Source organism: Microbispora sp. NBRC 16548 (genome assembly GCF_030268985.1).
Taxonomy (GTDB): Bacteria; Actinomycetota; Actinomycetes; order Streptosporangiales; family Streptosporangiaceae; genus Microbispora; species Microbispora catharanthi.
In genome coordinates this window covers 57,672-115,038 of the sequence record NZ_BSSF01000020.1, presented here as the reverse complement: position 1 = coordinate 115,038, position 57,367 = coordinate 57,672, and the positions used below count along the sequence as shown (strand labels likewise).

Annotated in this window: 53 protein-coding genes (2 of these 53 only partly in view); 25 read left to right on the top strand and 28 right to left on the bottom strand. The window is 70.9% G+C overall.

Going from position 1 to position 57,367, the window contains the following annotated elements; genetic code table 11:
* Positions 1–49 carry part of the coding region annotated (locus tag QSK36_RS38195; protein ID WP_285785743.1) for a sugar ABC transporter ATP-binding protein on the bottom strand (this coding region is incomplete at its 3' end). 1,157 nt of the annotated region lie to the left of the window's left edge, so 49 of the 1,206 annotated nt are shown.
* 46 nt (positions 50–95) lie between these two features.
* Positions 96–1,283 carry an ROK family transcriptional regulator gene (locus QSK36_RS38190; protein WP_183540761.1) on the bottom strand — a complete coding sequence of 396 codons (1,188 nt, stop codon included), beginning with the start codon at positions 1,281–1,283 and terminating at the stop codon, positions 96–98.
* 157 nt (positions 1,284–1,440) lie between these two features.
* Between QSK36_RS38190 and QSK36_RS38185 the strand changes: the two genes are divergently transcribed.
* The gene (locus QSK36_RS38185; protein WP_285785742.1) at positions 1,441–2,184 is read left to right on the top strand and encodes a beta-phosphoglucomutase family hydrolase; all 744 of its coding nucleotides are present in this window, start codon (positions 1,441–1,443) and stop codon (positions 2,182–2,184) included.
* On the top strand, positions 2,181–4,583 hold the full coding sequence (locus QSK36_RS38180) for a glycoside hydrolase family 65 protein (RefSeq protein ID WP_285785741.1): 2,403 nt from the start codon (positions 2,181–2,183) through the stop codon (positions 4,581–4,583). Before QSK36_RS38185 ends, QSK36_RS38180 begins: the two co-directional genes overlap by 4 nt.
* Before the next feature lie 28 nt (positions 4,584–4,611).
* Here the strand turns inward: QSK36_RS38180 and QSK36_RS38175 are convergent, their stop codons facing one another.
* The 12 genes from QSK36_RS38175 to QSK36_RS38120 form a co-directional block, all read right to left on the bottom strand.
* The gene (locus QSK36_RS38175; RefSeq protein WP_285785740.1) at positions 4,612–5,520 is read right to left on the bottom strand and encodes an SDR family oxidoreductase; all 909 of its coding nucleotides are present in this window, start codon (positions 5,518–5,520) and stop codon (positions 4,612–4,614) included.
* Positions 5,521–5,585: 65 nt separating this feature from the next.
* Entirely contained in the window at positions 5,586–6,503 is a 918-nt protein-coding gene (locus QSK36_RS38170) for a GNAT family N-acetyltransferase (protein WP_285785739.1), read from the bottom strand.
* A complete protein-coding gene (locus QSK36_RS38165) occupies positions 6,500–7,477 on the bottom strand; it encodes a hydroxyacid dehydrogenase (RefSeq protein WP_285785738.1) in 978 nt (325 codons plus the stop codon). Before QSK36_RS38165 ends, QSK36_RS38170 begins: the two co-directional genes overlap by 4 nt.
* A complete protein-coding gene (locus QSK36_RS38160; protein WP_285785737.1) occupies positions 7,461–8,453 on the bottom strand; it encodes a dihydrodipicolinate synthase family protein in 993 nt (330 codons plus the stop codon). The genes QSK36_RS38165 and QSK36_RS38160 overlap by 17 nt, the downstream gene beginning before the upstream one ends.
* On the bottom strand, positions 8,453–9,472 hold the full coding sequence (locus tag QSK36_RS38155; RefSeq protein WP_285785736.1) for an NAD-dependent epimerase/dehydratase family protein: 1,020 nt from the start codon (positions 9,470–9,472) through the stop codon (positions 8,453–8,455). Before QSK36_RS38155 ends, QSK36_RS38160 begins: the two co-directional genes overlap by 1 nt.
* A gap of 3 nt (positions 9,473–9,475) precedes the next feature.
* Positions 9,476–10,312 (bottom strand): carbohydrate ABC transporter permease, encoded by an 837-nt coding sequence (locus tag QSK36_RS38150; protein WP_221264157.1) that lies wholly within the window; start codon positions 10,310–10,312, stop codon positions 9,476–9,478.
* Positions 10,309–11,205, bottom strand: a complete 897-nt coding sequence (locus QSK36_RS38145) for a carbohydrate ABC transporter permease (RefSeq protein WP_183540777.1) — start codon at positions 11,203–11,205, stop codon at positions 10,309–10,311. Before QSK36_RS38145 ends, QSK36_RS38150 begins: the two co-directional genes overlap by 4 nt.
* A gap of 84 nt (positions 11,206–11,289) precedes the next feature.
* Positions 11,290–12,522, bottom strand: coding sequence for an ABC transporter substrate-binding protein (locus tag QSK36_RS38140; protein ID WP_285785735.1), 1,233 nt, complete (start codon positions 12,520–12,522; stop codon positions 11,290–11,292).
* A gap of 31 nt (positions 12,523–12,553) precedes the next feature.
* Positions 12,554–13,807: a Gfo/Idh/MocA family protein gene (locus QSK36_RS38135; protein ID WP_285785734.1), complete on the bottom strand. Its 1,254-nt coding sequence runs from the start codon at positions 13,805–13,807 to the stop codon at positions 12,554–12,556.
* 34 nt (positions 13,808–13,841) lie between these two features.
* A complete protein-coding gene (locus tag QSK36_RS38130) occupies positions 13,842–15,962 on the bottom strand; it encodes a putative phage tail protein (RefSeq protein WP_285785733.1) in 2,121 nt (706 codons plus the stop codon).
* Between the two features lie 11 nt (positions 15,963–15,973).
* Entirely contained in the window at positions 15,974–18,139 is a 2,166-nt protein-coding gene (locus QSK36_RS38125; RefSeq protein WP_285785732.1) for a putative phage tail protein, read from the bottom strand.
* Between the two features lie 194 nt (positions 18,140–18,333).
* A complete protein-coding gene (locus QSK36_RS38120; protein ID WP_183540785.1) occupies positions 18,334–19,131 on the bottom strand; it encodes an IclR family transcriptional regulator in 798 nt (265 codons plus the stop codon).
* Positions 19,132–19,320: 189 nt separating this feature from the next.
* Between QSK36_RS38120 and QSK36_RS38115 the strand changes: the two genes are divergently transcribed.
* From QSK36_RS38115 to QSK36_RS38100, 4 genes are read left to right on the top strand one after another with little or no spacing between them, the layout of a single operon-like run.
* Positions 19,321–20,679, top strand: a complete 1,359-nt coding sequence (locus QSK36_RS38115) for an aspartate aminotransferase family protein (RefSeq protein WP_285785731.1) — start codon at positions 19,321–19,323, stop codon at positions 20,677–20,679.
* The gene (locus QSK36_RS38110) at positions 20,679–21,866 is read left to right on the top strand and encodes a mandelate racemase/muconate lactonizing enzyme family protein (RefSeq protein WP_285785730.1); all 1,188 of its coding nucleotides are present in this window, start codon (positions 20,679–20,681) and stop codon (positions 21,864–21,866) included. The genes QSK36_RS38115 and QSK36_RS38110 overlap by 1 nt, the downstream gene beginning before the upstream one ends.
* Positions 21,863–22,705, top strand: coding sequence for an amidohydrolase family protein (locus QSK36_RS38105; protein WP_183540791.1), 843 nt, complete (start codon positions 21,863–21,865; stop codon positions 22,703–22,705). Before QSK36_RS38110 ends, QSK36_RS38105 begins: the two co-directional genes overlap by 4 nt.
* The gene (locus QSK36_RS38100) at positions 22,702–23,574 is read left to right on the top strand and encodes an SDR family NAD(P)-dependent oxidoreductase (RefSeq protein ID WP_285785729.1); all 873 of its coding nucleotides are present in this window, start codon (positions 22,702–22,704) and stop codon (positions 23,572–23,574) included. Before QSK36_RS38105 ends, QSK36_RS38100 begins: the two co-directional genes overlap by 4 nt.
* Positions 23,575–23,657: 83 nt before the next feature.
* Here the strand turns inward: QSK36_RS38100 and QSK36_RS38095 are convergent, their stop codons facing one another.
* From QSK36_RS38095 to QSK36_RS38075, 5 genes are all read right to left on the bottom strand, one after another.
* Entirely contained in the window at positions 23,658–24,491 is an 834-nt protein-coding gene (locus tag QSK36_RS38095; protein ID WP_183540795.1) for a fumarylacetoacetate hydrolase family protein, read from the bottom strand.
* Positions 24,492–24,588: 97 nt separating this feature from the next.
* Positions 24,589–25,356, bottom strand: coding sequence for an IclR family transcriptional regulator (locus tag QSK36_RS38090; RefSeq protein WP_285785728.1), 768 nt, complete (start codon positions 25,354–25,356; stop codon positions 24,589–24,591).
* A gap of 64 nt (positions 25,357–25,420) precedes the next feature.
* Positions 25,421–26,485, bottom strand: a complete 1,065-nt coding sequence (locus tag QSK36_RS38085; RefSeq protein ID WP_285785727.1) for an MBL fold metallo-hydrolase — start codon at positions 26,483–26,485, stop codon at positions 25,421–25,423.
* Positions 26,486–26,546: 61 nt separating this feature from the next.
* Positions 26,547–27,851: an MFS transporter gene (locus QSK36_RS38080; RefSeq protein WP_285785726.1), complete on the bottom strand. Its 1,305-nt coding sequence runs from the start codon at positions 27,849–27,851 to the stop codon at positions 26,547–26,549.
* A 7-nt stretch (positions 27,852–27,858) separates the two neighbouring features.
* Positions 27,859–28,440, bottom strand: coding sequence for a helix-turn-helix domain-containing protein (locus QSK36_RS38075; RefSeq protein ID WP_285785725.1), 582 nt, complete (start codon positions 28,438–28,440; stop codon positions 27,859–27,861).
* Between the two features lie 194 nt (positions 28,441–28,634).
* On the opposite strand from QSK36_RS38075, the gene QSK36_RS38070 reads away from it, so the two are divergent.
* Positions 28,635–31,175 (top strand): glycoside hydrolase family 9 protein, encoded by a 2,541-nt coding sequence (locus QSK36_RS38070; protein ID WP_285785724.1) that lies wholly within the window; start codon positions 28,635–28,637, stop codon positions 31,173–31,175.
* 66 nt (positions 31,176–31,241) lie between these two features.
* On the opposite strand, the gene QSK36_RS38065 is transcribed toward QSK36_RS38070, so the two are convergent.
* The gene (locus QSK36_RS38065) at positions 31,242–31,955 is read right to left on the bottom strand and encodes a type 1 glutamine amidotransferase (RefSeq protein WP_285785723.1); all 714 of its coding nucleotides are present in this window, start codon (positions 31,953–31,955) and stop codon (positions 31,242–31,244) included.
* Positions 31,956–32,052: 97 nt separating this feature from the next.
* Positions 32,053–32,811: an SDR family oxidoreductase gene (locus tag QSK36_RS38060; protein WP_285785722.1), complete on the bottom strand. Its 759-nt coding sequence runs from the start codon at positions 32,809–32,811 to the stop codon at positions 32,053–32,055.
* 69 nt (positions 32,812–32,880) lie between these two features.
* Between QSK36_RS38060 and QSK36_RS38055 the strand changes: the two genes are divergently transcribed.
* From QSK36_RS38055 to QSK36_RS38025, 7 genes are all read left to right on the top strand, one after another.
* On the top strand, positions 32,881–33,456 hold the full coding sequence (locus QSK36_RS38055; protein WP_285785721.1) for a TetR/AcrR family transcriptional regulator: 576 nt from the start codon (positions 32,881–32,883) through the stop codon (positions 33,454–33,456).
* A gap of 10 nt (positions 33,457–33,466) precedes the next feature.
* Positions 33,467–34,108, top strand: a complete 642-nt coding sequence (locus QSK36_RS38050) for a B3/B4 domain-containing protein (RefSeq protein ID WP_285785720.1) — start codon at positions 33,467–33,469, stop codon at positions 34,106–34,108.
* A gap of 196 nt (positions 34,109–34,304) precedes the next feature.
* Positions 34,305–37,982: a multifunctional oxoglutarate decarboxylase/oxoglutarate dehydrogenase thiamine pyrophosphate-binding subunit/dihydrolipoyllysine-residue succinyltransferase subunit gene (locus tag QSK36_RS38045; RefSeq protein ID WP_285785719.1), complete on the top strand. Its 3,678-nt coding sequence runs from the start codon at positions 34,305–34,307 to the stop codon at positions 37,980–37,982.
* 83 nt (positions 37,983–38,065) lie between these two features.
* Complete coding sequence (locus tag QSK36_RS38040) at positions 38,066–38,239, top strand: DUF6104 family protein (RefSeq protein WP_167530605.1); 174 nt, start codon at positions 38,066–38,068, stop codon at positions 38,237–38,239.
* 171 nt (positions 38,240–38,410) lie between these two features.
* Positions 38,411–39,232, top strand: coding sequence for a DUF4097 family beta strand repeat-containing protein (locus QSK36_RS38035; protein WP_285785718.1), 822 nt, complete (start codon positions 38,411–38,413; stop codon positions 39,230–39,232).
* A complete protein-coding gene (locus QSK36_RS38030; protein ID WP_183540818.1) occupies positions 39,229–39,969 on the top strand; it encodes a helix-turn-helix transcriptional regulator in 741 nt (246 codons plus the stop codon). The genes QSK36_RS38035 and QSK36_RS38030 overlap by 4 nt, the downstream gene beginning before the upstream one ends.
* A gap of 43 nt (positions 39,970–40,012) precedes the next feature.
* Entirely contained in the window at positions 40,013–40,234 is a 222-nt protein-coding gene (locus QSK36_RS38025) for a hypothetical protein (protein ID WP_285785717.1), read from the top strand.
* Here the strand turns inward: QSK36_RS38025 and QSK36_RS38020 are convergent.
* Entirely contained in the window at positions 40,224–41,186 is a 963-nt protein-coding gene (locus tag QSK36_RS38020; RefSeq protein ID WP_285785716.1) for a zinc-binding dehydrogenase, read from the bottom strand. The two genes, QSK36_RS38025 and QSK36_RS38020, sit on opposite strands and share 11 nt — an antisense overlap.
* 347 nt (positions 41,187–41,533) lie before the next feature.
* On the opposite strand from QSK36_RS38020, the gene QSK36_RS38015 reads away from it, so the two are divergent.
* Positions 41,534–42,679, top strand: coding sequence for a trypsin-like serine peptidase (locus QSK36_RS38015; RefSeq protein WP_183540820.1), 1,146 nt, complete (start codon positions 41,534–41,536; stop codon positions 42,677–42,679).
* A 134-nt stretch (positions 42,680–42,813) separates the two neighbouring features.
* Here QSK36_RS38015 and QSK36_RS38010 read toward each other — a convergent pair whose 3' ends face one another.
* Positions 42,814–43,305 carry an SSI family serine proteinase inhibitor gene (locus tag QSK36_RS38010; RefSeq protein ID WP_139580363.1) on the bottom strand — a complete coding sequence of 164 codons (492 nt, stop codon included), beginning with the start codon at positions 43,303–43,305 and terminating at the stop codon, positions 42,814–42,816.
* A 211-nt stretch (positions 43,306–43,516) separates the two neighbouring features.
* On the opposite strand from QSK36_RS38010, the gene QSK36_RS38005 reads away from it, so the two are divergent.
* The 4 genes from QSK36_RS38005 to QSK36_RS37990 all read left to right on the top strand — a co-directional run bounded on the left by QSK36_RS38005 (position 43,517) and on the right by QSK36_RS37990 (position 47,786).
* Positions 43,517–44,674, top strand: coding sequence for a trypsin-like serine peptidase (locus tag QSK36_RS38005; RefSeq protein WP_285785715.1), 1,158 nt, complete (start codon positions 43,517–43,519; stop codon positions 44,672–44,674).
* A gap of 286 nt (positions 44,675–44,960) precedes the next feature.
* A complete protein-coding gene (locus QSK36_RS38000; RefSeq protein ID WP_183540824.1) occupies positions 44,961–46,142 on the top strand; it encodes a trypsin-like serine peptidase in 1,182 nt (393 codons plus the stop codon).
* Positions 46,143–46,210: 68 nt separating this feature from the next.
* Positions 46,211–46,495, top strand: a complete 285-nt coding sequence (locus tag QSK36_RS37995; RefSeq protein ID WP_285785714.1) for a hypothetical protein — start codon at positions 46,211–46,213, stop codon at positions 46,493–46,495.
* Positions 46,496–46,664: 169 nt separating this feature from the next.
* Positions 46,665–47,786: a trypsin-like serine peptidase gene (locus QSK36_RS37990; RefSeq protein ID WP_285785713.1), complete on the top strand. Its 1,122-nt coding sequence runs from the start codon at positions 46,665–46,667 to the stop codon at positions 47,784–47,786.
* 16 nt (positions 47,787–47,802) lie between these two features.
* Here QSK36_RS37990 and QSK36_RS37985 read toward each other — a convergent pair whose 3' ends face one another.
* Positions 47,803–49,224 (bottom strand): NsdA family TPR-like regulatory protein, encoded by a 1,422-nt coding sequence (locus QSK36_RS37985; protein WP_285785712.1) that lies wholly within the window; start codon positions 49,222–49,224, stop codon positions 47,803–47,805.
* Positions 49,225–49,432: 208 nt separating this feature from the next.
* Entirely contained in the window at positions 49,433–50,596 is a 1,164-nt protein-coding gene (locus tag QSK36_RS37980; RefSeq protein ID WP_285785711.1) for an NAD(P)-dependent malic enzyme, read from the bottom strand.
* Between the two features lie 294 nt (positions 50,597–50,890).
* Here QSK36_RS37980 and QSK36_RS37975 point away from each other — a divergent pair, with 294 nt between their 5' ends.
* Positions 50,891–51,418 (top strand): CGNR zinc finger domain-containing protein, encoded by a 528-nt coding sequence (locus QSK36_RS37975; protein WP_139580369.1) that lies wholly within the window; start codon positions 50,891–50,893, stop codon positions 51,416–51,418.
* A gap of 31 nt (positions 51,419–51,449) precedes the next feature.
* Here the strand turns inward: QSK36_RS37975 and QSK36_RS37970 are convergent, their stop codons facing one another.
* The gene (locus QSK36_RS37970; RefSeq protein ID WP_240809467.1) at positions 51,450–51,764 is read right to left on the bottom strand and encodes a S24 family peptidase; all 315 of its coding nucleotides are present in this window, start codon (positions 51,762–51,764) and stop codon (positions 51,450–51,452) included.
* A gap of 84 nt (positions 51,765–51,848) precedes the next feature.
* Here QSK36_RS37970 and sodN point away from each other — a divergent pair, with 84 nt between their 5' ends.
* From sodN to QSK36_RS37955, 3 genes are all read left to right on the top strand, one after another.
* Positions 51,849–52,250, top strand: a complete 402-nt coding sequence (gene sodN / locus QSK36_RS37965; RefSeq protein WP_139580370.1) for a superoxide dismutase, Ni — start codon at positions 51,849–51,851, stop codon at positions 52,248–52,250.
* Between the two features lie 213 nt (positions 52,251–52,463).
* Complete coding sequence (locus QSK36_RS37960; RefSeq protein ID WP_182903663.1) at positions 52,464–52,889, top strand: ATP-binding protein; 426 nt, start codon at positions 52,464–52,466, stop codon at positions 52,887–52,889.
* Positions 52,889–53,689 (top strand): RNA polymerase sigma factor SigF, encoded by an 801-nt coding sequence (locus QSK36_RS37955; RefSeq protein ID WP_139580371.1) that lies wholly within the window; start codon positions 52,889–52,891, stop codon positions 53,687–53,689. The genes QSK36_RS37960 and QSK36_RS37955 overlap by 1 nt, the downstream gene beginning before the upstream one ends.
* Positions 53,690–53,797: 108 nt before the next feature.
* On the opposite strand, the gene QSK36_RS37950 is transcribed toward QSK36_RS37955, so the two are convergent.
* Positions 53,798–54,199, bottom strand: a complete 402-nt coding sequence (locus QSK36_RS37950; protein ID WP_285785710.1) for a hypothetical protein — start codon at positions 54,197–54,199, stop codon at positions 53,798–53,800.
* Between the two features lie 87 nt (positions 54,200–54,286).
* On the opposite strand from QSK36_RS37950, the gene QSK36_RS37945 reads away from it, so the two are divergent.
* Together QSK36_RS37945 and QSK36_RS37940 are read left to right on the top strand one after the other, a co-directional pair.
* Positions 54,287–55,279 (top strand): diacylglycerol/lipid kinase family protein, encoded by a 993-nt coding sequence (locus tag QSK36_RS37945; RefSeq protein ID WP_183540832.1) that lies wholly within the window; start codon positions 54,287–54,289, stop codon positions 55,277–55,279.
* Between the two features lie 285 nt (positions 55,280–55,564).
* Positions 55,565–55,819: a WhiB family transcriptional regulator gene (locus tag QSK36_RS37940; protein WP_139580373.1), complete on the top strand. Its 255-nt coding sequence runs from the start codon at positions 55,565–55,567 to the stop codon at positions 55,817–55,819.
* A 269-nt stretch (positions 55,820–56,088) separates the two neighbouring features.
* Here the strand turns inward: QSK36_RS37940 and QSK36_RS37935 are convergent, their stop codons facing one another.
* Positions 56,089–57,367, bottom strand: the 3' portion of a protein-coding gene (locus QSK36_RS37935; RefSeq protein WP_285785709.1) for a sensor histidine kinase. The gene runs 185 nt beyond the window's last position; only the last 1,279 of its 1,464 coding nucleotides appear in the window; its start codon lies off the right edge, out of view; it ends in the stop codon at positions 56,089–56,091.

Genomic DNA, 57,367 nt, shown 5'->3' with positions numbered 1-57,367 from the left:
CGCCGTCCAGCGCGCGTACGCCGGGGAACTGCTTGACGATCCCCCTCATCTGAAGCAGGGGGTTTTCGTCTCCCATGGGGGTCTCCCAACGATGATCAGTTGGCGGAGTAGACGTGATCGCTGATAAGGCGGGTGGCGCCGATGACACCCGCGGTGTCGCCGAGTTCGGACAGCACGATCGGCAGGTTTCCGGTGGCGAGCGGCAGCGACCTGCGGTAGACGACGCTTCTGATCTCCGCGAGCAGCACGTGACCGAGCTTGGCCACGCCACCCGCGATGATCACGAGGCCGGGGTTGAAGAAGCTGACCAGGCTCGCCAGCACCTGGCCCACCCGGCGCCCGCCGTCGCGGATCAGCCCGATCGCACCCGCGTCGCCCTGCGCCGCCGCGGCGGCGACGTCCTCGGCCGTCAGCGTGCCCGCGACCGCGAGCCGCTCGGCCAGGTAGGGCGAGCCGCCCGCGCGGGCCACCGCGACGGCCTCGCGCGCCAGCGCGGCGCCGCCGAAGTACGCCTCCAGACATCCGGAGTTGCCGCAGGAGCAGACCGGCCCGAGGTCGTCCACCCGGATGTGGCCGATGTCGCCGGCGCTGCCGGAGACCCCGCGGTAGATCTTGTTGTCCACCACGATGCCGCAGCCGATACCGGTGCCGATCTTGACGAGCAGGAAGTCGTCGACGTGCCGCGCGAGACCGGCGTGCAGCTCCCCGAGGGCCATGATGTTGACGTCGTTGTCGACCACCGTGGGGCAGCACAATGCCTGCCCGACCGTCTCCCTGACCGGGTAGCGGTCCCAGCCCGGCATGATCGGCGGCACCACCGGAACGCCTTCTGCGAAGCTCACCGGCCCGGGGACGCCGATGCCGGCGCCGCTGAGATCGGTGAAAAGCCCGTCCCTGCTCAGCTTGCCGAGCAGTTCGATGGCCCGGTCGAGCACGACGGCGGGTCCCTCTCTGATGTCGCAGGGCTCGCTCAGGTGGCCGAGCACCTCGAGCTCTCCGTCGGTGACCGCGACGTCGATCGAGGTGGCGCCGATGTCGATTCCGGCGAACCGGATGTCATGGGCCAGCCGTACGCGTCCCGAGCGCCTGCCACCTCGCGAGGCGGCCAGTCCGTCGGGCTCGGCGAGGCCCAGCTCGACCAGCCGGTCCAGCTCGACGTTGAGCTTCGACCGTGACAGGTCCACCACGTCGCCGAGTTCGGCGCGGGAGCGCCCGCCGTCCCTCAGCAACCGCAGGAGCGCGGCCTGGTGGACGTTCTCCGGCCTGATGGTCGTCCTCTTCACGTACGCCTCCGCGTCCCGGTGATTGGCTGGAAACGTACCTCTTTTCTGCTGATCAGGGAAGACCTTTTATCGATGTGATGCAACCTTTCGCTGAAATCAGCAAAAGTCGCGTCCACTGCGTACGGGGTAGGAGTGCAGGAGGATGGTTGGAGGGCGCATGCTGGGGTTGCCTGACGAGGTGCGCGGCTGCCTGTTCGACATGGACGGGGTGCTCACGCGCACGGCCCGGATCCACGCCGCGGCGTGGAAGGAGATGTTCGACGAGTACCTGCGCGACCGGGCGGTCGCCACCGGCACGCCCTTCGTGCCCTTCGACGAGACCGGTGACTACGAGCGGTATGTCGACGGCAAGAAGCGCCTGGACGGCACGCGGGGGTTCCTGCGGGCCAGGGGCATCGACCTGCCCGAGGGCAAGCCGGACGACCCGCCGGGCATGCCCACCGTCAACGGCCTGAGCAACCGCAAGAACGAGCTGGTCCAGGCGATCCTCGACCGGCAGGGCGTGGAGGTCTTCGAGGGCTCGGTGCGCTACCTGCGCGCCGCCCGCGACGCCGGGCTGCGCCGCGCGGTCGTCTCCAGCAGCGCCAACACCGCGCGCGTGCTCGCCGCGGCCGGACTTGAGGACATGTTCGACGCGCGGATCGACGGCGAGGTGGCCAGGGAGCGCGGCCTGGCCGGCAAGCCCGCCCCCGACATGTTCCTCGCCGCGGCCGAGACGCTCGGGCTCGCGCCGGCCGAGGCCGCGGTGTTCGAGGACGCGCTGGCGGGGGTCGCCGCCGGGCGCGCGGGCGGCTTCGCCGTGGTGGTGGGCGTGGACCGCGGGCATCAGGCCGAAGCCCTGCGGGACAACGGCGCCGACGTGGTGGTGACGGACCTCTCCGAACTGCTGGACGACAAATGATCAAGCATCCCGCCTTCATCGTCGAGCCGTGGTCGGTGCGGGAGTGCCAGCTGCACACCGATGTGCTCGCCCAGACCGAGTCGGTGTTCGCGCTGTCCAACGGGCACATCGGGCTGCGCGGCAACCTCGACGAGGGCGAGCCGTACGGGCTGCCGGGCACCTACCTCAACTCCTTCTACGAGCTGCGCCCGCTGCCGTACGCCGAGGCGGGCTACGGCTACCCCGAGTCCGGCCAGACGGTCGTCAACGTCACCAACGGCAAACTGATCCGGCTGCTCGTGGACGACGAGCCGTTCGACGTCCGGTACGGCACGCTGCACTCACACGAGCGGGTCCTCGACCTCCGGGCGGGCACGCTCACCCGGAAGGTCTGCTGGAGTTCGCCGACCGGGGCGCAGGTGCGCGTCACCTCGACCCGGCTCGTGTCGTTCACCCACCGGGCCGTGGCCGCGGTCCGCTACGAGGTGGAGCCGGTGGACCAGCCGCTCAACGTGGTCGTCCAGTCGGAGCTGGTGGCCAACGAGACCGTGCCGCCGCCGACCGCCGATCCCCGCGCCGCCGCCGCGCTGGAGGCGCCGCTGGTGCTGGAGGAGAACGTCGCCGCGCGCAACAACGTGTGCGTCATGGTCCACTCCACCAGGGCCAGCCGGCTGCGGGTCGCGGCGGCGATGCGTCACGAGATCGACGGCCCGGACGGCACCCGCGTCGAGTGCGACGGCGGCGGCAACGTCAGCCGGGTCACGATCGCCACCCGGCTCGTGCCGGGCGAGCGGCTGCGGCTGGACAAGTTCTTCGCCTACGGCTGGTCGGCCAAGCGGTCCCGGCCCGCGATGCACGACCAGGTCGTGGCGGCGCTGGCGGCGGCCCGGCTCACCGGGTGGGACGGCCTGTGCGCCGAGCAGCGTGCCTTCCTCGACGACTTCTGGGCGGGTGCGGACGTCGAGGTCGAGGGCGACGCCGAGGTGCAGCAGGCCGTGCGCTTCGGGCTGTTCCACCTGCTCCAGGCGGGCGCCCGGCTGGAGCGGCGGCCCATCCCCGGCAAGGGGCTGACCGGCTCCGGCTACGACGGGCACGCGTTCTGGGACACCGAGAGCTTCGTGCTGCCGGTGGCCATCTACACCTACCCCCGGGCCGCCGCCGACGCCCTGACGTGGCGCGCCTCGATCCTGCCCCTCGCCCAGGCGCGGGCCGAGCAGCTCGGGCTGGCCGGGGGCGCCTTCCCCTGGCGGACGATCAACGGCGAGGAGTGCTCGGGATACTGGCCGGCGGGCACGGCGGCCTTCCACGTCAACGCCGACATCGCCGCCGCGGTCACACGGTACGTCGACGCGACAGAGGACACCGGCTTCGAGCGGGACATCGGCCTGCCGCTGCTCGTCGCGACCGCCCGGCTGTGGTGCGCGCTCGGCCACCACGACGCCGAGGGCCGCTACCGCATCGACGGCGTGACCGGCCCGGACGAGTACAGCGCCGTCGCGGACAACAACGTCTACACCAACCTCATGGCCCAGCGGAACCTGCGGGCCGCCGCCGCGGTGGCCGTACGCCACCGCGACCGGGCCGAGCGGCTCGGGGTCACGCTGGAGGAGACGGCCATGTGGCGCGACGCCGCCGCGGCCATGCACCTGCCGTACGACGAGCGGCTGGGGGTCCACGAGCAGAGCGAGGGGTTCACCGGGCACGCGGTCTGGGACTTCGCGGGCACCGAACCCGAGCAGTATCCGCTGCTGCTCCACTTCCCCTACTTCGACCTGTACCGCAAGCAGGTCGTCAAGCAGGCCGACCTCGTGCTGGCCATGCACCTGTGCGGCGAGGCGTTCACGCCCGGGCAGAAGGCGCGCAACTTCGCCTACTACGAGGCGCTGACCGTGCGGGACTCCTCGCTGTCGTCCTGCACCCAGGCCGTGCTCGCCGCCGAGGTGGGGCAGCTCGACCTCGCCTACGCCTATCTCGGCGAGGCCGCACAGATGGACCTGCTCGACCTGGAGCACAACACCCGCGACGGCGTCCACATGGCCTCGCTGGCCGGGGCGTGGATCGCGCTGGTGGCGGGGTTCGGCGGCATGCGGGCACGCGAGGGGCGGATCTGCTTCGCCCCCCGCCTGCCCTCGGGCATCACCCGGCTCACCTTCCGCGTCCGCTACCGGGGCCGCCTGCTGCGGATCGACGTCACCCCGGCCGGCACGACGTACCGGCTCCTGCACGGCCCGCCCCTCACGCTGTCGCACCACGGCGAGGAGGTGACGCTCGGCGCGCAGCCGCAGGCCCGGCGCAACGCGCCGCCGCCCTTCCCGGACCTGCGGGTCAGGCAGCCGCCCGGCCGCGCGCCCGCGCCCCGGCGGCCAGGGGACCTGTCCCGCGATCTCATCGGCCCGGCCGAGCAGGCCGAGGAGCTCTGACGGCCCGGCCGGGCGCGTCGAGAGGGGGTCAGAGCATCGCCTGCAGGGAGGCGCCCGCCTGCTCGCCCAGCTTCGTCGGGAGATAGGGCTGCTCGGCCATGACGGCCTCCCAGTTGTCGCGGATCGCCTCGATGGTGAGGTCGTCGGTCCGCCAGCCCGGCCCCTCGGCCACGAACACGCGGGCGATCCGCCCGGCCCCGACCGAGAACACCTCGCCGCTGGTCTCGCAGCTCTCATGGGCCAGGTACGCCACCAGCGGGCTGACCCGCTCGGGGGTGAACCTGCTCTCGAACTCCGCGGGCAGCAGCGTCTCGGTCATCCGCGTCCACGCGACGGGGGCGATCGCGTTGGCCTTGATGTTCGCCCGCGCGCCCTCGATGCCGAGCGTCTTGGTCAGGCCCACCAGGCCCATCTTGGCCGTCGAGTAGTTGGCCTGGCCGAAGTTGCCGAACAGCCCGGCGGGCGAGGAGGTGTTCACGATCCGCCCGTACGCCTGCTCCTTCATGTGCGGGAACGCCGCGCGGCTGACCAGGAAAGAGCCGCGCACGTGCACGGCGATCACGGCGTCGAACTCCTCGACCGTCATCTTCCCGAACGACCGGTCGCGCAGGATGCCGGCGTTGTTGACGACCACGTCGACGCGGCCGAACGCGTCGAGCGCCGTCCGCACGATCGCCTCCGCGCCCTCCGGGGTGGCGACGTTGTCGGTGCTGGCCACCGCCTCTCCGCCGTCCTTCACGATCAGTTCGGCGACCTCCGCCGCCGGGCCGGAGGACGCGCCGGAGCCGTCGAGGGCGCCGCCGAGGTCGTTGACGACGACCTTCGCCCCGCGCCGCCCGAGCAGCAGCGCGTGCGACCGGCCGAGCCCGTGCCCGGCTCCGGTGACGATCGCGACCCTCCCGTCGAACCTGAGCTCAGACCCCTCAGCAGCCGACATGGCGCCACCCTTCCTGAAAGAGAACAAGGTTCTGGTAGCACCTTATCCTTCGGCGGCGGTGGCGGTCAGAAGTAGTCGGCCGTCCAGTGCACGGCGCGGGGGTGCTCGACGACGGCCCTCACCTCGGCCTCCTCCAGCAACAGCGGCCTGGCCATGCCGGTGCGCTCGCCCCGGCGCTCCCACTCCTCGAAGAGGAGGGGCAGGGCGGCGCGGACCGGAGGGTCGAGCGGCGCGCGCAGCCGTCCCGAGCGCACGCCGCGCGCACGGGCCTCGGCGGCCACGGCGCGCAGCAACGGGGCGGCCGCCCCGTCGCCCGCGAGCGCCACCTCGACCACGTCTCCGGCGCTCCAGTCCACCACCGCGTACGCCATGGGGGTGCCGCGCTCGTGGACCAGCAGGATCTCGTGCGGCGGGCCATACCAGACGGGCACACGACCGATCCAGTCGCCCGCGGACCGCACGGTGGTGAGCGGGCGCCGGTCGTCGTACCGGTCGTGCAGCGCGGCGAGCACCGGCCAGTCGCCGAGCCCCACCGGCTCGGCGGTCCAGCCGGCGTCGGCGGGCGCACCGGCGGCGAAGCGGCCGTCCACGCGCGGCCGGTCGAACACCCGCCAGCCGGAACCGGCGTAGACGCCCGGCGTGCCGGTGAACAGCAGCGACCACGCGCACCCGGCCGCCGTCATCGCGTCGGCCGCCGTCGCGAGCAAGCGCCTGACCAGCCCCCTGCCCCGGGCGTCCGGCCTCGTCGCGACGCTGGACAGGCAGCCCACCGGCTGGACCCCGCTGCGGGCGTCGCGCACCTGACGGGGCAGCCAGTACACCACGGCCAGAACGCCGGTGGCGTCCACGGCCACGAACGTGCGGTCGAGGCGCCCCTCGTCCTGCTCGTACAGCGGCACGACGTGGGACGCGCCGAACGCCCGCTCCCACAGCGCGTACAGGGACGCCGCCTCGTCCGCGCGTACGGTCCTGAACTCGGTCACCCCATGCGCTCCAGCATCCGGGGCGTCACCTCGTGGTTCAGCGCGAGCCCCGCACGGTGGCGCCGGATCTCGTCCAGCACGAGCGCGCCCTGGCGCCTTCTCGCCTCCACCGTCCCGGCCGCCTGGTGCGGCGTGAGCAGGACGTTCGGCAGGGTCCTGAATCCGTGGTCCGCGGGCAGCGGCTCGGCGTCGAAGACGTCGATCGCGGCGTCGATCCGCCCGGTGCGCAGCTCCGCCAGGAGCGCCTCCTCGTCCACCAGCCACGATCTGGCCGTGTTCACCAGCCCCGCGCCGTCAGGCATGAGCGCCAGCTCGCGCGCGCCGAGCAGGTGCCTGGTCTCCGGCAGCACCGGCGCGTGCAGGGCCACGATCCTGCTCGTGCCCAGCAGTTCGTCCAGCGGCACGGCGGGCACGCCCGGCTCGCCGCCGAAGTAGGGATCGCTCACCACCGGCTCCGCGCCGAGGGCGCGCACCAGCTCCAGGTAGGCCCGGCCGGTGCGGGATGCGCCGACGACCCCCACGCGGCATCCCAGGAGCTCGTGCCGCGGCGGCGCCTGCTCCGCCGCGTGCCAGTCGGCGCCGCCGCGGAGCGCGTGGTCGAAGCGGTGGATCCGGTGCAGGAGGGACAGGGTGAAGGCGAGCGCCACCTCGGCGACCGGGCGGGCCATCGCCTGCCCCGCCTGGGTCACCCTGATCCCCCGCGCGAACACCTCGCCCGTGACGAAGAACTTGACGCTGGCGCCGATGTGGGCGACCAGCCGCAGCCCCGGCGCGAGGTCCAGCAGGGCCGCGTCGAGGACCGGCATCCCCCAGCCCGTGACCAGGATCTCCGTGCCGGGAAGCGCCCGCACCAGGCGGTCCGGGTCGGACGGGTCGTCGAGCAGACGGGCGCCGCCGAGCTCCCGCCCGAACAGCCGGGCGCGCAGGTCCGGCGGCACGCAGACCAGCGTGCGCGCGTCAGTCGAGCCAGGCATCGAGGTGCTCCGCCACGAAGTCGTCGTCCACGAGCCAGGGGTAGGCGACCGTCACCCGGGTCAGCTCCTCGGCCTGGCCCGGCGACAGGCCCTCGTCCGGGTCCAGGCACCAGACGCCGGCGAGCAGGCCCTGCCGCCTGAGCACCTCGTGCACGCCCGCGATGCACCCGGAGAAGCCGTGCGCGGCGTCGAAAACCGCCGCGTTGGCGTCGGTCAGCTGCTGCGCCTTCCCGGCCAGCCCGGCCGGGTCCCGGGACACCTGCTCGGCCATCGCGACGGCCGCCCGGGTCCACACCGCCCACTGGCCGAGCAGGCCGCCGCGGAATCGCAGCCCTCCGGGCAGCGTGGCGAGCAGGTCGCCGATGATGTGGTCGTCGTTGCCGGTGTAGAGCGCCACCTCGTCGCGCCGGTCCGCCGCGGCGACGCCGTGCGCGACCTCAAGCGTGCGATACCGGTCGAACGGCGCGACCTTGATCGCGACGGTGGACGGCTGATCGGCGAGCGCTCGCCAGAAGCCCCTCGACAGCTCGGGTCCGCCGATGGCCCGTTGCAGGTAGAAGCCGATCACGGGCAGCACCTCGCCCACCGCCCGCGCCCGCTCCAGCAGATCCGCCTCGGTGGCGCCGGGGACGACCGGCGACAGCAGCACAGCGTCGTACCCGAGGCCCGCCGCGAGTTCCGCCTCCGCGACCGCCTGGGCGACGGGACCGCAGGCGCCCGCGATCGTCACGACGTCCCCGGCGCGCCCGCTCACGGCGACGGTCTCGGCGGCCAGTTCCAGCACCGGGCGCAGCATCCCGGCCTCCCGGATCGCGAACTGGGTGGTATGCACGCCGACGGCGATCCCACCGGCGCCCGCCGCGAGGTAGTAGCGGGTCAAGGCCCGCTGGCGGCGCTCGTCGAGCGCACGGTCAGCGGTGAGGGCGAGCGGGTGAGCGGGGATGACCGCCCCGGCGAGCAGCGGTGCGAGGGACATCAGAACCTCCCGTCGCGCACGGCGAACTTGGTGGGCTTGCCCGACACCGGCAGTCCCCGCGCCAGCCAGTCGGCCTGCCACTCGACCAGCGTGCCCAGGGGGACGTCCGGGTAGCCGAACAGCGCGTGGCAGCGCGTGGCGTCGCTGAGCAGGGCGGTACGCGCCTCGGTCCCGGTGAACTCGGCGGCGACGCCGAACCTTTCGGCGAAGCGGGACGCGATCCGCCGGACCGACGCGGTCTCCGGACCGGTGATGTTGACCACGAAGGGGTTCGCGGCGGCGTGTTCCAGCGAGCGGAGCGCGACCTCGTTGGCGTAGCCCTGCCACACGACGTTGACGTGACCGGTGGTGACGTCAACCGGCGCACCCGACAGCACCGTCTGACCGATGTCGGCGAGCACGCCGTAGCGCAGGTCGACGGCGTAGTTCAGGCGCAGCAGGCTCACCGGGGTGCCGCGCCCCGCCGCGTGCTCGAACACCCGCTCCCGGCCCAGGCAGCTCATCGCGTACTCCCCGACGGGCCCGGGCGGGTCGGTCTCGGCGCAGCCTGCGGTCTCCAGGCCGGTGAGCGGGTAGACGTTCCCCGTGGAGAACGCCGCGATCCGCGCGCCGGCGTACCGCTCCGCGACGCGCGCGGGCAGCGCGGCGTTGACCACCCAGGCGAGGTAGGGCGCGGCGGCGGTGCCGAACTTCGCCCCCACCATGAACACCACGTCGCGGGCGTCCGGCAGCGCGCTCAGGTCGGCGTTCCCCATCAGGTCGAACGTCACCGTCCGCACCCCGTGCCGCTCCAGATCGCGGGCCGCGGCGGGGTCGGACCAGCGTGACACCGCCCATACAGCGTCACCCGTACGACCGGCCGCGTCGAGGCCTCGGCGCGCCAGCCGGCACAGCGTGGGGCCCATCTTGCCGCCCGCCCCGAGCACGACGAGGTCTCCCGCGCCCGACGCCAGCGAGGCGACGAGGGCCGCGGACGGCATGGTGAGCCGGTCTTCCAGGGCGAATTCCGAGTCGAACATCATTTATCCCTTGATTCCAGACATGGTGACGCCCTCGGTGAGGTAGCGCTGGCCCACGAGGTAGGCGGCGAAGATCGGGACGAAGGCCACGGTCGCGCCCGCGAGCACGACGTTGAGCGGCACGTTCTGCTCCTGGAGCGACGCGATGCCGACCGTCAGCGTGCGCATGCCGGTGCTCTGCCCGACGATCAGGGGCCAGAGGAAGTCGTTCCAGTGCCACAGGAAGACGAACAGACCGAGCGTGGCGAGGATCGGCTTGCACAGGGGCAACACGATCCTGACGAAGATCGTCCACTCCGACGCGCCGTCCAGCCGGGCCGCCTCGAACAGCTCGTCGGGCAGCGCCCCGATGAACTGCCGCATCAGGAAGACCGCCTGCGCGTTGGCGAGGGTCGGCACGATGAGCCCCCAGAAGGTGTCCACCCCGCCCGCGTTGGCGACCAGGACGAACAGCGGGATCAGCGTCACGTGGTACGGCACCATCACCATCGCGAGGAACGACCAGAACATGGTCTCCTTGCCGGGGAAGCGCTTCTTGGCGAACGCGTACCCGGCGAGCGAGGCGAGCAGCAGCACGAGCACGACGCTGACCACCGAGTAGATCAGCGTGTTCAGCGTCCACAGCGGCAGGTCTCCGCCACCCAGCACCCGCTCGTACGCCCCGGTGGCCAGCGGCCAGGGCAGCAGGCTGCCGGGGAACTCGACCGCCGCCACCGGCTTCAGGCTGAGCACGACCATCGCGTAGAACGGGAAGATCGTGACGATCGAGGCGACGCTCAGGAGCGCGATCCTCACGGCCCGGCCGGCGGGTCCCGGCTCCAGCGCTCGGTATGCGGTCACTTGGCCCTCCCGATGAGCAGTCGCTGGATCAGCGCGACGAACAGAGTGAGCACGAACAGGGCGACGCCGAGGGCGCTGGCGTAGCCGAGGTCGAAGTACTTGAAGCCCTGGTCGTAGAGGTCCATGACCAGGGTGTAGCTGGAGCGGCCCGGGCCTCCGCTCGTCATGACGTAGACGAGGTCGAAGACCTGGAAGGAGTTCGTGGTCTCGATCACGGCCAGGAAGAAGATCGCCGGCCGCAGCTGCGGCAGGACCACGTAGCGGAAGCGCTGCCAGGGGCCCGCGCCGTCGCTCAGCGCCGCCTCCTCCAGCTCGCGCGGCAGGTCCTGGAGCCGGGCCAGGACGATCAGCATGCCGTACCCGAAACGGGACCAGACCGACACGATCACCAGAGCGGGGATGACGAGGACCGGCGAGGCCAGCCACGAGCCGCCGATCAGCTCACCCAGCGGTCCCGAAGAGGAGAAGAGCCAGGTGAAGATCGTCGCGGCCAGCACGAGGCTGGTGATCACCGGGAGGAAGAAGATCGACCGGAAGAGCCGCACACCGCGGAACGAGCGGCGCACCAGCAGCGCGAGCCCCACCGACACACCGACCGACAACGGCAGGTAGAGGACCGTGTAGATCACGGTCACCCTGAGCGCCTGCCAGAAGAGCGGATCGTGCAGCATCCGCTGGAAGTTCTCCAGGCCGACGAACGTCGGGCTGTCTCCGACCGTGTACTCGAAGAAGCCGAGTAAGGTCCCCACGACGGCAGGGCCGAACCGGAAGGCCAGGAACAACAGGAAGCACGGCAGGACGAACGCCAGGCCCCAGCGGGCCTCGTACCGGGCGCCCGCCGACCTGCGCCGGGCCGTGGCTCGGCGCGGACGCGCCTGCGCGGTGACCGTCACGGGTGAACCTCACAAGTGGTGTCGAGACTTTCGCACCGGCCTGCCGCGGATCACGGCGGCCGGCCGGGGCGTCTGGGGGCCGGCCTACTGGCCGATGAGGGCGTTGGCCGCGGTGGCGGCGTCGGTCAGGGCCTGCTGCGGGCTCTTCTGGCCGATCAGCGCGGCCTGGATCTCCGGCGCGAGCACGCCCATGACGTCGCGCGCCTTGTCGTGCAGCGGCGCGCCCTGCATCAGGTCGAGCGTCTTCTCCATCTCGGCGTTCGGCCCGTCGGCGTAGAGGGCGCCGGTCGACTTCTGCGGGGAGAAGAAGCCCGAGGCCGTGTCGTACGCCTTGGTGACGGCGGTCCCGGAGGCGAAGGCCAGCCACTTGCCGGCCGCGTCCTTGGCCTTGGATCCCTTGAGCATCGACAGCGCGCCAATGGAGCCGTAGCCGACCTGCTTGGCGTCGCTCAGGGGCGGGTGGATCTCGATGTTCTCCGCGCCCCAGAACGACTCGACGTCCGCGGGCACCTGCTGCCAGGTGCAGGCCGTCTTGTTCTGCGCCAGGTGCGTCTGCTCGAACGCGGGGATGCCGGTGAGCAGGTCCTTCTCGACGTAGCCCTTGTCGGCGAGCGTCTTGAGGAAGGTCAGCGCCTTGAGGCCCTCGGGGCCGTCGAAGGCCACCTTGGCGCCGTCGGACGTGAACACGCTGCCGCCCGCCTCCCACAGCAGCGGATAGAACGACTGGTTCAGCGTGGCGCCGGGGTCGGCGTAGTAGTTGGCGACGTCGAAGCCCTTCTCCTTGAGCTTCGGCGCGATCGCGAGCACGTCGTCCCAGGTCTTGGGAGCCTCCACCCCGGCCGCGTCGAGCACCTTCCGGTTGCACATCAGCGGGTTCGCGCCCATCAGGATCGGGGCGCCCATCAGCTTCCCGTCGATGGTGACCGCCTGCTTGACGTTGTCGCGGTAGTCCGCCTTGGCGGTGTCGGACAGGTAGGCGTCGACCGGCTCGATGGCCTTGGCGAACTTCGGGATCTGGTCGGGGATCAGGTAGACGAGGTCGGGTCCCTTGTTGCCGGCGATCGCCGTGGTGAGCGACTCCTCGCGCTTGGCCCAGGGATAGATCTCGACCTTGACGTCGATGTTCGGGTTGTCCTTGGTGAACGCGGCGACCTGGCCGTCCCAGAAGGCCTTGTGCTTGGCCTCGTCCGGGATGATCGGGTACACCCACATGGTCACGGTCTGCTTGTCCGGTCCGGCGTCGGAGCCGGAGCCGCAGGCGGTGGCCGCGGCGGCGAGCGCCGCCACCACGACCGGCGCCAGCATGCGAAGTCGCATGGGAAGGTCCTCTCTCAAGAATCGGGGAAGTTCACTGCTCGGGCACGTCGGCTACGGTGCCGGTGTGCCGGGCCCGCTCGGCGGCGAAGACCGCGAGGTGGGAGGCGAGCGACTCGGCCGGGCCCGACCGGATCAGGGCGTCGTCGCCGGTGGCCACGGCGCGCACGAAGGCGTCCATCACGCCGTCGTCCCCGCCGCCGTGGCCCTCGCCGGCGGTGGCGCCGCCGACGGGGCCGGCCTCGACGGTCTCGGTCCTTCCGGTGCGGAAGTCCAGGACCGTCACCCGCTCGCCGTCTCCGATCAGCTGCCCGTGGCTGCCGAAGACGCGGGTCTGCCGATGGGTCTGCTCGGTGAAGGCGGTCATCGTGAAGGTCCCGGTGGCGCCGCCCTCGAACTCCAGGGCCAGCACCTGGTGGTCCACGACGTCGTTGTCGCAGGCGTAGACGCACCTGCCGTACGGACCGGTGCGCAGGGCCTCGGTGACGCCCGCCTCGTCCGTCGCGTCGGTGATCACGGTGACCGGCCAGACGGCCCCGCGCTCCCGCACCACCGGGTAGTAGAGCTTGGGCGCCGAGTAGGGGCACCCGGGCTCGATCGCACAGTCGAGGCAGCGGTCGGCGGCGCCCGCGGGACGCTTCTCGGGCCGGAAGTGGCCGAGGTCGCCGAAGCTCGCCACCCTGGCGATCCTGCGCCCGGTCACGTACGCCAGCCAGTCGAGGTCGTGACAGGACTTGGCGAGCAGCATCGGGCTGGCCAGCTTCTCGCTCCGCCACGGCCCGCGGACGTAGGAGTGGGCCGCGTGCCACCAGCCGACCGGCTCCAGGTGCTGCACGCTCATGATCTCGCCCAGCACGCCGGAGCGGACCATCTCCATCACCAGGTCGGTGTACGGGGTGTAGCGCAGCACATGGCAGACCGCCAGCCGGACGCCGGTCTCGGCGACCACGGAGACGATCCGCCGGCACTCCTCCTCCGTGGGCGCGAGCGGCTTCTCCAGCAGCAGGTCGCGCCCGGTCCGGGCGAAGGCGACGGCCGGGTCGACGTGATCCCTGTCCTGGGTGGCCACGATCACCGCGTCGGCCGGCACGTCCGCGGCCAGCATGTCCTGCCAGGTCGCGTACTCCGCCACCCCGGGGTGCCCGGCCGCGGCGAGGCCGCGCCGGTGGGGCTCCGGGTCGGCCACGGCGACGAGCCGCGCCCGGTCGGGGTTGCGAGCCACCCACGAGGCGTAGGTCTGGCCCCGGCTTCCGGCGCCGGCGAGGGCCAATGCGACCCGGCGTTCCATTTTCACTCCTCTGTGCTGGTTTGGGAGTAGAAGGTTAGAGAAGGAGGTTTCCGGTGGTCTGAACCCGGGGGCCGTCCGGCGGCGTCGTACGGGCGACGCCCTCCTCGACGCAGGAGGTGTGCTGGAGCAGCGAACCGTCGCCGAAGGCGGCCCCGGCGAGCGTGATCTTCCCGCCCGACAGGCGGGCGCCGACCGCGGAGTACACGTTCTTCCCGGTCTCGACCGCGACGTGGGCCGTGCCCGCGTCGCTCGTCGTGCTCCGGTAGTCGCGCAGTTCCCACTGGACGGTCCCGCCCGCGTCCGCGCGGGACAGCAGCGCCTTCGCGCCGTTGGTCCCCTCGACCACCGCACCGCCGCCCACGTGGATCCGCTGGTCCTTCCTGCCCGACAGCCGGATGCCGGTGCCCGACAGCCGGCCGCCCTGGATCCGTACGAGTGAGGCGGCGACGGGCAGCGGCGCGCCGCCCTCCTTGCCGAGCAGGGTGCTGTCGACCAGGTGCAGCTCCCCGGTGCCGTTGCAGGCGTTGCCGTCCAGGTTCGACAGCACCGACCGCACGATGTGCACGGGCGAGGTGACCGAGGACTGCACGATCTCCGAACCGGCGGCGAGTGTGAAGTCGCAGCCCTCGATGACGTTCGGGCGGGCCGACAGGGCGGACGACTGGGAGATGATCAGCCGGTCGTTCGCGGAGCAGCCGCGCATCTGGACGCCGTCGGCGTTGACCCAGATCATCCCCGAGCCTGCGAGCGACGGCTTCCCGATCACCCGCATGTCCTCCAGCGTCAAGTCGGTGACCTTCACCCGGGCGACGAACCACGAGCAGACGTGCCGGCGTACGGTGATCCGCTTGGCCGCCGAGCCCCACGCCGCGCCGGAGTTGGCGAACGTCATCAGGCCGGAGTTGCCGGTGTAGACGAGGTCGTGCTCGTACTGCCCGTGGGTGACGAACGGCCCCTGGTCGTCCCCGTCGCCGTGGCAGTTCTCCACCAGCCCGTATGCCGAGGCGGTCCAGTCGTTGAGGTGCCGGGCGTTGGAGGTGTGGCAGTCGGCCACGTGGCCGTACAGGCAGTAGATCTGCTGGGTGAGATAGCCGGCGCCGCCCCAGGTGACGGACGTGGGGTTCTTCAGCGAGCAGGAGCGCGTCTGGAAGTACGTACACCAACGGCGCATGACGACCGGCCAGAACGTGCCGGTGGCGTCGATGCCGGACACGTCGCACCAGACGGCGTACTCGTAGGCCACCGGGTGCGAGCCGGTGTACTGGTCCGCGCCCGCGCCGGTGAACGCCATGTTCCTGACGTGCACGCGCTCGACCGGCTCGATCCTCGTCCAGGTGATCGACCGTCCGGCCTTCAGCGTCCAGCCGTTGAGGTAGTTCACCCGGATGTGGGAGCCGTCCACGATCTGGGTGACCTGCACGAGCTTCTGCAGCTCGCGTTCCCACTGCCCGGCGCCCTTGCTCACCTCGGCCGACCACCACTGGCCGACCTGGAACTTCGACGAGTCGCCGACCTCGAAGACGTCCGACAGCTCCGGCATGTCGGCGGTGAGCGGCGCGGTCACCACCGTGTCGGTGACCTTGCCCCGGAAGAAGAGCACGGCCGCGAAGGGGTCGTCGTAGCCGGCCTTCTCGATGCCGTCGGTGCGGACGGTGTGGCCGCCGAAGTCGAACTCCAGGTTCGAGCGGGTGTATTTGTGGCGTTTGACGAACAGCAGGTCGGTGTGGGCCTCGATCCGGTGGATGGACGGGTCGTTGACCATCGCGTCCAGCGCGGCATCGGCCGGCGCGTCGTCGCCGAACACGCCGAACCTGCGGAAGTCGCCCACACCGTCGTGGACCTGCACCCACCGGCCCGCACCCGGACCGCCGAGGACCGTTCCGCCGTTGACCGCCGCGGTCGAGTCCGTGTCCCAGCGCACCAGCATGCCGCCGCCGTCACCGGCCGCCTTGTAGCCCGCGACCTGCACCAGCGTCCCGTCCGCGATCTTCTTGCCGTCCAGCGACAGCAGCTCGGCCACCGTCGCCACGCCGTACACCGCGGACTTCAACTCCGCCTCCGGCCCGGCGTGAGCCGTACCGGGAACCAGTAGAGCCAGCCCGCCGACACCACCCGCCGTCAGCAGGGCACGGCGGGACCTCATGGATGAACTCATTTCGGGACTCCTCAGACGGCCAGGTTGCCGGTGGTGATGACTCGGGGCCCCGCCGCCGGGGCCGTACGGGTGACGCCCTCTTCGGCGCAGCCCGTGTGCAGGAGGTGGGAGTCGCCTCCGAAGGCGGCGTCCGCGAGCGTGATGGCGCCGCCACGGAACCGCGCGCCGACGGCGGAGTAGCGGTTGACGCCGCTCGTGATCGCGACGTGCGCGGTGCCGCCGTCGCCCGTCGAGCTGAGGTAGTCGCCCAGTTCCCACCGCACCGGTGAGCCCTCGGCGCGGGACAGCAGCGCCTTCTCGCTGTTGGTCCCCTCGACCACGGCGCCTCCGCCGATCGAGATCCGCTGCTCGCGGACCGCGGACAGGCGGATGCCGGTGTCGGTCAGCCGCCCGCCGGACACGACGACCTCGGCGGCTCCGATCAGGAGCGGCGCCGCACCCGCGCTCCCGGTGAGGACGGTGTCGGTGAGGTGGACGGGGCCGGACCCGCGCATGACCGCGCCGTTCACCCCGGTGAAGACGCACCGGACGAAGTGGACGGCGTTCGTCACCGGCGTCTGGACGACGACCTGCCCCTCGGGGAGGTCGAAGCTGCAGTCCTCGATGACGTTCGGCCTGCCGGACCGCGCCGAGCGCTGCGCGACCGCGAACGTCCTGGCCGAGCAGCCGCGCATCTGGACGCCGTCGGCGTTGACCGTGAGGGTGCCACCGGGGTCGAAGGTGGAGCGCGGGATGACCTTGACGTCCTCCAGCGTCAGATCGGTGATCTTGGTGTTGGCCGTGAACCAGGAGCAGACGTGCCGGCGTACGGTGATCCGCTTCGCGCTGATCCCCCACTGCGCGCCCGAGTTGGCGATGTCCATCAGGCCGGAGTTGCCGGTGAACACCAGGTCGTGCTCGTACTGCCCGTGGGTGGTGAACGGGTTGCCGCCCGCGTCGTCGCCGTCCCCGTGGCAGTTCTCCACCACGCAGTAGGCCGACGCGGTCAGGTCGTTGAGGTGGCGGGCGTTCGAGGTGTGGCAGTCCACCACGTGGCCGTACAGGCAGTAGATCTGCTGGGTGAGGTAGCCCGCGCCGCCGTAGAAGACCGTCGGGGGGTTCTTCAGCGTGCAGCTCTCGGTGCGGAAGTAGGTGCACCAGCGGCGCATGACGACCGGCCACCAGGTGAGGGAGGCGTCGATGCCCGAGACGTCGCACCAGGCGGCGTACTCGTAGGCGACGGGGTGCGACCCGGTGTACTCCCGGTCGTCGGGAAGCTCCCCGTTCTTCGGCCCGTCGTACGGCGGGGCGCCGACGAAGACCATGTTCCTGACGTGGACCCGCTCGACCGGCTTCACCTTGGTCCAGGTGATCACGCGGCCCTTGTCGAGGTCCCAGCCGTTCTGATAGTTCACCCGGATGTGGGAGCCGTCCACGATCTGGGTGACCTGCATCATCTTCTGCAGTTCCCGTTCGTCGCGGCCGGAGAGGTTGTCGACCACCGCCGTCCACCACTGGCCGACCTTGAACTTCGACGAGTCGCCGACCTCGAAGACGTCGGCCAGGTCGGGCATCGGGGCGCTCAGGGTGTGCTCGACGACCGTGCCGGTGACCTCACCGCGGAAGAACATGACGGCGCCGAACGGGTTGTCGTGCGCGTTCTTCTCGATGCCGTCGGTGCGGACGGTGTGGCCGCCGAAGTCGAGTTCCAGGTTCGAGCGGGTGTACTTGTGCCGCTTGACGAACAGCAGGTCGGTGTGGGCCTCGATCCGGTGGATGGACGGGTCGTTGACCATCGCGTCCAGCGCGGCATCGGCCGGCGCGTCGCCCCCGAACACGCCGAACCTGCGGAAGTCGCCCACACCGTCGTGGACCTGCACCCACCGGCCCGCACCCGAGCCGCCCAGGACCGTTCCGCCGTTGGCCGCCGCGGCCGAGTCCGCGTCCCAGCGCACCAGCATGCCGCCGCCGTCACCGGCCGCCTTGTAACCCGCGACCTGCACCAGCGTCCCGTCCGCGATCTTCTTGCCGTCCAGCGACAGCAGCTCGGCCACCGTCGCCACGCCGTACACCGCGGACTTCAGCTCCGCCTCCGGCCCGGCGTGAGCCGTACCGGGAACCAGCAGCGCCAGCCCGCCGACACCACCCGCCGTCAGCAGGGCACGACGGGCCACAGGGGATTTTCGGGGATCGTTCACAAGATGCCTCAACCTTCGGCCGGGCGGCGAGACGCGGCACGGCAGGGGGTGAATGAAGGCCGGGCGGACACGCGTGAGGCGTGCAGGCGGCGGTGCTGCTGGCCGAAACCGTCCGCGGTCAGGGGCTGTGACATCGCGGGGGCCAGTTGTTCGCCCGATGTGGCGCAAACCTTAAGCAGGTTTCGGTCGGTAAATCAAGGCCGGTAGCCGAGTTCCCACGAGATCCGCCGCGCCGCGTCCCGCACCTGCCGCCCCAGCTCCTGGTAGCGCCAGGTGGGCAGAGCCGGTTTGAGGCCGGTGATGCTGATGGCCCCCGCGCACACGCCGGAATGGTCGCGCAGAGCGCTGCCGACGCAGAACACCCCCTCCGCGTCCTCCTCGTCGTCGAGCGCGTAGCCCGTCTCGCGGATGTCGCGCAGGTGGGCCAGCAGCCGGTCGAGCTCGGTGATCGTGTGCGCCGTGCGGCGGGGCAGTCCGACCCTCTCGATCAGGGCCGCGACCTGCCGATCCTCCATCTCGGCGAGCAACGCCTTGCCGAGGCCGGTGCAGTGGGGCAGTTCCCGCACGCCCATCCGGAGGTCCACCTGGATGCGCTCGCCGTTGCTCACCTGGTCGATCACGACGGCCTGGTCGCTCTCCGGGATCGCGAGCCGGGAGTTCATGCCCGTCGACCGGGTCAGCTCCACCAGAATGGGACGGGCGACGTCCCGCAGGGACAGCTGGTCGCGCGCCCTGTCCCCGAGCCGGGCGAGCGCCATCCCGAGCCGGTAACGCCGGTTCATGCCCTCGCCGTCGTCGGCGGCCAGGCCGAACCGCTGGAGCGTGTAGAGCGTGGCGAAGGCCGAGCTCTTCGACAGGCCGCACGCAGCCGCCACCTCGGTCACGCTCAGCCCTTCCCCCGGAGGGCCGCCGGCCAGGGCTTCGAGGACTTCGGCCGCCCTGGCGACACTGCGGATCCAGTAGCGAGAGTTCTCCGCCTCACTGTTCGTCATAGCCGAACAGTGTAGCGCATTTCTTGTCATCTTTCCCTTGGACGGCATTGACCTGGGATAGCCCCCTCCTTAAGATGCCGCTAACTGTTCGGGTACGCCGAATAGTGTTCGTAACAATCCACCTGCGGCGGAAACATTCGCGTCACACCGGAACGGGGCTGGTTCCGGTGCGACGGCCAAGGAGACCATGTGAATCAGCAACCGGCCCCGTCCGTCTCCCTGCCGGAACGGGCCCGCCGGGTCATCCCCGGCGGGGTCAACAGCGGGCAGCGGAACGTTCCGGGACTCGCCGACCTGGTGATCACCCGGGCCCGGGGCGCCACGTTCTGGGACGCGGACGGGCGGCAGTACACCGACTACCACGCGGCCTTCGGCCCTCCCCTGCTCGGCCACAACGACCCCGACGTCGCCGCGGCGGTCGCGGAGGCGGGACGGACCCTGGACCTGTGCGGAGTCGGGATCACCGAGGGCGAGATCGAACTCGCCGAGACGCTCGCCGAGCTGGTGCCCAGCATGGAGCGGGTGCTCCTGACCAGCACCGGCTCGGAGGCGACCTTCCACGCCCTGCGGGTCGCGCGGGCCGCCACCGGGCGCCGGCTGGTGGTGAAGTTCCAGGGCTGCTACCACGGCTGGCACGACGCCGTGAGCATGAACGTGATCTCGGCGCCCGACCGCGTCGGGCGCAAGGACCCGATCTCCACCGGCATCCTGCCCGAGGTGCTCGACGCCACGCTCGTCCTGCGGTTCAACGACCCGGAGGGGGTGCGCGCCGCGTTCGACGAGCACGGCGAGGACATCGCCGCCGTGATCGTCGAACCCGTGCCGCACAACGTCGGCTGCCTGCTCCCCGACGCGGAGTTCCTGCGCACGCTCCGGGAGGAGTGCACCCGGCACGGCAGCGTCCTGGTCTTCGACGAGGTGATCACCGGCGTACGGCACGGCCTGGGCGGCTGGCAGGAGATCGCCGGCGTGGTGCCCGACCTGACGACGATGGGCAAGGCCATCGCGAACGGCTATCCCGTCGGCGCGCTCGGAGGCCGCGCCGACCTCATGGACCTGTTCAGCTCGCGCCCCGGCGCACCGGTCTTCTTCGCGGGCACCTACAACGGCCACCCTGCGGTGGTCGCGGCGGCGCTCGCCACCCTGCGCAAGCTGCACGAGGAGCCGGTGCACGAGCACGTGTTCCGGCTGGGCGACCGGGTGCGCGCCGAGCTCCCCCCGGTGCTCACCTCTCTTGGCGTGCCCGCCGTCGTCACCGGGTACGGCTCGGTGTTCGTCACCTACTTCATGGACCGGGTGCCGAGGACCTACGACGACCTCCTCGCCAACGACACCGCCATGTTCGTCGGATACCGTCGCCGCATGGTCGACCAGGGCGTTTTCGAGCTGCCGCTCAACCTCAAGCGCAGCCACCTGTCGTACGCGCACACCGACGACGACGTGGACCGGCTGATCGAGGTCACCGAGGCGGCCGTCCGCGCCCAGCTCGCCGACGGCGACGCGCCCGGCGACCTGAGCACCGCCTCCACCATGGGAGGAGCCCGCTGATGCTGACCGTGAACGCCACCCGCCCGGCGGGCCCCGCCGGGCGGATCAGCCGTGTCGAGACCCTCACCCTGGGCACCGCCTGGCGCGACTTCGGCTACGTACGGATCCACACCGACGAGGGACTGTCAGGGGTCGGCGAGATCACCCATCCCTACCGGGCGCGGGAGACCTGCCTGCTGACCGAGGCGATGGCGCAGCGGCACCTGCTGGGCGCCGACCCGTTCGACGTGGAGGAGATCTGGCTCCGGCTCTACCAGGGCGACTTCCTGCGGGGCGGGGACATCGGCGGCATCGTGGTGTCGGGCGTGGACCAGGCGCTGCACGACCTGATGGGCAAGGCGCTCGGCGTGCCCGTCTATCGGCTCACCGGCGGCGCCTGCCGTGACCGGGTCAGGGTCTACGCCAACGGGTGGTACACCGGCGACCGGGAGCCCGGCGCGTTCGCCGAGCGCGCCAAGGAGACGGTCGCCAGGGGCTACACCGCGCTGAAGTTCGACCCGTTCGGCGCGGGCCTCGGCGAGCTGTCCCGCGCCGAGCTGCGGCTCTCGCTCGACATCGTCGCCGCCGTACGGGAGGCGGTCGGCCCGGACGTCGACCTGTTCGTCGAGGGGCACGCCCGCTTCGCCTTCCACACCGCCGCCCGGCTCGTGCGGGAGCTGGAGCCGTACGACATCGGCTGGTTCGAGGAGCCGCTGCCGTGGACGCACATCGAGCGGTACGCCGAACTGCGTCGGCGGGCGGCCTTCCCGATCTCGGGCGGCGAGCACTTCCACAACCGGTACGAGTACGCGCGGCTGTTCGCCACGAACGCGGTGGACATCGTCCAGCCGGACCTGTCGATGGCGGGCGGGTTCACCGAGGTGCGCAAGCTCGCCGCGCTGGCCGACATCCACGCGATGACGGTCGCGCCGCACAACTCGAACTCGCCGCTGTGCACGACCGCGTCGGTGCACGCCGTGCTCGGCATGCCCAATTTCACGATCCTGGAGACCTTCGACGGTCTGCTGGAGCCGTACGTCTTCGAGGCGGTCCGCGGCACCCTGCCCATCGAGTCGGGATATATCGGGATACCTGATAAGCCGGGGCTGGGAATCGAGCTGGCCGACGAGGTCTTCGAGGAGCACCCGCCCAGCCACCGATTCTGGAACATGTTCGCCGAGGGCTGGGAGAAGCGGAACCGCACATGATCGTCGACGTCCACTCACATCTGTTCACCTGTCCGGACGACGTCGGAGACCCGTTCGCCGCGGAGTCGGCCCGCGCCCACGGAGGCCACGTCGACCTCACCGTGCGGTGGGCCGACTACGCGGGCTCCGCCCCCGAGGGAACCCGGACGATCGTGGTGGGCGGCAAGGCGCGCAGGTCGGGCCTGTGGGTGGACGACGCGGCCGTGGCCGACTACACGGCCGCACACCCCGACAGGCTGATCGGATACCTGTCGCTCGATCCCACCCAGCCCGGCTGGCGGGACGAACTGGTGCGCGGCCATCAGGACCTGGGCCTGCGCGGGATCAAGCTCATGCCGATGTACGCCGGGTTCGACCCCGCCGCCCCCGAGTACGACGACCTGTTCGCCTACGCCGAGCGGCACGGGCTGCCCCTGCTGGTGCACACCGGCACGACGTTCGTGTCCGCCGCACCGCTGAAGTGGGCGCTCCCCGTCCACCTCGACGAGGTCGCGATCCGCCACCCGGAGCTGCGCATGGTCCTGGCGCATCTCGGCCACCCGTTCGAGGGCGAATGCATCGCGGTGATCCGCAAGCATCGGCACGTCTACGCCGACGTCTCGGCGCTCCACTACCGCCCGTTCCAGCTCTGGCACAGTCTCAGGCTCGTCCAGGACTACGGGGTCTGGCACAAGCTGTTGTTCGGCAGCGACTACCCGTTCACCACCGTCGACGCCTCGATAGAGGGCCTGCGGGCCGTCGGCGCCGTGGCCGGCATCCCCGGACTGCCCCCGCTCGACCGCGACGAGATCGAGAACCTGATCCACCGCGACGCCCTTCCGCTGCTGGGGCTGGCATGAGCGAGCGAAGCGCGAATCGGCGAGCGCGAAGCGAGCAACCACAGGGTGGCCGCTTCGACCTGACAGGACGGGTGGCCGTCGTCACCGGCGCCGCGCGCGGTCTGGGCCAGGCGTTCGCCGCCGCTCTCGCCGAGGCCGGCGCGGACGTCGTGGCGATCGACAGGCCGGGCGGGCCGCCGCTGGACGAGACCGTCCGGCTGGTCGAGGCCCGCGGCAGGGTGTGCCGCCCGGTCGAGTTCGACCTGGCCGACACCGCGGGCCTCGCCGGCCTCGCCGACCTCGTCTGGGCCGAACGACCGGTGGACATCCTGGTCAACAACGCCGGGATCGCCAGGCTCGAGCACTTCAACGAGATCACCGTCGAGGGCTGGCGGGAGATCATGGCGGTCAACGTCGACGCCGTGTTCTTCCTCTCCCAGCGGATCGCCGAGCAGATGATCGCCGCGGGCAGGCCCGGCAGGATCGTGAACGTCTCGTCGAAGAACGGCCTGATGGCCGAGGCCGGGCTGGCTCACTACAACGCGTCCAAGGGCGCGGTCGAGCTGATCACCAAGTCGCTCGCGGCGGAGCTCGGCCCGCACGGCATCACCGTCAACGCGATCGCGCCCGGAATGATCGCCACGCCGATCGACGACGCGTTCCCTCTGGAGCACGAGGCGTTCGAGGCGGCCTGGGCCGAGCGGATCCCCCTCAGGGGCGGGTACGGCAGGCCCGACGACGTCACCGGCGCCGTTGTCTACCTCGCGTCCGACGCCGCCCGGTACGTCACCGGGACCACCCTCGTGGTCGACGGCGGCGTGCTTGCCGACCAGATGCCACGCCACCGGTTCATGCCGCCGTACCGCTCCCGCGTGGAGCGGCCCGAGTGAATTGGAGGGCGCCCGGTGACGCGGAGGGCGCCTCGGCGGCGGGAAGGGCGCGGAGCACCGGAAAGGGCTCCGCGCCCTTCCCGTCACTCCCGGCCGGTCACGGGGTTGCGCAGGGTCCCGATGCCCTCGACGCCCACCTCGACGACGTCACCGGGCCGCAGGCAACGCCTCGGCTCCATGAACTCGCCACACCCCCACGGCGTACCGGTCAGCACCACGTCACCGGGCTCCAGCGTGAACGAGCGGGAGCAGAAGGAAAGGAGTTCGGCCACCCCGAAGAGCATCTGCGAGGTGCTGGAGTCCTGCACCGTCTCCCCGTTGACGACGGTCCACAGCCGCAGGTCCTGGGGATCGGGGATCTCGTCGGGCGTGACGACGACCGGGCCGAGCGGGCAGAACGTGTCGAGGCTCTTGCCCCGCACCCACTGGCCGTCGCCGAACTGGAGGTCCCGCGCCGACACGTCGTTCGCGACGGTGTATCCGGCGACGCCGGCCAGGGCCTCCTCGGGGCTCGCGCCGCGCAGCGGCGCTCCGATGACGGCGCCGAGCTCGACCTCCCAGTCGACGCGGGAGGTCAGTTCGGCGTCGACGACGATCGCGTCGTCCGGTCCGATCACGCTGGAGGGGAACTTCGCGAAGACGAGCGGCCGCTCCGGCTTCTCCATGCCGGCCTCGCGGATGTGGTCCAGGTAGTTGAGCCCGATCGCGACGATCTTTCCGGGCCGCAGGGGCGCCGTGGGCACAGCCCCCGCGATCTCGGCGGTCGCCGCGCCGGCCAGGCGGCGGACCTCCCCCGCACCTCTCGCCAGGACGTCCCGGAGGGTGACGCCGGCCGGTACGTCGAGCGCCAGCCACGCGCCGTCGCGCTCCACCACCGCGACCTCTCCACCCGCCGTTCGGACAGTGCCCAGCCTCATGATCCCTCATTCCGTATGACAGAACGCCATTCCACAATGCGGTTATGAGATCACCGCAGCGAGCGATTTGTCAAGATATTTCCGCAGATGAACGGGGTTAGGCGGTTCGTCCGTACTCGGTGGCGAGCCGGCGGATCGTCTCGCCGAGCTCCCTGGCCCTGGACGCGGGCAGGCGCTCCTTGAGCACCGTCACGCTCACCGCGGCCAGCGGGACGTCCCTCCCCATGAACACGGGAGCGGACACGCACCGCACACCGGGCTCGTTCTCCTCCAGGTCCAGCGCGTAGCCCCGCCGCCTGATCTCCGCCATCTGGGCGGCCAGCCCCGCCGGGTCCGTCACCGTGGCCCGGGTCGGCGCGCGCAGCGGCCCGTACCGGGCGGCCCAGGACGTGATCGCCTCGTCCGTCGGGTACGTCCAGGCCAGCAGCGCCTTGCCGACCCCGGTGCAGTGGGCTCCGTTGCGCCCGCCCACCACCGAGGTCATGGTGATGGACCGGGGCGCCTCGATCTTGTCGAGGTAGACGACGTCGGCGCCGTCCAGCACGGCCATGCGCACCGTCTCGCCGGTCGTCTCACGCAGCCGCGCGAGGAGCGGGTGGACCAGCCCGCGCACGTCCATGTTCTCGTGGAAGCGGAACGCCGTGGCCAGCAGTTCGGTGCCGACGAAGTACGGCCCGCCCGGCTCGTACTGGGCCGCGAACCCCCGGTGCCTGAGGGCGCCGAGGATCCGGTGCAGGGAGCTCTTGGGCAGCCCCACCCTGGCGGCGAGCTCGTCCAGCGTCACACCCCGCCCGTGCTCGCTGATCACCCGCAGGACCCGCAGGGCCCGGTCGATGCTCGCCACCGGCGAGCGCTCCTCGCTCACGACACCGTCCTCCGATTCCGCGTGCCAGAATAACGGCCCATCAGGCGGAAACGGGGGAGCGCGGTCAGGCGGAAGCCGCGTGCCAGAGGTCGGGCTCGCCCGGCACGCGGGTGACCATGTCCCGCTGCTCCAGCCACACCAGATGGGCGAGCGTCTCGTTGTTGGCCGCCCGCCGCATGTGCGCGGGGATCTCCTCCCAGCTGCGCGACCAGGTGAGCCGGGTGGCGATGTCCCAGCAGGTGGAGCCGTCGCCGTCCGCCACGACTCGCCGCACCTCCGCCAGCCGCTCCTCGTGGTGCCCGATGACGTAGTCCACCCGCTTCGTCAGCTCCAGGAAGCGGTACTCGTGGGCGGGCAGCACCTCCTCGACGTCGAGCTTGCCCACCGCCCGCAGCGCGTCGAGGTAGTCGGCGAGCGGGTTGGCCGTCGACTGGGGGTGTACGGCGACCATCGACGTGATCCGGGCGAGCACGTGGTCGCCGGAGAACAGCAGGCGGCGCTCCGGCTCCACGAAGCACAGGTGACCGGGCGAGTGGCCGGGGGTCCACATCGCCCGCAGGTCCCAGCCGGGCAGGTCGAGCCGGTCGCCGTCCTCGATGAGCCGGTCGGGCGTCGCCATCGTGACGAACTGGCGCAGCATGACCGACGCCCCGGCGAGCTCCTGTGCCGTCATGTCCGGCACCCCGCACCTGACCAGCAGGGAGCGCTCCCGCTGCACGAGCGACTCGATCGCCGACTCGTCGTAGCGGTCGTGCACGATGCGGGCGTCGGCCGGATGCAGCCCGATCCAGGCGCCGGAGACCTCCCGGATCCGCCCGGCCAGGCCGTAGTGGTCCGGATGGATGTGCGTGACCAGCACGGCCTTCACGTCGGTGATCTCGTACCCGGCCGTGGCGAGCCCCGCGACGAGCGCGTCGTACGCCTCCTCGGTGTTCCATCCGGCGTCGATGATCACGACCCCGTCCGGGACCTCCAGGGCGTAGACCAGGACGTAGCGCAGCGGGTTGATCGGGATCGGGACGGGAATCGACCACAGCCCCGGCCGCACCCGCTCGACCTCGGGCAGTCCCCCGCCCAGCCACGCCGCGCGCTGCGCCTCGTTCGCCGCGGTCACGATCACCTTGCTCATCGGCTCCCCGCCCCTCTCGCAGCCCTGCCCGCTTGATTGTGCCGTCTTACCGAATCTGGTTCTACCGCGGGTACCTCAGGGTGGGACTGACGGGGAGTCGTACGTACAGGAGGGCGGAGGCGAGAACGACCACGGCGGTGAGCGCCCAGACGGGACCGACGCCGGCGATCCCCGACAGCGGCACCAGGCAGAGCGAGGAGAGCAGGCCGCCGAACTGGAGCTGCAGGGAGTCCACCGACATCACGGTGGCCCGCCGGTCGGCGGCGACGCGCTGATGGAGCAGTTCGGTCCTGAGCAGGGAGGCGACCGCGAGCGCGGTGAACAGCAGCACGTAGGCCGCCGCGGTCGCGGCGACCCCGGCCGCGCCCCGCAGAGCCGTCGAGGCGGCCAGCGCGACGACCGCCGCCGCCGTGACGACCGTGGCCGAGGCGGCCGCGCGGACCGAGCCGCGGACGAGCCGGGCGAGCGGCGGCGCGAGGGAACTGCCGAGCGCGTTGGCGGCGAAGCCGGCGAAGGTCACGAAGGCGTAGGCCGCGCCGCCCGTCGCGGACTCTCCGGTCAGGGCGGCGAGGCGTCCGGGGGTCAGCAGCTCGATGCTGTTCAGCATCACGCCGGCCCCGGCGGCGAGCAGGAGCAGCCGTCCGAGGGCGCGGTCGGCCAGGCCGAGCCGGATCCCGGCGACGATCGTGACCGGCACGTCGCGGACCACCTCGGCCAGCCGCACCGCCGCCCGGGCGGGTCCCCTCCCCGCACGGCCCGGCTCGCGCATGAGCACGAGCACGGCCACGAGGAGGACGAGCGCGGCCCCCGCTCCCGCCCAGACCGGCGCGGCCAGCGGGTCCCGGCGTACGGCGAGCGGGAGCAGGCCGCCGGCGAGCGTGCCGAGCGCGAGGGCGGCCGCGCCCGCGACGTTGCCGGCCGCGAGCCCGGGCTTCAGGTCGACGGCCGGGCCATACCGGGCGTGGAGGGTGTCGACGTACCACGCCTGGGCCGGCCCGCTCGACAGCGCACGCGCGACGCCCTTGAGCACGGACGCGACCAGGAACGGCCACACCGAGTGCGCCAGGGCCATCACGACCAGCGCGGCCGCGCCGACGACGGCCGACGCGGCGAGCACCGGGCGTCTCCCGAGGACGTCGGCGAGCCCGCCAGTCGGCAGTTCGAGCACGACGATCGTGATCGAGTAGGCCCCGCTGACCAGGCCGACCTCGGCGATGTCCAGCCCCCTGGCGGACATCAGCAGCACCATCGGCGCCAGCATCAGGCCGGTCGGCAGCCAGGTGAGGAACTCGATCGCGGCGTAGCGCCCGTGCTCACGCCTGCCCGGCCGCGGGGTCTCGGCGAGCGACCGCCCGGGCTCATGCATGACCGGCTCACCCATGACCGGCCGCCGGGTCGCGGCGCGGATGGGCCGCCAGCAGGACCGCGACCGTTCGCGCGTCCGGGTCGTCCCGATCCCGCTCGGCGGCCTCTAGGAGCATGGCCGACACCCGCTCGTAGAGGGACGCCACCGTCGCCGCCGACAGCCGTACCACCAGGTCGGACATGCCGGCGGCCTCGACCCACGCCTCGCTCCACAGGTCGCGCTCGCGCTCGAAGTTCTCGACGTCGGCGGTGAGCTTCTCGAGCTGGCGCCGCCGCAGGAACGCCGCGGCCTCCCGGCCCTCGGCGGTCGCGGCCATCTCCACGTCGCTCCAGGAGGTGAAGCGGTGGATCGCCCGCCACCGCCGCTCGCGCTGGTCGCGCTGGCCGGGATCGGCCTCCACGAAGCCATACCTGGCGAGCTGGCGCAGGTGATAGCTGGTGGAGCCGGAGCTCTCGCCGAGGCGCCCGGCCAGCTCGGTCGCGGTCGCCGGGCCATTCGTGCGCAGCTCCCCCAGCAGCCGCACCCGCAGCGGGTGGGCGACCGCCTTCAGCGTGCGGGGATCGTGGACGTGGAAGACCTCGTGATCCATGCGGCCGACACTAACATCGCAAAGATAGCTTTGCAAAAGTCCCTTTGCGGAAATGAAAGTTTCAGCCGCACCCCCTCGCAATGCCCGGTCAGGCGCGTCTCGCCGCCGGGATCGTTGACGCCCGCAGAAACCCGAAGGAAACATGCGAGTCGCGCACCGCTTTGGGAGCGCTCCCACTCCCCCCGAGGACCACTGTGCTCAGACGAATCGGCATCCTCGCTGTGGCGGCACTGGCCACGGCCTGCCTGACCGGCGCACCTCCCGCCACGGCGGAGGAGGGCCCGGAACAGATCCCCAACGGCACGTTCGACACCACCACCGACCCGTGGTGGCACACCGCGAACCTGAACTTCGAGCTGTCGGACGGCCGGCTCTGCTCCGACGTCCCCGCGGGCACGACCAACCCCTGGGACGCGATCGTCGGCGTCAACGACATCCCGCTGGTGAAGGACGAGACCTACGCGTTCAGCTTCTTCGCCACCGCGGACCCCGGGAAGGTCGCCAGGGCGTACGTCCAGCTCCCGACCGACCCCTACACGCAGTACGTGTCGGCCGCCCCCGAGCTGAGCGTCTCGGGCAACACCTACAGCTACACGTTCACCTCGCCGGTCGACCTGCCCAACGCGCAGGTCGTCTTCCAGATCGGCGGCAGCGCGACGGCGTGGCGGTTCTGCGTGGACAACGTCTCGCTCAAGGGCGGCGCGCCGCCGGAGGTCTACACGCCCGACACCGGCCCCCGGGTCCGCGTGAACCAGGTGGCCTACCTGCCCAAGGGCCCCAAGAACGCCACCCTGGTCACCGACGCCACCGAGGCGCTGCCGTGGCAGCTCAAGGACTCCGCCGGGACCGTGGTCGCGCACGGCACGACCACCCCGCGCGGCGACGACGCCAGCTCCGGGCAGAACGTCCACTCGATCGACTTCGGCGCGTACAAGAAGGCCGGGACCGGCTACACGCTGACCGCCGACGGCGAGACCAGCCGGCCGTTCGACATCAAGCCCGACGCGTACGCCGCCCTCAAGCTCGACGCGCTGAAGTTCTACTACACGCAGCGCAGCGGGATCGCGATCGACGACGCCCTGCGTCCCGGCTACGGCCGGCCCGCCGGTCACGTGGGCGTCGCCCCCAACCAGGGCGACACGAACGTCCCGTGCCAGCCGGGCGTCTGCGACTACTCCCTCGACGTGTCCGGCGGCTGGTACGACGCGGGCGACCACGGCAAGTACGTGGTCAACGGCGGCATCTCGGTCGCCCAGCTCATGAGCGAGTTCGAGCGCACCAAGAACGCCGCGACGGCCAAGCCGATCGGCAGCCTGAACATCCCCGAGAGCGGCGACGCCGTTCCCGACGTGCTCGACGAGGCCCGCTGGGAGCAGGAGTTCCTGCTGAAGATGCAGCGGTCCGACGGCATGGTCCACCACAAGATCCACGACGAGAACTGGACCGGCCTGCCGCTGCTGCCCCACCAGGACGCGCAGAAGCGCGAGCTGCACCCGGTCTCCACGGCCGCCACGCTCAACCTCGCCGCGACCGCCGCCCAGGCGGCCCGGATCTTCGCGCCTTACGACGCCGCGTTCGCGGCCAAGAACCTGGCGGCGGCCAAGAAGGCGTGGACGGCGGCCAAGGCGAACCCGAACGTGCTCGCCTCCCCCTCCGACGGCACCGGCGGCGGCACCTACGACGACGCCAACGTCAGCGACGAGTTCTACTGGGCCGCGGCCGAGCTCTACATCACCACCGGTGACAAGGAGTACAAGGACTTCGTCCTCGCCTCGCCGCACCACACGGCCGACCTGTGGGGCAAGGGCGGCTCGTTCGACTGGGGCAACGTGGCCGCGCTCGGCCGCCTCGACCTGGCGACCGTGCCCAACGACCTGCCCGGCCGTGACGCCGTACGCCAGTCGATCGTCGACGGCGCGGAGCGCTACCTCGGCATCGTCGAGGCCCACCCGTACGGCCTCCCGTACGACCCGGGCGACTACGTCTGGGGCTCCAACAGCGCGGTCCTCAACAACACGGTCGTCCTCGGCGCGGCCTACGACATCACCGGCACGGTGAAGTACCGCGACGCCGCCCTCGAGGCCATCGACTACCTGCTGGGCCGCAACGCCCTCAACCAGTCGTACGTGACCGGCTACGGCGAGGTGGCGTCGAAGAACGAGCACAGCCGCTGGTACGCCCACCAGCTGGACACCTCGCTGCCGAACCCGCCGCACGGCACGCTCGCGGGCGGCGCGAACTCCGGCATCCAGGACCCGGTGGCCCAGGCGAAGCTGAAGGGCTGCAAGCCGCAGTTCTGCTACATCGACGACATCAACTCGTACGCCACGAACGAGGAGGCCATCAACTGGAACTCCGCGTTGTCGTGGGTGTCGGCGTTCGTCGCCGACCAGGGCGACGGCACGGTCAAGGCCCCGGGCGCGTGCAAGGTCACCTACACCACGCACGGCACGTGGCCGACGGGCTTCACCACCCAGATCACCCTCAAGAACACCGGCACGAAGGCGATCGACGGCTGGTCGCTGAAGTGGTCGTTCCTGGGTGGCCAGAAGATCGCCACTAGCTGGAGCGCCAAGTTCTCGCAGGATGCGGCGACCGTGACCGCGGCGAACGAGACGTGGAACAAGACCATCAAGCCGGGCCAGTCGGTCACCTTCGGCTTCAACGGTCAGACCGCGCCGGGGGCCAACCCGACGCCCGACCTGTTCACGCTGAACGGCGCCGCCTGCGCCTGACCCGATCCGCACCCGGATCTGAAAGACCCCGGCCGCCGCCCCAGCAGGGGCGGCGGCCGGTTCCACTCAACCCCGGTCCTTGACCAAGGCGGCGAAGCGGGAGGCCACCTCACCCCAGGCGGCCCGCGAAAGCGGATCGTCGGTCACGGCGGCGGCGTACAGCTCGTCGAGGTCGAGACCCCGCCTGCGGGTGTGCTCGACGTCCCACCGCCGGATGCGTTCGGGCCCGACCTCGGGGTGGAACTGCACGCCCCAGGCGCGGTCGCCCAGCCGGAAGGCCTGGTAGGGGCAGCGTTCGGTCTCGGCGAGCCAGACCGCGTCCGGCGGCAGGGCCGTGATGGCGTCGATGTGGTTCTCGATCGCCGGGACGGCGGCGGGCAGCCCGCCGAAGACCGGGTCGTCCGCCGCCTCGGCCCTCATGGTGACGGACGTGCTGCCGTGCTCGGGCGCCCCGGCGTCGCCCTGGACCTTCCCGCCGCCGACCGAGGCCAGCATCTGCCCGCCCAGGCAGATGCCGAAGAACGGCGCCGACCGGGCGAGGGCCTGCTCGACGAGGGCACGGGCGGACGGCAGCCAGGGCGCCTTGTCGTCGTCGTCCGGCAGGTAACCGCCGCCGAGCACGATCAGGCCGTCGTGCTCCAGCCGCGGAGGGAGGGCGGACCCGTCGAAGGCGGTGACCACGTCGACGGCGACCCCGGCGGCGTCCAGCCATTCTCCGAACCGTCCAGGACCCCCGTTCGCTCCGTTCTGTACGGCGAGCACACGTGGTGTTTCCGGCATGAGGCGGGACTCTACCGCCCCCGCCCGGCCTGCGATCGCGGCCGTCCGCCGCACGATGGACGTGGAACCGTGGCCGCTCCGCCATCGCCTCCCGGGGTCACAGGTCGCTGCCGCCGGTGGCGTCGACCGTGGTGCCGGTGACCCAGCGGGCGTCGTCGGAGGCGAGGAAGGCCACCACTCCGGCCACATCCCGCGGTGTCCCCACCCGGCCCAGCGCCGCCCGGCCGGCCGACGCCGCCCAGGCCGCCTCGTCGCCGCGCAGCCAGTCCGCGTTCGTGTCGGTGTCGACGATGCCCGGCGCCACGTTGTTGACGGTGATTCCCCGCGGTCCTAGGTGCTTGGCCAGCGCCAGCGTGAAGGTCTCCAGCGCACCCTTGGTCATCGCGTACGCGATCGCCTCGGGGAACGCGATCCTGGTCACTCCCGACGTGACAGTCACGATCCGCCCGCCGTCGGGGATGCGCGGCAGCGCCCGCCGTGTGATGAAGAAGGCCGCCCGCGTGTTGACGGCGAACCCCCTGTCATAGAGCTCCGGCGTCACCTCCTCGATCGATCCCCGCACGGTGATCCCCGTGTTGTTGACGAGGATGTCGATCGGCGCTTGCGCCCCCAGCTCCCGGTCCAGCCCCGCGAACAGCTCGTCCACATCGCCCGGCGCACCCAGCTCGGCCCTGACCGCGAAGGCCCGGCCGCCCCGGGCCTCGATCGCCGCCACCGTGTGCTTGGCCGCGGCCTCGTCCCTGGCGTAGTTCACCGCCACCAGCGCCCCGTCTGCCGCCAGCCGTTCGGCGATTCCGCGTCCGATCCCCCTGCTCGCACCCGTCACCAGCGCCGTCTTGCCGTCCAACGCGGTCATGTCCGTCCCCTTTCTGTAGTGGCCGCTACAAAATAGCACGACTTGTAGCGATCGCTATAGAATCGGCGCATGGGAAGGACCAGGGCGTTCGACCGGGACGTCGCGCTGGAACGGGCACTCGAGGAGTTCTGGCGGCACGGCTACGAGGCGACCTCGGTCTCCGGCCTGACCGCGGCGATGGGAATCAACCCGCCCAGTCTCTACGCCGCCTTCGGGGACAAGCGCCGGCTGTTCGGCGAGGCCGTGCGCCGCTACCAGGAGACCCACGGCGCGTTCAGCTCCCGCGCCCTGGCCGGGGAGCCGACCGCGCGGGCCGCCGTCGAGCGCCTGCTCCACGAGGCGGCGGAGGTCTACACCGACCCGGCGCACCCACCCGGCTGCATGATCATCTCGGCCGGGATCAACACGAGCGACGCCGGTGTGATCGAGGAGCTGCGCGGGCACCGCGAGGCGGGCAGGGCGGCGATCCGCCGCCGGATCGAGCGGGACGTCGAGGCCGGCCTCCTTCCGCCGGAGACCGACGCCCCCGCGCTCGCGACGTTCTTCGCCGCCGTCATCCAGGGCATGTCCACCCAGGCCAGGGATGGCGCGACCCGGGCCGACCTCGACGCGGTGGCGACGCTGGCGCTGCGCGCCTGGCCATAAAGTGAGTGGCGTGATCGACGACATCTGGGTGGACGACGCCGTCACGGCGCTGCGTCCGGACTTCGCCGTCCTGGTGGTCTGCGCGTACGGCCTGCGCAACGGGCCGTCCGACGACCGTTCGCGGGCCTGGCTCGCCGACGCGGCGGTTCACGCCGTGCCGCTGGACGACGAGAGGATCGAGGCCTGGCGGGCGGCCTACCGCGCCTTCGGCGCCAAGCCCCAGCGCACCCGGCCGTCGGTCGACGCACTGGTCCGCCGGATGCCGCTCCCCGAGATCAACCTGGTGGTGGACGCCTACAACAGCGTGTCCGTACGGCACGGCCTGCCGATCGGCGGCGAGGACCTGCGCCGCTACCAGGGCACCGCCCGGCTGGTGCGGGCCGCGGGTGACGAGCCTTCGGAGGAGGCGCTGGGCGACCCGGAGATCGGCGAGGTGGTGTGGCGCGACGACGCGGGCGTCACCTGCCGGCGGTGGAACTGGCGGCAGTGCGTCAGGACGAGGATCACCGAGGAGACGGTGGACGCGCTCTTCCTCCTGGAGCGCCTCGAACCGCTCTCTCTGGACGCGTTGCGTGCCGCGGGCGACGACCTCGCGGGTATGCTGTCCGATATAGCTCCCAATATCCGGATCGAGTCGCGGCTCATCGGCTGACCAGTCGATGTAACCAGAGGGTAAGGGGCACCTCACCACCCAGACGGGCTATCCGCGCGTGACCTGTTTTATCGATCCTGGGAGGATGGGCCGGGACCTGCGACCCGCCGGGGCGCACGTCGGTGTGCGAGGCGAGTAGCCTTGGACAGGTTCACCAAACATCAACGCCGATCTGCGGAAGAGGGCGATTTCCGCCGTGTCGTCTGAGTCGTCGCGGACAAACCCGCTGGCAAGCTTTGGACAAAATGAGTGGCTTGTCGACGAGTTGTACCAAAAGTATCTCGAAGATCCCGAGTCTGTTGACCAGGCCTGGTGGCACTTCTTCGCTGACTACAACGGGACGGCCAAGCCCGCTCCGTCCAAGTCCGCAGGCGCCGCGAACGGCGCGACCGCGACGGCTGCCCCCGAGGCTCCCGCCCCGGTGAGCCCGGCCCCGCAGGCGGCGCCCCCGCAGCCCAAGCCGCAGGCGAAGCCCGAGGCCAAGGCGCCCGCCAAGCAGCAGGCCCCGGCCGGCGCCGTCGAGGAGAAGCTGCGCGGCGCCGCCGCGCGCACCGCCGCCAACATGGAGGCCTCGCTCGTCGTTCCCACGGCCACGAGCGTGCGCGCGGTCCCCGCGAAGCTGCTGATCGACAACCGCATCGTCATCAACAACCACCTGTCCCGCGGCCGCGGCGGCAAGATCTCCTTCACCCACGTCATCGGTTACGCGATCGTCCAGGCACTCAAGTCGATGCCTGAGATGAACCACTCGTACGGCGAGGTGGACGGCAAGCCGGTCCTCGTCAAGCCGGAGCACGTCGGGGTCGGCCTCGCGATCGACGTGCAGAAGAGCGACGGCTCCCGCCAGCTGCTCGTGCCCTCGATCAAGCGGGCCGAGACCATGGACTTCCGCCAGTTCTGGGTGGCGTACGAGGAGATCGTGCGCAAGGCCCGGGCGGGCAAGCTCGGCGTGGAGGACTTCCAGAACACGACGATCTCCCTGACGAACCCCGGCACGATCGGCACGGTCCACTCGGTGCCGCGGCTGATGCCCGGCCAGGGCACGATCATCGGCGTCGGCGCGATGGAATACCCGGCGGAATACCAGGGCGCCTCGGAGGAGACGCTGTCCCGCCTGGCCATCAGCAAGGTGATGACGCTCACCTCCACCTACGACCACCGGATCATCCAGGGCGCCCAGTCGGGCGACTTCCTGCGCCGCATCCACCAGCTCCTGCTCGGCGCCGACGACTTCTACGACGAGATCTTCGAGTCGCTGCGCATCCCGTACGAGCCGGTTCGCTGGGTCAAGGACATCTCGGCCACCCACGACGACGACGTGGCCAAGTCGGCGCGCGTGCTGGAGCTCATCCACGCCTACCGGGTCCGCGGCCACCTCATGGCCGACACCGACCCGCTGGAGTACCGCCAGCGCAAGCACCCCGACCTCGACATCCAGTCGCACGGCCTGACGCTGTGGGACCTGGAGCGCGAGTTCCCGACGGGCGGCTTCGGCGGCAAGCCGCTGATGAAGCTGCGCGACATCCTCGGCGTGCTTCGTGACTCGTACTGCCGCACGATCGGCATCGAGTACATGCACATCCAGAACCCCGAGGAGCGGGCCTGGATCCAGGCGCGGGTGGAGCAGCCGCACGCCAAGCCCGACCGCGAGGAGCAGCTGAACATCCTGCGCCGGCTCAACACGGCCGAGGCGTTCGAGACCTTCCTGCAGACCAAGTACGTCGGCCAGAAGCGGTTCTCGCTGGAGGGCGGCGAGTCGCTGATCCCGCTGCTCGACTCGGTGATCAGCTCCGCGGCGGCCGAGCGCCTCGACGAGGTCGTCATCGGCATGGCCCACCGTGGCCGGCTCAACGTGCTCGCCAACATCGTGGGCAAGTCGTACGCCCAGGTGTTCGGCGAGTTCGAGGGCAACATCGACCCGCGCAGCGCGCACGGCTCCGGCGACGTGAAGTACCACCTCGGCGCGAGCGGCGACTTCGTGGCGCCGGACGGCAACAAGATCAGCACGTCGGTGGTGGCCAACCCCTCGCACCTGGAGGCCGTCGACCCGGTCCTGGAGGGCGTGGTCCGGGCCAAGCAGGACCTGCTGGAGCGCGGCGAGGAGGGCTTCACCGTCCTGCCCGTGCTCGTCCACGGCGACGCGGCGTTCGCCGGCCAGGGCGTGGTCGCCGAGACCCTGCACCTGTCCCAGCTGCGCGGCTACCGCACCGGTGGCACCGTCCACATCGTGGTGAACAACCAGGTCGGCTTCACCACCTCGCCCGCCTCCTCGCGGTCGAGCGTGTACGCCACCGACGTCGCGCGCATGATCCAGGCGCCGATCTTCCACGTGAACGGCGACGACCCCGAGGCGGTCGTGCGGGTCGGCCGGCTGGCCTACGAATACCGCCAGACGTTCCTCAAGGACGTCGTCATCGACCTGATCTGCTACCGGCGGCGTGGCCACAACGAGACCGACAACCCGGCGTTCACGCAGCCGCTGATGTACGACCTCATCGACGCCAAGCGCTCGACCCGCAAGCTGTACACCGAGGCCCTCATCGGCCGCGGCGACATCACGGTCGAGGAGGCCGAGCAGGCCCTGCGCGACTACCAGGAGCAGCTCGAACGGGCCTTCACCGAGACCCGGGAGGCCACCAGGCAGCCGCTCCAGCCGGGCGCGGTCGTGCGGCCCGAGCCCGACGAGGTGATCCCGTGGTCGCACGAGGACACCAAGACGGCGATCTCGGAGGAGGTCGTCAAGCGGGTCATCGACACCCAGCTCAACCTGCCCGAGGGCTTCACCGTCCACCCGCGTCTCGCGCCGGTGATCCAGCGCCGCGGCGCGATGATCTCCGAGGACGCGATCGACTGGGCGACCGGCGAGTTGCTCGCCTTCGGCTCGCTCCTCATCGACGACCACCCGGTCCGCCTGGTCGGTCAGGACTCCCGCCGCGGCACCTTCGGCCAGCGTCACGCCGTGCTGGTCGACCGGGTCAGCGGCGAGGAGTACACCCCTCTCAAGACGTTCAACCACGACACCACGAAGTTCTACGTGTACGACTCGCTGCTCAGCGAGTTCGCCGCGATGGGCTTCGAGTACGGCTACAGCGTGGTCCGCCCGGACGCCCTGGTCGCCTGGGAGGCGCAGTTCGGCGACTTCGCCAACGGCGCCCAGTCGATCATCGACGAGTTCATCTCGTCGGGCGAGCAGAAGTGGGGCCAGCGCTCCTCGGTCGTGCTGCTGCTGCCGCACGGCTACGAGGGCCAGGGCCCGGACCACTCCTCCGGCCGCATCGAGCGCTACCTGCAGCTGTGCGCGCAGGACAACATGACGGTGGCGCAGCCGAGCACCCCGGCGAACTACTTCCACCTGCTGCGCTGGCAGGTGCTGTCGGAGCGGCGCAAGCCTCTCGTCATCTTCACGCCCAAGTCGCTGCTGCGGCTCAAGGCGGCGGCCTCGGCCACCTCGGAGTTCACCTCCGGCGCCTTCCGCCCGGTCATCGGCGACCCGGCGGTGGACCCGTCGGCGGTCCGCAAGATCGTGGTCTGCTCGGGCAGGATCTACTACGACCTGCTCGCGCGGCGCGAGAAGGACGGCAGGAAGGACGTGGCGCTGGTGCGCCTGGAGCGCATCTACCCGTTCCCGGAGAACCCGCTCAAGGCCGAGCTGGCCCGCTACGGCGCGGACGCGGAGCTGCTCTGGGCGCAGGACGAGCCCGTCAACATGGGCCCGTGGCCGTACCTCAGCTTGAAGATGGTGGAGAAGCCCGACCTGCTCGGGGGCCGCACCTTCCGCCGGGTCTCGCGTACGCCGAACTCCTCGCCGGCCGTCGGCTCGCACGCCAAGCACGACGAGGAACTGCACGGCATCCTGGGCGAGATCTTCGACTGAACGAGGATTCCGCACCACTGAGGAGGTCCCCCACGCCCGTGGGGGACCTCTCTCCATGATCAGGACATTCACTGGAGCGAGGTATGTACTTCACCGACAGGGGGATCGAGGAGCTCGTCGAGCGTCGCGGCGAGGAGGAGGTCAGCGTGGGCTGGCTCGCGGAGCGGCTGCGCGAGTTCGTGGACCTCAACCCCGAGTTCGAGGTGCCCGTCGAGCGGCTGGCCACCTGGCTCGCGCGCCTGGACGAGGACGACTGACGAGGACGCCCGAGGAGGACGGCTCAGGGCGAGACTCGGATCCTGGGCAGACGCGGCAAACGCGATACATCTTGACTTCGCGCGGACGAGATATATCTTGTTTGTGGACGGTTCGTCCGCGCGGATGCCGACCCGCGCGGGCGCAGGACTTCGCGTGGAAGGGTCTGAGCGATGCCCCAATGGACGATCGACTCTCCTGGACGGCTCACGTTCGGAGAGGTCACCGCGCTCAATGTGCGCGTCGTGGCCGGCCGGCTGGCCGTGCTGGCCAGTGACGGCCCGCCGACCCTCGAAGTGACGGAGGTGGACGGCTCGCCGCTGGTGGTGACCCACGACGACGACGGCCGCCTGACCGTCGCGTACAAGGACCTGACATGGGACGGGATCCTGGGGTGGTTACGCCCGGGCCCGCGCAGGACCACGCTGACGCTGACCGTGCCGAAGACGTGCCCCGTGCAGGCCGGGGTCGTCTCCGCCTCCGCCGTCGTGGCGGGCATGGAGGGGATCACCGGTGTGAAGGGCGTGTCGGGGGAAATCGTCCTCGACGGCGTCAGCGGCGAGGTGCAGGCCGAGACGGTCTCGGGCTCGGTGGAGAGCCGCGGACTGGCCGGTGACCTGTCCTTCTCCAGCGTCTCCGGCGACCTCACCGTGGCCGCGGGCCGGCCGCGGCGGCTGCGCGCGAACACGGTGTCCGGCCGCGTCACCGCCGACCTCGAACTGGAGCCCACCGGTCACGTCACGCTGAACAGCATGTCGGGCGCGGTCGTCGTACGGCTCCCGCACGACGTGGACACCGATGTGTCCGTTCACTCGACCTCAGGCAGGATCGAGTCGACCTTCCCCGAGTTGTACGTCGCCTCGACCCCGGGGGCCCGTTCGCTCAGCGGCCGGCTGGGCGGCGGCATGGCGTCCCTCTCGGCGACCACGGTGTCCGGCGCCGTCACCCTGCTCAGCGGCCAGCCCGCCGGCAGGCGAGAAGAGGAGAGAGCATGAGTCCTGTGTTCGGGCACGGCCGGTTGCGGCTGTACCTGCTGAAGCTGCTGGAGGAGAGCCCGCGGCACGGCTACGAGGTCATCCGGCTCCTGCAGGACCGTTTCCTCGGCGTCTACTCCCCCTCCCCCGGCACGATCTACCCCCGGCTGGCCCGGCTGGAGGACGAGGGCCTGGTCACCCACGAGGTCGTGGACGGCAAGAAGGTCTTCACGCTGACCGACAAGGGGCGGGCCGAGCTGAACGACCGGATGGACGAGCTGGCCGACCTGGAGCAGGAGATCACCGCCTCGGTCCAGGACATCGCGCGCGAGGTGAAGGAGGACGTGCGGCAGACCGTGCGTTCCCTGCGCGAGGAGCTCACCCAGATGGCCAGGGAAGTGGGCCACGACAACCGTGACCTGCGGCGTGAGCAGAAGGAGGAGTGGCGGCGGCAGCGCGACCGCGCCAGGGAGGAGTGGCGCAGGCAGAAGGAGGAGTGGCGTCACCACAAGCGCCAGTGGCAGGAGGAGAGCGAGCGCTGGCAGCACGAGTGGCGCCGGATCTGGGAGGAGTCCTGGGGGTTCGGCGGTGGCCGGCAGGGCGGTCACGACGCCGCGCTCAGCCGGATGCTGGCCGACTTCGTCGCCGACGTCCACCGGTCCTCCGGCGCGGGCGTGCCTGACGAACGGGCTCTGGCCGAGTGCCGGGCCGCCCTCGACGAGGCCGCCGAGCGCATCCGCCGGGCACTGCATCCCTGACCGGCACTTCCCCACGAACACCACCGACCAGCGAGGAGCCGAGTTGAGCCCGTACGGCTGGCGCGATCCGTTCCTGCGCTCACCCCTCCCACCGCCGTGCGCCCGGCCGGTCCGCGAGCCGGAACGGCCGGGCGACGACCGGAACCTCCACCGCGACCCGGCCCTCCGGCGCGGCCGGCGAGCGAGAGACGACCGGCGAGCGGAAGAGCGGGAGGGCGGCGACGAGAACGCCGCCCTCGCCGCGCGGGCGCCCGTCAGAGCGTGAAGACCACCTTGCCGAAGACCTCGCCGCGGTGCATGGCCACGAAGCCCTCCTCCGCCTCGGCCAGGGGCAGCACCCGGTCGATCGCCGGCCGGACACCCGTCTGCTCAAGGAACACCGCGAGCCGCGCGAGCTGCTCGCGCGTCCCCATCGTGGATCCGATGATCGACTTCTGCAGGAAGTAGACCTGCGCGAGCTGCGTCGGGGCGACCATGCCGCTCGTCGCGCCGCAGGTGACGATCCGGCCGCCTGGGCGCAGGGAGCTGAGCGAGTGCTTCCAGGTGGCCTCGCCGACCGTCTCCATGACGGCGTCCACCCGCTCCGGCAGCCGCGCGCCCGTCTCGAAGACCCGGTCGGCGCCGAGCGCGAGGGCCCGCTCCCGCTTGTCCTGCGAGCGGCTGGTCGCCCAGACGCGGAAGCCGCCGGCCCGGCCGAGCGCGATCAGCGCGGTCGCCACGCCGCCGCCGGCGCCCTGGACGAGGATGGTCGAGCCCGGCTCCAGCCCCGCCTTGTCGAAGATCATGCGGTAGGCCGTCAGCCAGGCCGTGGGCAGGCAGGCGGCCTCCTCGAAGGAGATCGCCGCGGGCTTGGGCACCAGGTTGCGGCGGGGCACCGCGACCTTCTCCGCGAACGTCCCGTCGTACTTCTCCGACAGCAGCGAGCGCGCCGGGTCGAGGGTCTCGTCCCCGCCGACCGGCGTGCCGATGACGGAGTGGACGATGACCTCGTTGCCGTCCTCGTCCACCCCCGCCGCGTCGCAGCCGAGCACGATCGGCAGCCGCTCCTGGCTGATCCCCACGCCCTTGAGGGTCCACAGGTCGTGGTGGTTGAGCGCGGCGGCCCGGACCGTGACGGTCGTCCATCCCTCCGGTACGGCGGGCTCGGGGTGCTCCCCGAGCGTCAGGCCCTTGATCGGGTCGTCCGGATCGGTCTGTGTGGCGGTGACGGCGAACATGCCAGAACATTACTCCGGCCGTCGCGCCGGACCCGGACGCCCCCGCACGGCTCGCCGCCGACGCCTTTTGATACTCGGGGCCATCACTGGGAACAGAGCGATAGAAATCAAACAAGACCAGTCAAGAATGACCGTAAACCCATCGACGCCGCAGCGCGACGCCTCACGATCCAAGCACCATCACCTGGGACTACGCAACTCATAACCACTCGCTATGGATAACAGATTGGGCAAAGTGCCGATTGTTCTGGTTATATCCGCAGCAATCCACAAGATCCGGTCATTAATCTCGGAGCGTTTTCCTGAGGAATGGGACGCACCCTCACCGTCCCAGGGAAAGGAGCTCCATGATCCCCCGAGCACGGCGTCTGGCCGTTCCCCTCACCGGCGCGCTCCTCGCGGCCGGCGTGGCCTGCGCCATCCCGACGGCCTCCTCGGCCGCGTCCACCGCGACGGCGCAGGCCGCCCCGGGCGACGTGACCGCCGAGGCCGCGCCCCAGACGCCCGCGGAGGCAGCCGCCTTCTGGTCGCCGCAACGGTTGCGGGCGGCCACCGACCGCGCCGAGGAACTCGGCAACTCCGTCAAGGGCTTCGGCAGGGCCGGCGACGCCACCGCGGACGGCAAGGCGGGCACCGTCCCGCCGATCGGCGCCGGCACGAGCGGGGCCGGCGGTTCCAAGAAGATCGGCAAGCAGGTCAACCTGCCCCCCACGGTCGGCCGGGTGTTCTTCACCCTGCCGGGCAAGAACCCCCTGGACCCCAAGAGCTGGAAGTACTGCTCCGGCACCTCCGTACAGGGCCGTTACCGCAACGTCGTCGCGACGGCCGGGCACTGCGTCTACGACCCGGTGACCAACCAGTTCTACGACAACTGGGTGTTCATCCCGTCGTACTGGGACGGGGACCAGGCATGGGAGGGAAAGGCACCGTACGGCATCTACCCGGCGAAGTGGTTCCAGGCGCACGACGACTTCGTGGTCAGAGAGGACTACGACTACGACTACGCGTTCGTGAACGTGTCGTCGGGCTTCAAACTCACCCAGAAAAGGGACGGCGACGTCACCCGCTACGTGCGCACCCCGGCGGGCCGGCTCGGCGACAACGTGGGCGGCCAGGGCTTCACCTGGAACCGCAGCACCAAGGTCAAGGTGTTCGCGTTCGGCTATCCCGCCGGGCCGCACCCCGACGGCGACCGCCCCTTCACCGGGCGGACGATGAAGTGGTGCTACGGCCGGTCGGCTCCGATGCCGGCCGTGCCGAAGTACGACATCCAGGAGCACCTCGGGTTCACCTGCGGCATGACCTCCGGCGCCAGCGGCGGCCCCTGGCTGATGGGCTACAAGAGCGCGACCCGCATGGGCTACCTGAACGGCATCAGCAGCGTGGCGTGGGACACCGACGGCAACGACCGGTACGACCGGATCTCCTCGCCGTACTTCAACGGCGAGACCTACGACGTCTACAAGGTGGCCGCCAACCGGTGGACACAGTGACCGCGGACGTCTGACCGTACGGCCATTCGGTCAGGCAGGGGGCCCGGCGGGACGTCCCGCCGGGCCCCCTCGTGTCACGGCTCCCCGATTCACCTTTACGTTCCCTGTACGCCGTGTACGGTCGACTGTCTCTGTCAGAAGTCGAACAGCGCCCCGGCGGCCGACCGCAGCTCACAGTCGTTGCCGAAGGTGCGCCGGAACTGGAAGTACTTCCCGTCCCAGATGCCGCTGGCGGTGACCGTGACAGGTGCGTAGATCATCGTGCAGGGCTCGGCCGCGTTCACCCGCAGAGCGCCCGGGTCGAGGCCCGTCCTGTTCAGCCACGCGCACGCCTTCTGCGCCGACGGGTGCGAGCCGCCCACCGGAGCGCAGTTCAGGAAGACCGACCGCGTCGGCGGCTCCGCCTGCTCGCCGTCCGCGACGGTCAGGATCACCGCCCGCACCCCGGAGGCCGGCGGCCGGGACGCCCGCAGGGCGACCTCGGGCGGCGGCGGAGCCGGCAAGGTGTCCGCCCGCGCCGGGACGGCCGTCCCGGCGTCACCGGAGGCGCCTGGTTGGGCCCAGGCCTGGGCAGAGGGGCCGGCGGCCAGCGCCGCACCGGCCAGTAGGACAAGCAGCGGTTTCATGCGATCCCCCCGTTTCCGCTGGTGACCAGCGTTCTCACGGGAGACCTCCAGGGCAAGCGTCCACTCCGGATCCCACCGGAAACGTGGTGTACCACAAATCACATCGGTTCCGCTCGATTCATAACGAGCTGGACAAGAAGGTGTGCCACAACCGTATGGATCTGGAAAAATCACCCCTTACAGTCCATATCTCCGCCCCGAGAGGCTCACGGTGACCAGGAAGCTCGCACTCGCCGCCGGTGGCGTCGTCGCCGCCGCGAGTGCGGTCGCCGTGCTGTGGAGTCAGGGACCGGCCGTTCCCGCGACCGCCGCGTCCCGCGCGGCCATCACGCCGGTCTCCGCCGTGACCGGCGTCGACAAGAACGGGGTCAGCGCCTTCCCCCTCGCTCCCAGCCAGGCGGACGAGCAGCGGGTGGCGGCCTACTGGAGCCCGGAGCGGCTCAAGCAGGCGAGCAGCTACATGCCGAGCACGAAGCCGTCGCCCTCGACCAAGAGCACGACCTCCGCGGCGGAGGTGGGCCCGGGAGACGCGAAGACGAGCACGGGGCCCCCGGGAGACGCGAAGACGCGCGCAGGGGGCCCGCGCGCCGTGGCGCCCCCGCCCGTGGCCTCCCCGCCGATGGTGGGCAAGGTGTTCTTCAAGGTCGGCGACAAGGAGTACTGGTGCTCCGCCTCCGCGGTGCACTCCGCCCGCCGCAACCTCGTCGCCACCGCCGGGCACTGCGCGTACGCGCTGTCGCAGGACAAGCCGGTGCAGAACTGGGTCTTCATCCCCGGCTATCACGACGGCGTCGCCCCTTCCGGCATCTTCGTCGGCCACACGCTCTACATGCAGGAGGACTTCGCCGGCCAGGGCGACTTCGACCGCGACTACGCCTTCGTGACCGTGCACCGGGGCTTCTCCTGGCAGCCGTACGTGGAGAGCGGAAGGCTCAAGTACCGGTCCGTCGACGTGGGCCGGCTGGAGGACAAGGTCGGCGCCTTCCACTTCGCCTCCGGCAAGCCGCTCGGACGACCCACGTACGTCTTCGGCTATCCCGCGGGGGCCAACCCCGACGGCAGCCGCCCGTACACCGGCCAGACGGTCAAGTCCTGCGACGGCACCACCGAGAAGAAGTTCGTCAGCGCGCCGACCTGGCAGCTCGAACACGGGGTGCGGCTGCCGGGCTGCCCGTTCACCGCCGGCGCGAGCGGCGGCCCCTGGGTGATCGGCTACAACGCCACCACGCGGACCGGCTACCTCACCGGGATCACCAGCCTGACCTGGAACCTCAACGGCGGCGGACGCCTCGACGCCGTCTCCACGCCCTACTTCAACCACTTGACCCAGCGGGTGTACACCCAGGCGAGCAAGCAGGGCACGGGCTGATCTCCCCGGACCGGCGAGCCCCAAGTGTGATCTCCATCACACCGCCACCCTCTCCCCGGCTGCGCCGAGTGCTCGATTTGACACGGAAGGCATCCGAGTGGACCTGCACTGATCGCCCGGCGCGCCCTCGATCTTGACAAGGGGTGTCGAGGATCACGGAAAAGTCACGTAAGCGGCGGCCCTGAAAGCACGTAAAACACGGATAAAGGCGAGAGGTACTGTCTTTACTAGCCCTTTACTGACGGGTGGGACGCATGTGGCGTGCCACGACAGCACCTGGAGATTCATGAACACGCGAGTCAAGCGCCTGATCCTCCCCATCGGGGGCGTGGCCGTCGCCGGTCTCGTCGGGGCCACGATGGCGGTCCCCGCTCAGGCCGCCGGTGACACGGCCCACGACACCCTGGCCGGCAGCGGCATCGCCGCGAAGAACGTCATCGCCTACTGGCTCAACCAGAAGGCCTCCAACCTGCTCCACGCCACCCCGTACGGGTACGAGAGCCAGGTCAGCGCCAAGCACATTTCGACCGGCGGGCCGTCCGCCGACAGCAAGCCCGGCACCGTCTCCGCCACCGGCGGCGGGAAGTCCGCCGGCAGCCTGAAGAACGTGAACCTGCCGCGCACCACCGGCAAGGTCTTCTTCCGCGGTGGCGACGGCAGGCCGCACTGGTGCAGCGCGACCTCCGTCCACTCGAAGTACGGCAACCTGGTCGCCACGGCCGGGCACTGCGTCTACGACACCAAGACGAACCGGGCCACCATGGACCGCTGGGTCTTCATCCCCGGCTACTACCAGGGCAAGGCGCCGTGGGGCATCTATGTCGGCAAGACGGCCTACACCCACTACGACTTCGACGTCTACGAGGACGGCGACCGCGACTACGCCTTCGTGACCGTCTACAACGGCATCAAGGCGGGGCGCGGCGGCGACCTGCGCAACGTCGCCGAGTGGAGCTGGAAGCAGGTCGACAGGAGGACCTACGCCGGCTACGACCGCTTCCTCCGCAAGAGCAGGGGCGGCAAGTACTACGTCGTCAAGTTCACCGACGCCGGCCGGCTCGAGAGCAACGTCGGCGCGCAGGGCCTGGCCTACAACCAGAAGGTCGGCAGCTCGGTCTACGTGTTCGGCTACCCGAGCGGGTCGCACCCGGACGGCAACCACGCCTTCACCGGCCAGACCCTCAAGTGGTCGTACGGCAAGACCTTCGCCGCCAAGGCCCCCTCGGTCAAGGGCGAGGAGCTCGTGGGCGTCAAGTCGTCCTTCACCGGTGAGGGCTCCTCGGGCTCGTCGTGGCTGCTGAGGTACAGCAGCGCCAAGCGGCTCGGCTACCTGAACGGCGTCACCAGCGGCGTCTCCGACACCGACGGCAACCAGCGGATCGACACCAGCGTCTCCCCGTACTTCGACGGCGAGACCTACGGCGTCTACAAGGCCGCCGCCAACAGCTGGTCCGGCTCCATCGCCTGAGTCGCGGACGCCTCGGAGCCGGTCCGCGAGTGGCATGCTGAGTGGACGGCGATCACGAGGAGACAGCGATGACCCACCCTTCCGGTGCGCAGCCCGCCTTCCGGCGCACCCCCCTGAACGCGGAGGAACGGGCGCGTAGCGAGATCGCCTTCTCGCAGCTCGTGGCCGAACACCTCGTCACGCAGGGGCGGTTCAGGATCACCGCCGACAGCCGGGAAATGGTGGATCTGTGGCAGACGGTCGCCCGCAGGGTGGGTGAGACGCTGCGGCGGCCGGTGGTCAGCTACGCCAACGGCCGGGACATCGTCATCACCTTCGCCCAGGAGGCCCCGAGTCTCACCACACAGGCCTGAGCACCCCCCCAGGAAGTGCCCCGCCGCACCGCGGCGGGGCACTTCGGCGTTCCGGGGAGAACCACGCTCCGTCCGCGTTGTTTTCCCGACTTGATCCCCATCGCTGTATGTTCCTCGCAGCCCATTCACGCGTGGGGCGCGGGAGACGTTCCACAGCAAGGAGATCCGGTTGAAGCGCATCCTCCTCCCCCCGCTGTGGGGTGCGGCGGCGACGGCCGCGTTGCTCGTCAGCGGGACGGCGGTGCCCGCTCACGCCTACGAGATCACCGTGACGACGCCCCTCGTCTCCGGCGCGAAGGTGACGGCGGTGATCGCCTACTGGCTCAGGGACGGCGGGCGCTCGCTCGCGGGGGCCACTCCCGCTTCCGCGCCGGCCGGGATCGACGCCACTCGCGTCACGGCCGGGGACACCGCTCCCGGCGGCGTACGTGGCGTGGTGCCGGCCTCCGCCGGGGTCAAGCGGGCCGCCGGCCCGTCGAGGAACGTCAACCTGCCGAGGACGACGGGCAAGGTCTTCTTCGTCGGTTCGGACGGCCGCCCCCACTGGTGCGCGGGCACGTCCTTACAGTCCGATCATCGCAATCTCGTGGCGACGGCCGGGCACTGTGTGTACGCCACGAGGCCCGCGGCGGAGTCCACAGCAGAGTCCACCGCGACGCCCTACCGCTACTGGATCTTCATTCCGGGGTTCGCCGGTGGCGGCACGCCGTGGGGCGTCTACGCCGGCGATCGGGCCTTCGCCCACAGCGACTTCACCCGGTATGGCGACCTGGACCGCGACTACGCGTTCGTCAGCGTCCACGCCGGCGTGCTGCCCAAGCGCGTCACGCTGCGGGACGCGGCGCAGTACGCGGCGTTCTCCGCCGGGCCGAAGTACCGCACGGCCTCCGGCTACACCGGCGTCAGGCTGCTTCCCGCGGGGCGTCTCGGCGACAAGGTCGGCGGGCAGGGCCTCGCCTACAACCTGCCGGTCGACCGGCCGCTCGCCATCTTCGGCTACCCGATGCGGACCGCCGAGGGCCCCGCGAGCGGGCGCACCCGGCTCACCCGTGCGTACGGCAAGCCCTTCCTGGCCCAGGACCTGTCCAGGAGGGCGAACGAGCTGGTCGCCGTGCGCTCGGCCTTCACCGCCGCCTCCGGGTCGCCGTGGCTGGCCGCCTACCGCGGCGTACGCGGCCTGGGGTACCTGAACGGCCTGACGATCGGCCTCTCCGGCCCGGCGACCGGCCTGTCGCCGTACTTCGACGGAGAACTGTTCCAGGTCTACAACGCGGCCCGGCGCGCCGGCTGAGGCGGTCGGCGCCTGTTCAGACGCCGACCGCCTCCCTGCTCGCGCTCCGCCTGCCCGCGCTCTCCCCGCCCGTGCTTTCCCCACTCGCCGCGCGGCCCCGGCCGCGCTCCAGCAGCTCCGCCACCCGCGGCTCCGCAGCGTACGGCGCGAACCGGCGGCACATGTCCGCCACGTACGTCCGGGTGCGCGCCGACTGGATGCCGTCGGCCAGATCGAGGGCCGACGACGCCGCCTGGCACGCCTCCTCCAGTTCGCCCTCCTGGATGAGCGCCGTGGCGAGCAGCGACAGGTTGAACATCTTGCCGCGCACATAGCGCCCGTCCATCACCAGCGAGCGCCGGGCCTGCCGTACGGCCCGCGCCCCGTCACCGAGGTCGCGCAGGCAGTGGGCCGACTTCGCGGCCAGGTAGGCCTCGTCGAAGTAGCCGATCCAGCCGGGCTCGTTCTGGGGTTTACGCTGGTCGAAGGCGACCTCCGCCTCGTGCAGCGCGTTGCCGCACGCCGTGCGCTCCCCGAGCAGGGCCAGGGCGTGCGCCTCCAGCACCCGGGCCTCGGCCAGCAGCGTGCCGACCCCCGAGCGCCGGGCCGCCGCGACGGCCGCCCTGGCCAGCTCCAGCGCGTGCCGGGAATGCCCGATATAGACGGCCTGATGGCTCATTCCGGCCAGGATCTCACCGCACAGGGCGTGGTCGCCCGCGCCGCGCGCCAGGCCGAGCGCCTGGATCAGGTAGCGCTGGGCCAGCCCGTGCTGCTCCAGGTCGTAGGCCATCCATCCCGCCAGCCGGGTCAGCTCGGCCGCCGCGGTCGCCAGCGAGCGCCCGGTGGCCTCGCCGTATGCGCCCTCGCGCAGCAGCGGCGTCACGGCGGTGTGCAGGTAGCGCACGACCGGGCCGCGGATGCTGCCGCCGCCGAACCGGTTGTCCAGCTCGCTGAACGACCGGGTGACCTCACGGATCGCGGCCACGTCAGAGGGCCCGACCCGGCGCGGCCCGTTCGCGGAGAGCCGCTCCCCGTCGGGCGCCGCCAGCCAGCGGAACATGCCTGCCGAGCCCGCTCCCAGGGCGAAGGTGGAGTCGAGCAGGAACCTGCGCCGCTCGACGTCGGCCCTCCACAGTGCTGTCACGCTTGCCACACCCTCCTCCCACGAATGGGGGAACTCCTGTCCCAGATCGGCGGGGACCGTTCCGCGCGGCATGCCGATGTCCTCCCTGGACACCTGCCGCCCCAGCCGCAGCGAGAAGATCTCGGCCAGCAGGCCGGGAACCGGTTCGCGCGGGCGGCGTCCGCCGATCCAGCGCAGCACGGAACCGTGGTCGTACCGCATCCCCCGCAGCCCCCGGGCCGAGCCGAGACCGTTGAGCCGCCGGGCCAAGCCCTTGCGGGACAGTCCGGCTTCGGTGAGGTGCTGCTGGAGCAGGCGGTTGGGGTCACGTCGCATCGCTCTCCAACCGGGACAGGCAATAGCCGAGTTGGTTACGGAGAGCTTTCTTTATAGCACTAACCGTGAGGACCTAAAGGGATTCCCAAATGTTTGACGGTCTTGACAAGGAGAGGCTGACGAGGAAAGACGAAGGGCCGCGCACCGCGCAAGTCACGCGGTGCGCGGCCCTTCCGGGTCCGTGCCTACGTCCGGGCGTGCGGGACGGCTACTTGCGGGCGACTCCGTCCTCCCGGGCCTGCCGCGCCACGGCCGAGATCACCGCGGGCGCGACCCGGGCGTCGAACGGCGAGGGGATGACGTAGCTCTCGGCGAGGTCGTCCCCGACCACGGCCGCCAGCGCGTCCGCCGCCGCCACCTTCATGTTCTCCGTGATCGTCGTGGCGCGGACGTCGAGCGCGCCGCGGAAGACCCCGGGGAAGGCCAGCACGTTGTTGATCTGGTTGGGGTAGTCGGACCGGCCGGTGGCGACCACCCGGGCGTGCCGGCTCGCCACCGCGGGGTCCACCTCCGGGGTGGGGTTGGACAGCGCGAACACGATCGAGTCCGCCGCCATCGCCGCGATGGCCCGCTCCGAGACCGTCGACCCGGACAGGCCGACGAACACGTCGGCGCCGGCGAGCGCCTGCTCGGTCGACCCGGACAGGCCGGCCTTGTTGGTGTCGCGGGCCAGCGCCCGCTTGACCGGGTTCAGGTCCTCGCGGCCGACGTGGATGACGCCCTTGGAGTCGGAGACCGCGATGTCGCCGATCCCGGCGTTCAGCAGGATTCGCGACACGGCGACGCCGGAGGCGCCGGCGCCGGCCACCACCGCGCGCAGGTCGCCGAGGGACCGCCCGGTGAGGCGGGCCGCGTTGCGCAGCGCGGCGAGGACCACGATCGCGGTGCCGTGCTGGTCGTCGTGGAAGACGGGGATGTCGAGAAGCGCCCGCAGGCGCTCCTCCACCTCGAAGCAGCGGGGGGCGCTGATGTCCTCCAGGTTGATGCCGCCGAACGACGGCGCGAGCCTGACCACGGTCTCGACGATCGCGTCCACGTCCGTGCAGTCGATGCAGATCGGCACCGCGTCGACGTCGGCGAACTGCTTGAACAGCAGGGCCTTGCCCTCCATCACGGGCATGGCCGCGGCCGGCCCGATGTCGCCGAGCCCCAGGACGGCGGTGCCGTCGGAGACCACGGCCACGACGTTGGAGACCCAGGTGTAGTCGTTGACCAGGTCCGGGTTGTCGGCGATGGCGGTGCAGACGCGGGCGACCCCCGGCGTGTACGCGAGCGACAGGTCGTCGGCGTTGCGGACCGGGACGGTGGAGCGGACCTCCAGCTTGCCGCCGCGGTGCAGCGCGAAAGCGGGATCCAGGTCGAGAGATTCCAAGGAGACAGGTGTAACGGTCACAGCGACCCCAGTGTCGAAAGGACGAGTTCCTTCGGTAGACGCCGTCAAGAGAACGAGAGCCCTGGCTTCGGTAGCCGCCGGAGGCCGTCGTCGTTGACGGTCGTCTCTTGAGGGGGGTACGGGGGTCACCCGTTCCCTGATTGTGCCACACGAAGTGACAACCGCCCCTGCCTGATCGGGTCACATATCGGTGCACGCCCAGGTGTTCCCCCAGGCCATCGCGCGTGTAATACTCGGCTTTGCCAGTGATCTCTTACATATTTGGGCGCCCCAGTGGACTTGACGTCTTACGCCGAGCTGGCCGTTCAGCTGGTCAACATGGGCGACGAACTCAAAAACCCCTTCTCCCTGCGAGCCCTGCTGGAGGAGACGGGCCGCACGGAGGCGGCCGCCCGCCTGACCCGCCGTGACATCGACGCGCTGTGCGAGCTGCGCGACGAGCTCGCGGGGGTCTTCGCGTCCGCCGCCGAGGGCGACGACGTGGATGTGGTCGAGCGACTCAACGGGCTGCTGGTCCGCCATCCCGTGCATCCGCAGATCTCGGGGCACGACGGGCAGCCCTGGCACCTGCACCTGACCGAGGGCGGCCGGGTCGCCGACGCCCTCGCAGTCGGGTCGGTCATGGGCCTGGCCAGCGTCGTGACCCGGCTCGGCGTGGACCGGCTCGGCATCTGCCAGGCGACGCCGTGCCGCAACGCCTACCTCGACACCTCCTCCAACCGGTCGCGCCGCTACTGCTCGGAGCGGTGCGCCAGCCGGGCCAACGTGGCCGCCTACCGGGCGCGCAAGCGGGGCGCCTGATTCCGGCGCCGGGCGGCCTCCGGGGGCACGGTCAGGCGGCCGGCGCGGGGAAGCGCAGCGCGGGCCGGGGCCAGTAACGCAGCACGACCCTGCCGACGACGTCCTCCTCGGGCACGGCGCCGAAGTCCCAGCTGTCGCGGCGCCCGGGGGCCGACTGGTTGTCGCTCTCCAGCCACCAGCCGTCGCCGGTGAGCCGGAAGGCCCGCTTGACGATCAGCCCGTGCGGCCGCCTGGCGACCACCACGTCACCCGGGCGGACGGGGGCGCCGAGCCGTACCAGCAGCCAGTCTCCCGGTCGCAACGCGGGCAGCATCGAGTCGCCGGAGACACACACGGCGGTGAGCACATCCCCCTCCGCACAGTGATTTCGAGACGAGTAAGGTCGGTCCTGGAACAGTGCTGTCACCAGCATTCCTAAGGAAGGATTCCGATGCTCGCACGACTGCTGCGACCCCGGCACGAGGTGTCCGCCCACTGCGACCTGCCGTGCGGGGTCTACGACCCGGCGCAGGCCCGCATCGAGGCCGAGTCGGTGAAGGCGATCATTAAGAAGTACGCCGACAACGACGACCCGGTCTTCAGGACCCGCGCGCTGATCATCAAGGAACAGCGGGCCGAGCTGGTCAAGCATCACCTGTGGGTGCTGTGGACCGACTACTTCAAGCCCCCGCACCTGGAGCAGTACCCGCAGCTTCACCAGCTCTTCTGGGACGCCACGAAGCTCGCCGGCGCCGCCGGCGCGAAGGGCACCGTCGACCCCTCCCTGGCCGACGACCTGCTCGCGAAGATCGACGAGATCGCCAAGATCTTCTGGGAGACCAAGGCCGCCTGAGCCCGGGGATCTCGGGCCCCGCACGGCCTCCACGGTCGCGCGGGGCCAGATCATCCCAAGGCCCATACAAACTCCATATTCGGTAGTACGGAATTTACGTGCAGTTACCTCCAAGGAACGCCACAATCAGCGCGTCCAGCCGGGGCAGCACCGCGCGAGTGGCGGTAAGTTGCAGTCAGCGGCACTCAGCCGGCTGAAGGGGCGAGGAGGAACGTGACCGAGGAAACCGAGACGCCTGCGGTGGATCTTGCCGGGATTCGCGATGCTGTGAGTGTCCGGCTGCCCGCCGTGAGCGCCTACCTGTCCGTGCTGCGCACGGCAACCGCCGGGCTCGCCGCACGGCTCGACTTCACCCTCGACCAGATCGAGGACCTGCGCATCGCCGTCGACGAGGCGTGCGCCATGTTGCTGCGGCACGCCGTGCCCGGAACGGACCTCCTCGCGGAGTTCGAGCTCACGGGCCAGGAGATGACGGTTCGCGTCGAGGTCAACACGCTCGGCGTCAGCTCGCCCAACCGGGAGGACTTCGCCTGGATGGTGCTGACCGCGCTGGCCGACGACGTGGACGCCATCTCCGATCACGCCGACCACCTGGCGATCGTGCTGCGTAAGCGCCGGAGCACGGCGAGGCCGTCGTGATGACGGAAAGGACGAGTGCGATGACCTCCGGCGACTCGGCGGTGCCGGACCGCGTACGCGCGCGCACACTCTTCGCCGAGCTGTCGGAGCTTCCGCCGGACGACCCGAGGCGCCAGCGCATCCGCGACGAGCTGGTCGAGCTCCACCTGCCACTGGTGGAGTACCTGGCCCGCCGCTTCCGCAACCGGGGCGAGTGGCTCGACGACCTCACGCAGGTCGCGACGATCGGTCTGATCAAGTCGATCGACCGTTTCGACCTCGCACGCGGCGTGGAGTTCTCCACGTACGCCACCCCGACCATCGTCGGCGAGATCAAGCGGCACTTCCGCGACAAGGGCTGGGCGGTCCGCGTGCCGCGCCGGCTGCAGGAGCTGAAGCTCTCGCTCACCAAGGCGATAAGCGAGCTGTCGCAGCGGGAGAGCCGGGCGCCCACGGTCGCCGAGCTCGCCGCCCACCTGGGCATGAGCGAGGAGGAGGTCCTGGAGGGCCTGGAGTCGGCCAACGCCTACTCCACCGTGTCGCTCGACGCGCCGGACTCCGGCGACGACGACGCTCCCGCCGTGTCCGACTCTCTCGGCATCGTGGACGAGTCGCTGGAGGGCGTGGAGTATCGCGAGTCGCTCAAGCCGCTGCTCGAGCGCCTGCCTCCACGTGAGAAGCGGATCCTGCTGCTGCGTTTCTTCGGCAACATGACGCAGTCGCAGATCGCCACCGAACTGGGTATCTCGCAGATGCACGTGTCCCGGCTGCTCGCCCGGACCCTGGCCCAGCTCCGCGAGGGCCTCACCGCCGAGGACTGATCGTCCGGCAGCCCGGACGGCGGGACGATCAGTGACGGACGACCGCGACGCCGCGCTCCCCCCGGCGGCGCCCGGTCATTGGCCGGTGCCTGCCCCGGTGCCTTCTGCTCAGCGCGCGCCGTCCTCGCCCATGAGGGCGTGGGTGGAGGCCGGCGCGAGCAGCGCGACCAGGGCGACCGCCGCCGCGGCGATGAGCGGGATGCCGAACGCGTACTGCGCGGACTGGATGAGGCTGATCGCCACCGGAAGCGCGAATATCTGCGTCACCACGGCCGGGCCCCGGCTCCAGCGCAGCACCTGCCACACGCCCCAGGCCACCCAGAACAGCAGGGCGCCGCCGAGCACGCCGAACCCGGCCACCGCGATGCTGGTGACCATGTCGGTGGGTTTGCCGATCACGGTCTCGACGCCGACATAACCGCCCAAGACGAGGGCGAGCAGGCCCTCCGCCGCCAGGACGGCGGCGGCCACGGTCAGTGTGCCGGGGCGGCCGACGGAACTGCTGATCACAACGCCCAACCCTACCCGCAGATACGTTCGCCTCCTCGAGTAGGCGTCACCCGGCACGAGCGGTAAACCGTTCGTTAACCTTCAGGCATGCGGGCACTCCTCCTCGTCAATCCCAAGGCGACCTCGACGCACCGGCGTACCCGGGACGTGCTGATCCGGGCGCTCGGCGCCGCCGTCGACCTATCGGTCGAGGAGACCGCCTACCGCGGCCACGCGACCGCGCTCGCCGCCACCGCGCACGCCAAGGGCTTCGACGCCGTCGCGGTCCTCGGCGGCGACGGCACGATCAACGAGACCGTCAACGGCCTTCTGGACGCCCGGCCCACCGGCGGCGCGAGCGAACGGCCCGCGCTCATCGTGATCCCCGGGGGCAGCGCCAACGTCTTCGCCCGCGCCCTCGGGCTGCCCAACAACCCGGTCGAGGCGACCGGCGCCGTTCTGGAGGCGCTACGTGAAGGACGCCGCCGGACCATCGGATTGGGACAGGCAATTTGGCACGACGAGGTTTCGGGCCCGGACCCGGGGGCAGATGCGCCACCTGACCAGAGAAGGTCTAGATATTTCACATTTTGTGCTGGGCTGGGATACGACGCCGAGGTCGTCCGAGCCGTGGAGGGCCTGCGGAGCGCGGGGCATCGCGCGCTGCCCGCTCTCTACGTGAACACGACGATCCGCCACTTCTTCGTGACGGACCGCCGACGGCCGGCGATCCGGCTGACGCGTCCCGGCCGGCCGACAGAGGATGGGATCTTCATGGCGATCGTGTCCAACACGTCGCCGTGGACATACGCCGGCACACGTCCGATCAACCCGACGCCGTGGGCCGGTTTCGAGACGGGGCTCGACATGCTCGGGCTCCGGAGGATGACCCTGCCGACCGTGCTCGCGTTCGTCCGGCAGATCATCGGCGAACACCGGGGATTGCCGCGCGGTAAACACCTCGTTCAGATCCATGACGAGGCCGAGTTCACCCTCTACGCCTCCCGCCCGGTCGCCTTCCAGCTCGACGGCGACTACCTGGGAGAACACGAGTGGGTGATCTTCCGTGCAATCCCGGACGCGTTACAAGTACTCGTCTAGCCTGTTACATGTAGTCATAGTGTGACGCATCCGACAGCCACGACGGGCAAAACCTTGTCCCAAACCTCTTGTGTGGTGTTGGAACGGCTGAAAAGCTGAACACGACGTCGGAACGTAGGACCTTTACGGAGACCACCGCCTCCGTAAGGAGCCCCGGCGATCACGCGGACGAGCCCGGCCCCCACCCAGGATCCGGGTGATCGTTCGCATCAGCTAGTGAAAGAGTTCACAAAGTTGACGGCCAGAGGAGCCACGGAGGCTCCACTTGACGAAGGAGTGGAACGCATGGACTGGCGCCACCGCGCTGCCTGCCGTGACGTGGACCCCGAACTGTTCTTCCCGATCGGGAACACTGGTCCGGCGCTCATGCAGATCGAAGAGGCCAAGCAGGTATGCCGGCGATGCACGGTCGTCGAGTCCTGTCTCAAGTGGGCCCTCGAGTCGGGCCAGGACGCCGGAGTCTGGGGCGGCCTCAGCGAGGATGAGCGTCGCGCCCTCAAGCGCCGTACGGCCCGCGCCCGCGCCCGCGCCGCCGTCTGACTCCCCCGCCGCACGCGAACGCCTTCGGTGGATGCCTGCCATGGCATTCACCGATTCGCGGGGAATCGGAGCCAGGCCAGGACGGCCGCGTAGCCTCCCGCCCATAGGGCCGTCTGTCCACCAACGCATCGCGTCCACTATGGCATCCCCCACACTGGTCTCGCACAGCGGGACCCCCTGTGGAGCGTCCCGCGAGCCCAAGGCCCTGCGGGAGACCGATGCCCCTGTGGGACACAGGCCCTGGGGGAGCCCGAGGCCCCTGCGGGAGATCAGCCCGACTGCACCGGGATGCTGAGGCTGACCTCGGTGCCGCCGCTGTCTCTCCTGGCCACGCCCAGGCGGCCCGACAGTTCGCCGACGACCAGCGTACGGACGATCTGAAGACCGAGGCTTCCCGTGGCTTCCAGGTCGAAGTCCTCGGGCAGGCCCTTGCCGTCGTCGGCCACGGTGAACTCCAGCCGGTCGGCGTCGCGGGAGACGAGGATCTGGACGTTCCCGGAGGAGTGGGCGAACCCGTGCTCGACCGCGTTCTGCAGCAACTCGGTCAGCACCATGGCGATGGGGGTCGCGACCGCGGCGGGCAGCACGCCGAAGCTGCCGACCCGCTTGATCGTCACCTGCGCGACCGCCACCTCCGCCGTCATCGCGATGACCCGGTCGGCGATGTCGTCGAACTCGACCATCTCCTCCGGCATCTGGGCGAGGATCTCGTGGACGATCGCGATCGAGCCGACCCGCCGTACGGCCTCGTTCAGCGCCTCCTGGCCCTCCGGGTTGTTCAGCCGGCGCGCCTGGAGCCGCAGCAGCGCGGCCACCGTCTGCAGGTTGTTCTTGACCCGGTGGTGGATCTCGCGGATCGTCGCGTCCTTGGTGAGCAGTTCCCGCTCGCGCCGCCGCAGCTCGGTCACGTCGCGGATCAGCACCAGCGCGCCGATGCGGCCACCACCGACGATCAGCGGGATCGCCCGTAGCTGCACGACCGTGCCGCCGTTCTCCACCTCGGTCTCCCGGGGGGCCCGCCCGCTGGCGACGACCATCAGGTCCTCGTTGATCGGCTCGTCGGAGTAGCACAGGTTGGCGGTCGTCTTCCCCAGGTCCGCCCCCACGAGGTCGGCGTGCAGGCCGAGCCTGCGGTAGGCCGACAGCGCGTTGGGCGAGGCGTAGGTGACCCGCCCGGCCTTGTCCAGGCGGAGCAGGCCGTCGCCCACCCGGGGCGACCTGACCAGGATCGGCTCCTCCTCCGCGAAGGGGAACCTGCCCTCGGCCACCATCTGCGCCAGATCGGACGCGCTCTGCAGGTAGGTCAGCTCCAGGCGGGACGGGGTGCGCGCCGACGACAGGTTGGTCGAGCGCTGGATGACCCCGATGATCGGGCCGTCCTTGCCCCGCCGCACCGGGATCGTCTCCTCGCGCACCGGCACGCCGCTGGACCAGTCGGGGTCGCCCTCCCTGCAGATGCGGTGCTCGGCCCAGGCCACGTCGATCAGCGGCCGCTCCCCGGTGGGGATGGACATGCCCACGACGTCGTCGTGGTAGACGGTGGGGCCG

Coding starts and splice junctions, on each gene's coding strand:
- QSK36_RS38185 (WP_285785742.1), top strand. CDS start 1,441: ATGCTGGGGTTGCCTGACGAGGTGCGCGGCTGCCTGTTCGACATGGAC.
- QSK36_RS38180 (WP_285785741.1), top strand. CDS start 2,181: ATGATCAAGCATCCCGCCTTCATCGTCGAGCCGTGGTCGGTGCGGGAG.
- QSK36_RS38175 (WP_285785740.1), bottom strand. CDS start 5,520: ATGTCGGCTGCTGAGGGGTCTGAGCTCAGGTTCGACGGGAGGGTCGCG.
- QSK36_RS38165 (WP_285785738.1), bottom strand. CDS start 7,477: ATGCCTGGCTCGACTGACGCGCGCACGCTGGTCTGCGTGCCGCCGGAC.
- QSK36_RS38160 (WP_285785737.1), bottom strand. CDS start 8,453: ATGTCCCTCGCACCGCTGCTCGCCGGGGCGGTCATCCCCGCTCACCCG.
- QSK36_RS38155 (WP_285785736.1), bottom strand. CDS start 9,472: ATGTTCGACTCGGAATTCGCCCTGGAAGACCGGCTCACCATGCCGTCC.
- QSK36_RS38140 (WP_285785735.1), bottom strand. CDS start 12,522: ATGCGACTTCGCATGCTGGCGCCGGTCGTGGTGGCGGCGCTCGCCGCC.
- QSK36_RS38135 (WP_285785734.1), bottom strand. CDS start 13,807: ATGGAACGCCGGGTCGCATTGGCCCTCGCCGGCGCCGGAAGCCGGGGC.
- QSK36_RS38130 (WP_285785733.1), bottom strand. CDS start 15,962: ATGAGTTCATCCATGAGGTCCCGCCGTGCCCTGCTGACGGCGGGTGGT.
- QSK36_RS38120 (WP_183540785.1), bottom strand. CDS start 19,131: ATGACGAACAGTGAGGCGGAGAACTCTCGCTACTGGATCCGCAGTGTC.
- QSK36_RS38110 (WP_285785730.1), top strand. CDS start 20,679: ATGCTGACCGTGAACGCCACCCGCCCGGCGGGCCCCGCCGGGCGGATC.
- QSK36_RS38105 (WP_183540791.1), top strand. CDS start 21,863: ATGATCGTCGACGTCCACTCACATCTGTTCACCTGTCCGGACGACGTC.
- QSK36_RS38100 (WP_285785729.1), top strand. CDS start 22,702: ATGAGCGAGCGAAGCGCGAATCGGCGAGCGCGAAGCGAGCAACCACAG.
- QSK36_RS38095 (WP_183540795.1), bottom strand. CDS start 24,491: ATGAGGCTGGGCACTGTCCGAACGGCGGGTGGAGAGGTCGCGGTGGTG.
- QSK36_RS38085 (WP_285785727.1), bottom strand. CDS start 26,485: ATGAGCAAGGTGATCGTGACCGCGGCGAACGAGGCGCAGCGCGCGGCG.
- QSK36_RS38080 (WP_285785726.1), bottom strand. CDS start 27,851: ATGCATGAGCCCGGGCGGTCGCTCGCCGAGACCCCGCGGCCGGGCAGG.
- QSK36_RS38075 (WP_285785725.1), bottom strand. CDS start 28,440: ATGGATCACGAGGTCTTCCACGTCCACGATCCCCGCACGCTGAAGGCG.
- QSK36_RS38065 (WP_285785723.1), bottom strand. CDS start 31,955: ATGCCGGAAACACCACGTGTGCTCGCCGTACAGAACGGAGCGAACGGG.
- QSK36_RS38060 (WP_285785722.1), bottom strand. CDS start 32,811: ATGACCGCGTTGGACGGCAAGACGGCGCTGGTGACGGGTGCGAGCAGG.
- QSK36_RS38055 (WP_285785721.1), top strand. CDS start 32,881: ATGGGAAGGACCAGGGCGTTCGACCGGGACGTCGCGCTGGAACGGGCA.
- QSK36_RS38040 (WP_167530605.1), top strand. CDS start 38,066: ATGTACTTCACCGACAGGGGGATCGAGGAGCTCGTCGAGCGTCGCGGC.
- QSK36_RS38035 (WP_285785718.1), top strand. CDS start 38,411: ATGCCCCAATGGACGATCGACTCTCCTGGACGGCTCACGTTCGGAGAG.
- QSK36_RS38030 (WP_183540818.1), top strand. CDS start 39,229: ATGAGTCCTGTGTTCGGGCACGGCCGGTTGCGGCTGTACCTGCTGAAG.
- QSK36_RS38020 (WP_285785716.1), bottom strand. CDS start 41,186: ATGTTCGCCGTCACCGCCACACAGACCGATCCGGACGACCCGATCAAG.
- QSK36_RS38015 (WP_183540820.1), top strand. CDS start 41,534: ATGATCCCCCGAGCACGGCGTCTGGCCGTTCCCCTCACCGGCGCGCTC.
- QSK36_RS38010 (WP_139580363.1), bottom strand. CDS start 43,305: ATGAAACCGCTGCTTGTCCTACTGGCCGGTGCGGCGCTGGCCGCCGGC.
- QSK36_RS38000 (WP_183540824.1), top strand. CDS start 44,961: ATGAACACGCGAGTCAAGCGCCTGATCCTCCCCATCGGGGGCGTGGCC.
- QSK36_RS37995 (WP_285785714.1), top strand. CDS start 46,211: ATGACCCACCCTTCCGGTGCGCAGCCCGCCTTCCGGCGCACCCCCCTG.
- QSK36_RS37985 (WP_285785712.1), bottom strand. CDS start 49,224: ATGCGACGTGACCCCAACCGCCTGCTCCAGCAGCACCTCACCGAAGCC.
- sodN (WP_139580370.1), top strand. CDS start 51,849: ATGCTCGCACGACTGCTGCGACCCCGGCACGAGGTGTCCGCCCACTGC.
- QSK36_RS37955 (WP_139580371.1), top strand. CDS start 52,889: ATGACGGAAAGGACGAGTGCGATGACCTCCGGCGACTCGGCGGTGCCG.
- QSK36_RS37945 (WP_183540832.1), top strand. CDS start 54,287: ATGCGGGCACTCCTCCTCGTCAATCCCAAGGCGACCTCGACGCACCGG.
- QSK36_RS37940 (WP_139580373.1), top strand. CDS start 55,565: ATGGACTGGCGCCACCGCGCTGCCTGCCGTGACGTGGACCCCGAACTG.